Source organism: Vibrio sabulosilitoris (assembly GCF_055391395.1).
The window spans coordinates 1,322,001-1,377,883 of record NZ_AP029599.1; the positions used below are offsets into that span (position 1 = coordinate 1,322,001).

Genomic DNA, 55,883 nt, shown 5'->3' on the forward strand with positions numbered 1-55,883 from the left:
GTGAAACGTAACTTTGGCATGCCGAAACCAGAGGGCTACCGCAAGGCGTTGCGCTTAATGCAAATGGCTGAGCGTTTTAACATGCCGATCATTACCTTTATTGACACGGCCGGTGCATACCCTGGGGTTGGCGCTGAAGAGCGTGGCCAATCAGAGGCGATTGCCACCAACCTGAAGGTGATGGCAGGTTTGAAAGTCCCTGTGATTTGTAACGTCGTTGGTGAAGGCGGCTCAGGCGGCGCACTGGCTATTGGTGTGGGTGATTACGTGAATATGCTGCAGTACTCGACCTACTCGGTGATCTCACCTGAGGGTTGTGCATCAATTTTGTGGCGTGATGCGGAGAAAGCCCCTCAGGCAGCTGAGGCGATGGGACTGACCGCACCGCGCCTGAAAGAGCTTGAGCTGATTGATCATATTATCGAAGAGCCACTTGGCGGCGCGCATCGTGATTATCCAGCGGTAGCCGAGGCGATGAAATCACAGTTGCTTGCTCAGTTGGCTGAGCTGGAGCAATTTGACAACGAGTCATTACTTGAGCGTCGCTACCAACGTTTGATGAGCTACGGCTACTGCTAAGCACATCGTGACAGCACATAAGGGTTGGCCAAGGCCAGCCCTTTTTTTCAGCGGGATGAATAACCATGAGTAACGTTGAGGCGGTATTTGAAGCCGATATACAGCCCCATATTCAATCGGATACCCAGTTGCTGGTGGCACTCAGCGGTGGGCTCGATTCGGTGGTTCTATTGCATTTGTGCGCGCGGCTTGCGAAGCGGCTTGGCATCCAATGCCGGGCCGTGCATGTGCATCACGGCCTGAGTGCCAATGCCGATCACTGGGCGCAGCAGTGTCAGCGTTTATGTGCCGATTTGGCAGTCGAGCTAACGGTTGCGCATGTTCAGCTCGATGACTCTCAAGGGCAGAGCATTGAACAGCTCGCTCGCGACGCTCGCTATCAGGCGCTGCGTGCACAAGTTACGCAGCAAACTTTGGTGGTTACCGGGCAGCATGGGGATGATCAGCTTGAGACCTTGTTACTGGCGCTCAAGCGTGGCAGTGGCCCGAAAGGGCTGGCGTCGATGCCAAGCATGATGCCTTTTGCCTGCGGTTGGTTAGTGCGGCCCTTATTGGCCCTCTCGCGTGAGGCGCTGCACGATTATGCCCAGAGTCTGGCTTTGAGTTGGGTTGAGGATGAAAGCAATCAAGATGTTCGCTTTGATCGCAACTTTTTACGCCATCAGGTCACGCCTATTCTCAAGCAGCGTTGGCCCGGGATCCTTGAGGCCAGCGCGCGCTCAGCCAGACTGTGTGCCGAGCAAGAAGCGCTGATTGATGAGCTGCTTGACGAACAACTGACCGTCGCCTGCAATGAATTTGGCGGTCTGATGCTCCCGCCAATTGTTAACAAGAGCCGAGCGTATCGAAATCGTCTGCTGCGAATGTGGTTAGGCGCTTGTGGTGAGCGCATGCCAAGTGAGGCGCAAATGGACCAGCTTTGGCGTTCGGTCGCTTGTGCGGGTATGGATGCCAACCCAGAGTTGAAACTCTCAAAGGGCACGGTGAGGCGCTTTCAAGGTACTCTGTACTGGCTCCAGGCCAGTAAAGATGTGAGCGACTGGAGTGCTCAATTGCAGCTCGATCAACCGGTTAGGTTACCGGACAATCTTGGTCAGCTGCAGCTAGCTCGAAGCCAACTTGGTTCATTGCGCACACCCGATGTAACCGAGCAGTGGCGCATTACCTTTGACCCTACCGGTTTGAGCGCACATCCGCAGGGGCGTGGCCATAGCCGCAAGCTAAAGAAACTGTTTCAAGAGTATGGCGTGCCGAGTTGGCTGCGCCGCCGTACACCCATTGTGATGTGTGAACAGAGGGTCGTGGCGGTGGCGGATCTGTTTATCGATAGGCATTTTTCCGGGCAAGAGTGTGAGCTGATGTGGACAAAGTAAGTAAACTCTTTGTCCCTTGCAGGCAAACGTCTTAATCTGAGACTTACTCTGTGAGTGAATCGATGTTGCCGGTTACGCCAACTCAGGCGCGCGTAACCTTGGTATGGGGCCAAAGAGTAAGGTTTGATGGCAGCCTAGTTCAAATAAATCTGCAACAATGCTGCATCTTGTTGAAGCACGGGTATATAATAGCCCTAACCAAAATAGGCTCAAGGGACTAAAAATGAAAAAAATTGAAGCGATCATCAAGCCGTTCAAGCTTGATGATGTGCGCGAAGCACTAGCGGAAGTGGGGATCACGGGGATGACTGTCTCTGAGGTAAAAGGCTTTGGACGTCAAAAAGGTCACACTGAACTCTACCGCGGTGCCGAGTACATGGTGGATTTTCTGCCTAAAGTAAAATTGGAAATTGTGGTTGGTGCTGACGTGGTTGATCAGTGTGTTGATACCATTATTGAAACGGCACAAACGGGTAAGATTGGTGATGGTAAGATCTTTGTGACTGATATCGAGCGTATTGTGCGTATCCGCACCGGTGAAGAAGACGAGGAAGCGATCTAGTCACCGAGTCCAGTTTGTCGGCAGATAAAGCCGTTGAAAAATTGACCATTTATTATCAAAGGGAGCGCGAGCTCCCTTTTTGTTTGTGCTAGGGTTAGTTGGGTATTTATTATGACATTGACCTTTGGGGGACATTAGGGTTTGAAAATGATGTTTTTGCTCATCGTTGGCATTGGTGTTGCCAGTATGAGTTTTGAGCTGATCTTTACTGCGGCCGCGACGCCAAAGCTGGTGGTTCTTGACGCGCCTCAAGATGGACAACATCAGTTACAGTGTTATCAAAATAACCAACCAGTGGCACTTGATCGAGACGGTCAGCTTGAGGTGCTGGTGTGGAATATCTACAAACAAAACCGTGCCAATTGGCAAGCAAGCCTTGAGCGCTTTAGTCAAAGCAGCGACCTGGTGTTGCTGCAAGAGGCCAGCTTGACCGATGAGTTGCGTCATTGGATCAATGCCAGTGATTGGAATGGTAATGCTGTGGATGCGTTTAAAGTATTTGATACCTCAGCAGGGGTTTTGAACCTTGCCCGTGAGCTGCCTTCGAGGGCATGCGCTTATATTGAGGTTGAGCCTTGGCTGCGCCTACCAAAATCTGGCTTGTATGCGACCTATCCACTGTCTGATGGGCGTGAATTAGCCGTGGTCAATATCCATGCGATCAACTTTACCTACGGAACCCATGAGTATCGTACTCAGATAGAGCGATTGACTGCGGAGCTAGAGTCACACCCAGGACCGGTCATATTAGGCGGCGATTTTAATAGCTGGAGCCAAGATCGGATGGCGGTGATGAGTGAGGCTGTCGAGAGAATGGGCTTGGTGGCAGCGACGTTTACGCCAGATGCGCGCACCGAGTTTATTACTGGGCTGGCGCTTGATCATATCTACTATCGCGGATTAACCCTAGAAAGCGCAGAGGCGCCTGAAACAGACGCCTCCGATCATAACCCGTTATTGGCTCGATTCCGGCTTTAACCCAAGATCAGGATATACAGCGCCCAGATGGCGTAGAAAGCGACCCAAGGAAGGGTGGCAATCACCAGCGCAGGGCCGCGCTCGAGCTGAGTCCAGGTACCGAGAGCGGCATAGCCAAGCACAATATACCATGGCATCAGTAGAGGAAAGGCACTACTAAACTGTGCCCAACTGTGGCCTAGCGGCAACTTAATCAGCCCATTAAGGCTGTTGAGGTCAGCGGCGTAAATCATCACATCACCGTGCTGGAGTAGCACACTCACATAGCTGGCGAGATCACCAAGCACAGCAGGAAAAATCATCACACTAGCGGCTGCAAACCATTTCCAGAAACCCAGTTGTAACTGGTTGTTTTTGGTCGCGAGATTAAACCACATCGCCAGCATAATGATGGTCAGGGTGCGGCCAAAGACATCACTGATGATCTCGCTTGCCATCAAGGTATTGGCATCGATTTGCGCGATCTGCTCTGGCGTCGCGTTAGGTAACTGACTAACCAACACCTGACGCATTGCCTCGAAGTCGGCCAAGTCAAAGTATGCGCCCCAAAACAGGAAGGGGCTCAAAACCAAGAAAATGTACGGCTGCCAACCCCAAGCCCCGCGCTGGTAAAGCGCGAGAAAACAGGCTGATGGTGCGCGGAAGATATCTAACAACATCACCAGCGGGTTGCTTGATGGGCTCATACGCTCACCTTAGTCACATCGACATACAGGGTTAGGCGTTGACCTGGCTGAAGGTATTTCTCGCCTTGAAGGTTGTTCCACTTCACCACATCGCTGCTTGTGACTTTAAATCGGTTGGCAATACCACTGATGGTGTCGCCCGAGCGCACGTTGTACACCACAGTGCGGATGATCGCGCCTTCTTTACCGTCCTTCCAAACCACAAGTTTTTGACCTACTCGCAGCGTGTCATTCGGCGCCATGCCATTCCACTGGGCCAGCGAGCGGTAGGAGACCTTATGCTGACGTGCAATCGTCCACAGGCTCTCACCGCTTGTTACAACGTGATCAATCTTATACTGACCACGTGATTGCGACTGAGTGCTGCGCAGGCGATTGTTGGCGGTCAATTGATACTCTTGCTCATTCTTGATTGAGTTTGGCACCATTAGGTATTGGCCGATGCGGATGTTGTTATCGGTCAGACCATTCGCCGTGCGGATCACACTGGTGGTGGTGTTGTGGCGCTGAGCGATCACGCTCAGGCTATCACCAGATTGAACTTGGTAGCGTACTAGACGCACACCTTTACCACGGTTCTCATCCAGGCTCTGCTCGAACTGCGCGACAGCGCTGGTCGGTAGCAACAGTTTGTGATGCTCTTCTGGCGCTGTTGACCATTGGTTGTAGGCTGGGTTCAGGCTTTGTAGCTGCTTAACACTGATGCCTGCGTACTCAGCGGCAACAGCCAGATCAAGCTGCTCTTTAGGATCAACAAGGGTGACGACTTTTTGGTTAGGGATCGCTGGGATCTCAATGCCGTATTTTTCTTGGTTGGCAATCACGTCAGCCAGGGCAAGCAGTTTCGGCACGTAGCCGCTGGTCTCTTTAGGCAGATCCAAAGAGAAAAAGTCGGTGGGCTTGCCAGCATTGCGGTTTTGACGGATGGCACTATTGAGGCGACCGCCGCCGCTGTTGTAGGCCGCAATTGCGTGGCTCCAATCACCAAAGCGCTGGTGCTGCTGGGCGAGGTAATTCAAGGCGGCGTCAGTCGATGCTGCAACATCACGGCGGCCGTCGTACCAAAAGTTTTGCTCAAGGCCCATCGCCTTACCCGTCGCTGGGACAAACTGCCACAGACCCGCAGCACGGCCATGAGAGTAGGCAAACGCATCAAATGAGCTTTCGACGATTGGCAGAAGTGCCAATTCTAGTGGCAGACCACGCTCTTCAATCTTCTCAACAATAAGGTGCATAAACGGCTGGGCACGCTGCGAAACTGTTCTGAGATGGCTTGGGTGCTTGAGGTACCATGTGCGGTAGTAGTTTACCGTCTTGTGGTCAGGGACCTCCATCTCAAATTGCATTGCCATGCGCTGCCACACATCCTCTTGGGATTGAGGGGTGATGACAGGCTCTGGCTGCTTCTCCTCAGCGATCACTTCAGTCTCTAAAGCATCAGTCTCATCATCCTGTACTGATGATGGAGTGACTTCGTCACTTGAGGGCGTGGACGACTCCACTGATTGGCTCACGTCGTCGTTAGGTTTTTGTTGCTTTTGTGAGTCAGAGTCAGTAGAGGGAGCGAGCTGGCAGCCAACCAGAATCGTTCCCAATAGACCACTAATGAGTATTCGCATGGATACAGCCTTTTGGAAAAACGGCTGCAAATGATACTTTCGTCACTCCCTTCTAGGCAAGTGAATGATTGTCAAAATTCATTTTTCCACTCACGAAGCGCGGTAAACACCGCCAGCGGCGTACTATTAGGTGTGCGGTTTATCACAGATTTTATCACATTGTCCTCTTCAAGACGCAGGAAGGGATTGATGCGTTTTTCTTGCTCTATGGTGCTTGGCAATGTTGGCCGCTCGAGTCCGCGTAGGCGAATAACCTCGTCACGATAGCTTAAAAGGTGTGGGTTCTCGGGCTCGACGGCGAGGGCAAAGGCGATGTTGCTCAATGTATACTCATGGGCACAGTAGACCTCGGTCTCACCCGGTAGTTGAGCAAGCTTGTCCAGAGATTGCCACATTTGCTCCATGGTGCCCTCAAACACGCGACCACAGCCGGCGGAAAACAGCACATCGCCGCAGAACAACTTGCCATCACCCACAACACCGATGTGGCCAGCGGTATGGCCTGCCAGGTCAAGTACCAAGAAGCGCTCGCCAAACAGCTCAAATTGGTCGCCGCCCTGCAAGGTCTGAGTAACGGTTGGGATTGGTTCATTGAGCGGGCCAAGAACATCAACATTCGGAAACTGACGTACTAGCTCAGCCACACCACCAATATGATCATGGTGGTGATGGGTAATCAGAATTACTTCAAGCTCGAGTTGATGTTTGGTGAGGTAATCGAGCACCGGCTTTGCATCACCGGGGTCAACCACCGCGCATCCACTTTGGCTATTTTGAATAAGCCAGATGTAATTGTCGCTAAATGCAGGTATGCTTTTGACATGTAACATAGTTGAGTCTCTAGATGACATGGGTTACGGATGAAGCCAGCACGCAGTAAAAAGGAACTGAAACAGCCCAACACTTGGGACGAACTCCAAAACGGCCGTTGGGTCTTCGAGTCAGTGCAGATCAGACTCGACGAATGGTGCCCAAAATTGTTTGGCTATCACTTACTTAAACTTGGTGGTCTCAGTAGTGAGCTTGCCAGTTGTCAGTGTAATATTCAACATCAAGTTACCCTTGATCGCGAAAATCCCCTGGCAAGTGTTATCGCCGATACTTTCGAGCTGCCCTTTATCGAAAAAAGCTTTGATGCAGTGATCTTAGCCCATCAACTCGACTTTTGTGATGACCCGCATCGCTTGCTGCGTGAGATAGACCGGGTGATGATGGATGACGGCTACCTAATTCTGACCGGTTTTAACCCGCTCAGTCTGGCAGGGGTCTCAAGCTTAATGCCGTGGCGTAAAAAAAATCTTCCCTGGAGCGGGCGCAGGTTCACGCCATCAAGGATTAAAGATTGGCTTGGGGTGCTGAATTATGAAGTGATTGAGTGCGACCGATACGCAGTGTTTCCCTATCAGTATCATCGACCGTTTTGGACTTGGCTGGAAAACAGCCTGGGGGATTGGTGCCGGCCAATTGGCAGCTTGTATTTCATCGTTGCCCGCAAGCGTACCTGTCCACTTAAGCCAATCAAACCTCATTGGCACCTGAAGCGGCGTTTATCGCCGCTGGTGAACTACTCCAAGGTCCGTTCAGACAAGTCTTCAACGTAGTCTATCGAGAGCGGTCGACACGAAAAAGTCTATGTCTGATAACCCGTGTCGATATCGGTTGGGCTTTCGGCAGCAGTGCGCGCTAGCTCATCACAGATCTCGTTCTCGCGATGGCCTGCGTGACCTTTTACCCATCGCCAGTCCACTTGATGTCGCTGGGTTTCTTTATCTAGAGCCTGCCAAAGGTCCGCGTTTTTGACCGGCTTTTTGTCAGCCGTCTTCCAGCCGCGCTTTTTCCAGTTGTGGATCCATTGAGTAATGCCTTGGCGTACGTATTGGCTATCGGTGGTCAAAATCACCTGGCACGGCTCTTTCAGAGTCTGCAAGGCCACCACCGCGGCCAGCATCTCCATGCGGTTATTCGTGGTGAGGGTGTAGCCTTTGGCAAGGTTTTTCTCGGTTTGCTTGTAGCGTAGGACGATGCCATATCCTCCAGGTCCCGGATTACCGAGGCAAGAGCCGTCTGTGAAAATTTCCACGAGTTTAGTCATGATTTGGTACTATAGTTGTCAGCGTTTATTAAGAGAGACTGGGTGGGGCGTCAAATGCCCTTTGTTTACATAGTCTGACACACAAATTGATATGAATACCAGCGACAATTCCACGACAAATTCCACCTCACATCGTATCGTGGTTCTCGATACCGAGACCACAGGTATGAACCGTGAGGGTGGTCCCCACTATGAGGGCCACCGTATTATTGAAATCGGTGCGGTTGAGATCATTAACCGCAAATTGACCGGACGTCACTTTCACGTCTACCTCAAGCCAGATCGAGAGATCCAACCGGATGCGATTGAGGTTCACGGTATTACCGATGAGTTCCTGCGTGACAAGCCGGACTATCACCAGATCCACCAAGAGTTTGTTGACTTTATCTCCGGTGCTGAGCTGGTGGCACACAACGCGCCCTTCGACGTCGGCTTTATGGATCACGAGTTCCGCCTGTTAAATCCAAGCAATCGCAGTACCGATGAGCTGTGCAAGGTTACCGATACGCTCGCGATGGCCAAACGCATGCCGAATATGCCGGCGCGCAAAAATCTCGACTCTTTGGCCAAGCATTACACCATAGATACATCAGCCCGTGTCCTGCACGGGGCATTGCTCGATGCGGAGATCTTGGCGGATGTGTACTTGGCCATGACGGGTGGTCAGACCGCACTGCAGTTTAACGCTGGTTCTAGCGAGGGGGCCGGTGGTGGTGAGGATATTCGTCGCGTTACGACTCGAAAAGCGCTAAAGGTTGTACGGGCTTCTGCCGATGAATTAGATGCTCACCAAGCTAGATTGGATCTGGTAGAAAAAGGTGGTGCGTGTCTTTGGCGTCAGTAGGAGAGAATATGAGAGCGGCTATTTTTGCCTTGATGGGTCTTTTTTTCAGCAGTTTAGGCCTGGCGAATCCAACCAGTTCGGTGTCCCTGCTGGATAACCGCTTTCGCGTCGATCCCTCGATTGAACAGATTACCTTTGTCGTTTATCGTGAGGCGCAGACCCAACCTGTGGTCTTGGTGCGCCCGGATGGTCGAAAATATTACGCCTGGAAGCAAGAGGACGGCGTGCGTTGGCACAAAGAGTCCGCGATGGATATTGTCTCAATTGACAACCCAATGCCAGGGCCTTGGCAGGCAGTGGGCAAGGTCTCGCAACAGAACAAAGTTCTGCTGATCTCTGAGCTTGCGCTTGAAGCGGATGTCTTGCCCGCGCGACTGTATCAGGGTGAAGAGATTAAATTCACCGCTCAGCTGACGTCCAATGGTGAGCCTGTCACTGAGCGTGACTTTTTAGATCGTGTGAACCTGAGGGTGACGTTTACTCGCTATGTTGAGAATGAACAAAGCCTAGACAATCTCGCCAAGCCGCTGCCAGAAGTGATTGGTGAGTTTGCGGATGATGGACAGGGGCTAGATGAAGTCGCGGGTGATGGGCGCTTTACGGTTGCACTGCCTATTACCCCAGAGCCGGGCAAGTATCGCGCGCGAATTACCTCGGGCAATGGTGTGTTCTTGCGCGCGATAGAGCAAGAGGTATTGGTTTATCCAAGTCCCGTTGAGATGATGCTGCAGCAATCCCGTAGTAATGAACAACCACACCGCGTGATCATTGATGGTGAGAATGGAATGGTCGAGCGAGGGTCGTTGGCGGTTAAGGTTGAACACCTCGATCCCGATGAAAACCTTAGTCACTTCTCTGCTACCGCTACGGAGGATGTTGCACACCTCGACCTAGATATCCCCAACCTTGGCGCTATCGGCACCTACCAATGGCGTGCTGATATTTTTGCCACTGATATGGCCACCAAACGTCCGTTGACGTTCCGCTTTGCACCCCGTAATTACTCAATCATTGAGGGTATCAATCTTGATGAAATGCGCCGAGTACAAGATGCGGAATTAGAAGCTCAGCAAAAGTTGCGTCAGCAGCAACTGGTGTTGGACACTCGCGCTAAGGCCCGCCAGCGTGCAATGATCTGGGTGATGTTCGGCAATGTGGCTGTGATAGGATTAGGCTTGATGGTTTGGCTAGTGTCCCGTCGCTATCAGGCAAGGCGCCGCTTAAATGAAGCGATGGAGATCGAACTGCCCAACTGATATTAAGTCAGGCGATGAGCCAAGCTTGGCTATCAATGTAGTAGCCAAGCTTGTTGGGCTAATAAACACTATCCTATCGCCATCACGCGACATCAATCAGACGTCGCGAACGCACTCCCGTCGCCAGTACCTGCGGATCAAACTCATCGACATTGATGGTCTCAAGGCGAGCAGCCTCAGCCTCACGCAGCAGCTGTGCCTCTTCCTGGTTGAGTATGCCATCCTTCAATCCCAGCTCAGCGACAAGGTCCAAGCCGATGAAAGCTCTGCGCTCGTTACGCGATTTACACACTTTATTAAATAGCGGCTCAGCTTTTAGGATCAGCATCAGCGCGGCGTTGACTTTCCCTGCCGGGTTATCCGCGCTCGGGTCTAGGTACTGATAACGACCAAGTCGCTCGCGGGTTTGATTCGGGTGCTGGAGGAGGTGAGCCACCTTATGTTCAAGTCGATCGCTTGGTGGGCGGCGCACTCGGCCAAATGGGAGTAGTATCGGGCGCAGCAGCCGGCCAAATAGTGGAGTTGGCAAGTTAGCCAGCAACTTATCAATGGCAATTTCAATTTGGTGTAGGCTATCTTGGATACCCCAAGCGAGCAGTGGCAGGTCCGCCTCTGGTCTACCCTCCATATCAAAGCGTTTCAAGCTGGCTGAGCACAGGTACAGTTGACTGAGGATATCGCCAAGCCGTGCGGAGACACGCTCTTTGCGCTTTAACGAGCCACCCAAGGTAAGCATCGCGATGTCTGAGAGCAGAGCAAGATTGGCACTGTAGCGATTGAGTTGCTGATAGTAGCGCTGGGTACGATCAGAAAATGGCGCTTCGGAGCCACGACCATCGATAAGGCTTAGCCAAAAGCTGCGCACGAGATTACTCAGCGCAAAGCCCACATGCCCCATTAACGCAGCGTCAAACTTAGCCAATGCATCCTCGGCTTGACTGTGCGCTGCGGCCATTTCATCGAGTAGGTAAGGATGGCAACGAATTGCACCTTGACCATAGATGATCATTGAACGGGTGAGAATGTTCGCCCCTTCGACGGTGACACTGATGGGGGCCCCTTGATAACCGCGCGCGAGAAAGTTCGCCGGGCCAAGACAAATCCCCTTACCGCCCGCGATGTCCATTGCATCAATAGCGCCTTGCTGGCTACGGTGTGTACAGTGATACTTAACAATGGCCGATACCACTGAGGGCTTTTGCCCAAGGTCAATCCCAGCAACGGTCAGTGTTCCCGCTGCATCCATCATATAGGCATTACCAGCTAGGCGTGCCAGTGGTGCTTCAATCCCCTCTAGGTGACCAATGGGCTGCTTAAACTGACGACGGATACGGGCGTAGGCACCGGTGGCAATTGCGGCGATCTTGATCGCACCGGTAGTGGTCGAGGGCAGGGTGATACCGCGACCCACTGATAAGCATTCCACTAGCATTCGCCAGCCTTGGCCGGCCATTTTCGGCCCGCCGATAATAAAGTCGAGCGGGACAAACAGATCATTGGCGCGCGTTGGCCCGTTTTGAAATGGAATGTTGAGTGGAAAATGACGCTGACCGATCTCGACGCCATCAAGGTTGGTTGGGATCAACGCGCAAGTAATCCCGAGTTCGACTTGGTCGCCAAGCAAGCCATCAGGGTCACGCAGTTTAAAGGCCAAGCCTAATACGGTCGCGATCGGGGCAAGCGTAATATAGCGCTTGTTCCACGTTAGTCGCATGCCAAGTACCTCTCTGCCCTGCCACTCGCCATGACAGACAATGCCGTAATCTGGGATTGAGCCAGCATCGGAACCGGCTTCTGGGCTGGTCAACGCAAAGCAGGGGATCTCCTGGCCGGTTGCAAGCCTCGGTAAGTAGTGGTCCTTCTGCTCTTGGGTGCCATAATGTTGCAGCAACTCCCCTGGGCCGAGGGAGTTGGGCACGCCAACGGTCGAGGCTAACACGGCCGATACGCCGCTGAGCTTTTGCAAGACCAAAGATTGTGCGTAGGCTGAAAACTCTAACCCTCCGTATTGTTTTTTGATGATCATGGCAAAGAACTTATGTTCTTTGAGGTATTGCCAAACCTCCGGGGGTAAATCGGCCAGTTCATGGGTGACTTCAAAGTCGTTGACCATGGCGCAGACTTTATGCACAGGGCCCGCTAAAAAGGCTTGCTCCTCTTGAGTCAGCTTTGGCGTTGGGATGGCTTGGAGTTGAGACCAGTCAGGTTTGCCTCGAAATAACTGTGACTCCCACCAGACAGTGCCAGCATCGAGGGCTTCTTTTTCGGTCTGTGACATTGGAGGTTGCACCTGGCGAAAAAACGCTAGGGCTTTGCGCGAACCAAGCTGCCAGCGCAGGGGGGGAAGCAAGGCAAGTGCCACCAAGACAAGATAGAGCCACCAACTAACGGCACCCAGTGAGCCAACAAGCGTCATAAGCAACATCGCGATGCTTGTCAGCGCAATCGTTTTGTTTAGAGATAGGCGGTGGTAGAGCGCCGTGGCGAGGGTGATGAGGACAACAATGATTGAGAGTATCACAAGCATACGGTTTCCTTACTCAGGCCAAGTGAGTCATTTGTCGGTAGTTGCTGGTCTTACCAGTAACTATAGTAAACATTCTATTAACATTCTCATCAAGGATGAATAGGTTGAAAAGTGATCGCACTTTGTTTTTGCTGCAAGGCTAGGGCGACAAGAAAGTTTGAAAAATACTCGCTAAGCCACGAAGTAGTGAAGAATTTGCTGTTTCTTTCACCGCGGCTATCGACACGACCATTTGAATGGGTAAACTCGAAATACAAGCCAAGATGGCCAATACAAATAACCAGCAAGAGATGCCCTATGTACCAAGACTTAATCAAAAGTGAGTTGACTGAAGCTGCTGATGTCCTCAACCAGTTCCTCGATGACGAGCACAACATTGCTCAGATTGAGGCTGCAGCGAAGATGATTGCCGATGCATTTAAGCAAGATGGTAAAGTATTGTCTTGCGGTAATGGGGGCTCGCACTGTGATGCGATGCACTTTGCCGAAGAGCTGACGGGCCGTTACCGTGAAAATCGTCCAGGTTATGCGGGTATTGCGATCTCTGATCCGAGCCACCTCTCATGTGTGAGTAACGATTTTGGCTACGATTACGTGTTTTCTCGTTATGTCGAAGCTGTAGGTCGCCGGGGTGATGTACTGTTTGGTCTATCAACCTCTGGCAACTCAGCAAATGTGTTGAAAGCCATTGAGGCGGCAAAAGCCAAGGGGATGAAGACGATTGCTTTAACCGGTAAAGATGGTGGTGCAATGGCGGGCTTAGCAGACATTGAGATCCGTGTACCGCACTTTGGCTACGCTGATCGTATTCAAGAGATCCACATCAAAATTATTCATATCGTGATTCAATTGATCGAAAAAGAGATGGCGGCGTAAGCGAGAAAGCGCCCACAAGCATTAGGAGTTGTAGGAAAAAATGTGTGAATTGCTCGGGATGAGCGCCAATGTGCCAACGGATATCTGTTTTAGTTTTACTGGTTTGATGCAGCGGGGAGGCAATACTGGTCCGCATCGTGATGGCTGGGGGATTACCTTTTACGAGGGTAAGGGCTTTCGTACTTTCAAAGACCCCAAGCCAAGCAGTCAGTCGAAGATTGCTGAGTTGGTACAAAATTACCCAATTAAGAGCTGCGCGGTGATCAGCCATATTCGTCAGGCCAACCGTGGTGGCGTCAAGCTAGAGAACACCCACCCGTTTACTCGTGAGCTTTGGGGACACTACTGGACGTTTGCTCACAATGGTCAACTGAGCGACTATCAGCACTTGGATACGGGCCGTCACCGTGCTGTGGGTCAAACCGACAGTGAGCTGGCTTTTTGTTGGCTGCTCAATCAGATGGAACAGCGTTTCCCTGAGCCACCACAGAGCATGGAAGAGGTGTTTCGTTATCTCGCCACCTGTTGTGGGCCGCTTCGCGACCTCGGTGTGTTCAACATGCTGCTATCAAACGGCGAATACCTAATGACCTTCTGCACCAACCACCTCTATTGGATCACCAGGCGCGCCCCGTTTGGTAAGGCCTCACTGATTGATGAAGAGGTGACGATCAATTTCCAAGAAGAAACCACACCCAATGATGTGGTGTCTGTGATTGCGACCCAGCCATTGACCGACGACGAACAGTGGCAGCGCATGAAGCCAGGCGAGTTCGGTTTGTTCCATTTTGGCGAGCTGGTTGATAGTAATAGCGCGGATTTAGTTGATGTAGAGTTTGCCGCTGCAAAGCCCTAAGAGCAGAAGCGAGAGTCGAGAATCGAGAGGCGAGGTGTCGCGCGTGATAAATTACTCGCTATCCAAAGCGTACTGTACTCGCTTTTCGAATCTCAAAATGATTGGTCAATATTGTAAGGATGTAACAATATAGGGGGCAGTGTTGTAGTGCTTCAGCGCCCACCCCCTCGATTCTCGCAGCGAAGCGATCTCGCCTCTCCCCCGACAGGGGGTATCAGTCAGCAGCGTAGCCGTGAATGCCCAGTTGCTCGCCATCGAGGAAGGCCTTACCTTGGCGCATTTCCAGGCGGTCCTCTACAAACCACTTAGCGACCATAGGGTAGATCTTGTGCTCTTGGGTTTGGACTCGCTCGGTAAGCGTGGCAACGGTGTCTTCATCGAAGATAGGCACCTTGGCCTGCAAGATCACCGGGCCGCCATCGAGCTGCTCTGTGACAAAATGGACACTGGTGCCGTGCTCTTCATCACCGGCGTGAATAGCACGCTGGTAGGTATTGAGTCCCGGGTATTTAGGCAGTAGCGAAGGATGGATATTGATCATGCGACCTAGATAGTGGCGAACAAACTCGCCACTTAGAATCCGCATGTAGCCAGCCAAGATCACCAGATCCGGCTTGTACTCATCGATTTGACGCATCAACTCGGTATCGAATCCGTCGCGAGTCTCAAAGGCATCAGGGTCGAGAAAGTTGGCAGCCGCGGCGGCTGCCTTTGCTCTATCTAGGGCATAAGCTGTTGCTTTGTTTGAAAAAACAGCGGTAACTTTGCCATCATTAATGTTGGTCTTGCAGGCATCAATAATCGCTTGCAAGTTAGAACCATTCCCTGAAACTAAAACAACAATACTTTTCATGCCTAGTTGATCTCGACTTGCTCTTCACCTTCTTGTGCAGAAGCAATCTCACCGATAACCCAAGCGTTTTCGCCTTCCGCTTTGAGCAGTTCAACGGCTGCATCGGCTTGGTCTTTCGGTAGCGCAACAATTAGACCCACACCACAGTTGAATGTGCGGTACATTTCGTGTGTCTCAACGTTGCCTTTTTCTTGTAGCCATTTGAAGATTGCAGGCCACTCCCAGCTGTTGCCGTCAACCACAGCTTTAGTGCCTTGTGGAAGTACGCGCGGGATATTTTCCCAGAAGCCGCCACCTGTGATGTGTGAGATAGCATGGATATCGTGCTGCTCAATCATCTTTAGTGCCGACTTAATGTAGATTTTGGTTGGTTCTAGTAGGTGCTCACCAATGGTGCGACCTTCTAGCATCTCACCTTTATCTGCGCCAGATACTTCCAGTACCTTACGGATCAGTGAGTAACCGTTAGAGTGTGGACCGCTAGAGCCAACGGCGATCAGTGCATCACCAGCAGCGACTTTTGAGCCATCAATAACCTGTGATTTTTCAACCACGCCAACACAGAAGCCAGCGACATCGTAGTCATCACCTTCGTACATGCCAGGCATTTCTGCGGTTTCACCACCGATTAGTGAACAGCCCGCTTGGATACAGCCATCAGCGATACCTGTGACTACGTCTGCTGCGGTATCAACATCCAGTTTGCCCGTTGCGTAGTAATCTAGGAAGAATAGTGGCTCGGCACCTTGAACGATAAGATCGTTCACACACATTGCTACCAAGTCGATACCAATCGTGTCGTGCTTGTTTAGATCAAGTGCTAGACGAAGCTTTGTGCCTACGCCGTCAGTACCCGATACCAAAACAGGCTCTTTGTATTTGGTTGGAAGCTCACAAAGAGCACCAAAGCCGCCAATGCCGCCCATGACTTCAGGACGACGAGTACGTTTTACCGCACCTTTAATACGATCAACTAATGCGTTACCCGCATCGATGTCTACACCAGCGTCTTTGTAGCTAAGAGATGTGTTATTACCACTCACGGAGAAATCCTCGGTAGTTAGTTGGATGTGAAAACGGCGCTATTCTAACAGCGCTTAAACCTAAAGAGCAAACGTTTGCGCAAAGTTTTTTCCACCCATGGCATGATTGCAAAAAAGTCGACAATTCGCTTGTCAAAACGAAGTGAAGAAGAGGTTACTGCTCAGTGATCGATAGGTAGGAGAGTGTCAATATCAAGCGCAATGACTTGCTTTGTCGCGGCTTTGAAACGAGTCGCTGCTGTTATGGCTAAAGTGCTTAATTCCTGCCCTTTTTTGCTGAAATCGGGTTATAATCTCAGGGTTTACCCAATTAGTCGGAGAAGAAAATGAAAGTTGTTGAAGTTAAGCACCCTCTTGTTAAACATAAAGTTGGTTTGATGCGTGAGGGGGACATCAGCACAAAGCGTTTTCGTGAGTTAGCCACTGAGGTTGGTAGCCTTCTGACCTATGAAGCAACTGCCGATTTTGAGACTGAAAAGGTCACTATTGACGGTTGGAGTGGCCCGGTAGAAGTTGAGCAGATCAAGGGTAAGAAAGTCACTGTTGTGCCTATCCTGCGTGCTGGTCTTGGTATGATGGATGGTGTCCTTGAGCATATGCCAAGCGCACGTATCAGCGTGGTGGGTATCTATCGTGACGAAGAGACGCTTGAACCCGTGCCTTACTTTAACAAGCTAGCGTCACACATCAATGAGCGTATCGCGCTAGTGGTCGACCCAATGCTCGCGACGGGTGGCTCGATGATCGCGACCATCGACCTACTGAAAGAAAAAGGCTGTAAGCACATCAAAGTGCTGGTTCTGGTCGCGGCGCCTGAAGGGATTGCTGCGCTTGAGAAAGCCCACCCAGAGGTTGAGCTATATACAGCAGCCATTGATGAGAAACTGAATGACAAGGGCTATATTGTTCCTGGTCTTGGCGATGCGGGTGATAAGATCTTCGGTACGAAGTAAAACCTATCGCACATTCCCTTGGGTGAAGAAAAAGGAGCCGTTTGGCTCCTTTTTTCATTCGATTACTTTTTAAGGCTAAGTGTACCTGGGCGACGTGACTTGGATGGCTTGCTAGCGCTGCTATCACTTGGTTTATAGTAGGTTTTGCCCTTGCTTACACCATGACTGTTGCCAGCCGAGCTGTCTTGGCGCTTGCGATTGCCCTCATTAGAGCCATGGCGACCACGCTTTGAATTAGGAGCATGACGAAACTCTTCAGCATTGCGGCCTTTAAAGGTACGCGGCTTTTGGTTACGACGCGCTTTCGACTCCTGATTTTCTTCTCTGCTGTCATACAGCTTAGCATCAGTCGCACGACGAATGCGTTTACCCTTACCATCGACCTTCGAGGCCTCTTCAGTGCCAACCGAGCCTTCGCACATTGCAAGGATCTGCGCGACCTCTTGCTCGCTCATATAGCGCCATTGGCCATTGGGGATCCCATCAAGACTGATGTTCATAATACGCACGCGGCGAAGCTTAAACACTTCATAGCCGAGTGCCTCACACATACGGCGGATCTGACGGTTCAGACCTTGAGTGAGCACAATACGGAATGAGTATTTAGTCTCTTTGGTCACGGTGCAGGGTAGGGTAACGGTATCTAGGATCTCAACGCCAGAGGACATTTTGTCGATAAACGCTTGGGTGATCGGCTTATCGACACGTACCACGTACTCTTTCTCGTGGTTGTTGCCCGCACGTAGGATCTTATTGACGATATCACCATCATTAGTCAGGAAAATAAGACCATCGGAGGGTTTATCCAAGCGACCGATAGGAAAAATACGCTGATTTAAACCAACAAAGTCGACAATGTTACCCGGGACATCACGCTCGGTGGTACAGGTAATCCCGGTTGGCTTATTAAGGGCGATGTAGATCGGGCGCTGTTTGCTGCGCACGGGTTTACCATCAATACAGATATCATCGCCAGGGAGCACCTTGGTGCCGACCTCCGGCCTTGCACCATTGATGGTGACCCGACCTTGCTCGATCAGTTTGTCAGCTTCACGACGAGAGCAAAAGCCCGTCTCGCTGATGTATTTGTTCAGACGCTTGGCGTTATCTTGTGACATGTTGTTGCTCCTAACGTTTCACAACGGCGGTGTTAGAGGGGCCACTCTGGTTGAGAGCGACCCAGCTCAGAAAAATTGAGGGGCGAGAGTTTACCATCTGCGAGGCTCTTAACCTAACCGTTTTTGGTGACGCTCACGATTTTCAGTTTTCTTGTCTGCACTTTTACGCAACAACACATAAACCGCGCCAGTACCACCATGAAAGCGCTGAGTACTGTGGACACATTGAACATCTTTGATTTGTGTTAGCCAACTCGCGACATAGCTTTTCATCAGAGCTGGTGGGTTGGAGCGCTCACCGCGTCCGTGAACGATAATCACGGTGCGTATGTCCATCCGAATGCACTGTTTAAGAAACTTAACCACTTCATCGCGACCTTCTTTAAGCGTACGACGATGCAGGTCTAGACGCGCTTGGATTGGATATTTGCCCAGACGCAGTTTGCGGAACACGCCCTCTTGGACGCCATCACGCTTAAACTCAATAATGTCCTCAGGTTTAAGCATTGGGGCATGATCAAGCGACAAATACTCAGGGTCTTGTTCTGTAAGCCATTGTGCAGCCTCACGCTTGGCCAATTGGGCATCGGTAACTTGCACGGTCTTTTTGTGTTCGGCGGTATCGTGGTGAATGGGTTTGACGTCGCCCATCATCTGCTGAAAAAGCAGGAGATCATCATCGTGACTCATAGCTGATAATCCATTTAGAATTCGTTTACTCGAGTATACGAAATGCGAGCCAGAATGATAATAAAAACCGGATTAGATACAAGATCTAATCCGGTGCTATGCGGTATTCAGGGTGAATGTTGGCAAAGCAACTTAGTGAGGAGATTTGTCGTTCAAAAGCTTGTAGAAAAAGAAACCACCGTAAAAGAGCATCAAACTGAAGGCGGCGAATAAACCTACATGAAAGTAAGTCCTATCGCGTTGCCAAACAGCAAGTCAAGCCATATTTCCAGCAAGCCACAGTTGCATGTTTCTCTCTCCAAGTAGCGAAGACAGGAGTAAGTTATCGCTTTGAGTGGAATGTGTGGATGATCTAGATCAATTGTTAATAGAGTGTGTATTGTCAATGTGGTGCAATGCGGGTCGAATCACATTTTGTTGCTTTTGTAACCAGTTGAGCGTTGGGGGCTATTTTTTTATGCGAAAGGACTTGCGCTCGCTAAGAAACTCAGTATTATACGCATCCATCCGGTGAGGCGACAACGTCACATAAGCTAACCTCACAAGCGGATATATCTCGGTGAATAGCGCAGTTTGGTAGCGCATCTGGTTTGGGACCAGAGGGTCGGGGGTTCGAATCCCTCTTCACCGACCACTTACAGAAACCCTGCGCATGCCGCAGGGTTTCGTCGTTTCTCGCCTCTAAAAACTGGCTCTAGGGTGCGGGTTACACTGCGTTCCGAGGATCTGCGCTGATAGTTTTCGACCTTCGCTGACCCTTTAAGGCGCTCAAAGCGCGTGAAGATCAATCTCGCTTCTCGACTCCCGCCTCTCGATTCTAAAAAAACACTCGCTCCCCGTAGGGCGATAGCCCGTACTCGAACCTCGCCCCCCTTTTTTAAAGAAAGTTACAAGCAGCAACGTCACTCGTTGAGCTTTGTTCGATACTAAATCCACGTTTTTCGAGTAGTTCACGGACATTATTTTTGCCGATTAGGTGGAGGCTGCCTACGACGACGACATAGCTGCCGGCTTGGATGGGTTGGGATTGGCCTTCAAGTGGGGTGCGTTGGTCGAGGATGTCTGCCCAGGCTTGATTGCGCTGGTGGATAAAGGCCTGCTCTAGCTCTGGCGACATGTCTGAGAGCTTGGCGAAGGTATCAAGCTGCTGCTCATCACCTTGTTGCCAGCTTTTTAATAGACAATCGGTGATCTGCTCTATATGCGGGTATTCATCGAGTAGAGAAATCAGCATTTCGGCGCCGCCGTTTGGCTGGCCGCTTATCAGGTTGATTTGAAATTGTAACGATTCTAAAGCGTAGATGGGGATCTTGCGCTCAATGGCTTGCTGCATAAAGTGCAGGTCAACGCCGTATTCTGGCTGGTAGCCAAGTTGGTTGAGCTGGTGCATTTGCAGATTCATTGCCACACTCCAAGGGGGCTGCATGATCAGTTGTTCGAAGTTGCTGCCACTGGTTTGAGCAATGCCTTTTAGCTCTTTGAGCTGCGCTTGGCTGAGGTGGTCCCTGGTTTTGTCTGTGGTGCGAGGGTAGCTCACTCCTTGACTGTCTAAGGTATTAGTTTCAATGATAAGGCCGTCGGCTTTCGACAGTTTGTCGATAAGCGCAGTAGGTAGCGGGTACATGGAGGGCTTCCCTACGTGTACTGAGCCAACTAAGGTATAACTGAGGTCGCCTTTGGTTGCTTGCCAGTAGAGGGGCTCGGCACAAGCGAAACCGGTGATAAACAGCAGCAGTGCCGTGAGTTGTTGCTTTAACATGGATCCTAGCCTTTTGATAATTATGCCATCATGGGGGAATCAACGACGTTCCCCCGATTGCCCAATTATAGGCCGCTACTGATTACCTTCATAGCGATTGTATTCAGTCATATTGCCTTGTTGGTCAAACATGTAGACCACGTAGTCATGCTTAATGCCGTTGTGCTCCATGCCTGGCGAGCCAAGTGGCATGCCGGGGACGGCCAAGCCCCTCGCACCCTTTGGCGGGTTAGCGAGAAACGCTTGTATATCCGCTGCTGGTACATGGCCTTCGAACACAAAGCCATCGATTTCGGCGGTATGGCAGGAGGCAATATTGGGTTGGATGCCGAGTGATTGCTTAATAGTGAGCATGTTGTCATGCAGTTGCTCCTCGACGGTAAAGCCATTGGCTTGCATGTGCTTGCTCCAGTCACCACAACAGCCACAGTGTGGTGACTTATGATTGGTCACGCTACTCGCCAGCGCACTACTTGAGAGCAGGACTAGGGTCAGCACAGTCATTGGGTATAGCGTCATGGTGTCATCTCCTTGCGACTGACAGGGGGTGAAAAATGGCGTAGCCGGTTGGCATTGGTGACGACAGTGATCGACGAGAGCGCCATTGCTGTCCCAGCTACTACGGGACTGAGCAGGATGCCAAAGAAGGGATAAAGGATCCCGGCGGCCACAGGAATACCTAATGTATTATAGACAAACGCGCCAAACAGGTTCTGCTTCATATTACGCAAGGTTGCCCTCGCTATCGCTATGGTGGTGACCACACTCTCGGGATTACTATTGAGCAGTGTCACCTGGGCACTCTCCATAGCGACATCACTTCCGGTCGCCATAGCGATACCCACATCGGCAGTCGCCAGCGCGGGGCCGTCGTTGATCCCATCGCCGATCATGGCCACTTTGCTTCCTTGCTGCTTGAGCGCTTCGATATGGGCGGCTTTTTGCTCAGGGAGAACCTCGGCGACGACATGATCGATTGATAGGCGTTGGGCAATATCTTGTGCCACCGCTTGGTTATCTCCGGTTAACAGTACAGTGTTAATCCCAGCCGCTCTCAGCGCAGCAATGGTGGCCGCTGATTGAGGCTTAAGTGGATCAGAGAGACATATCAGGGCAATCGCTTGTTGCTCCCTTGTAATCACAATCGCGGTTTGAGCACGATGCATGGCTTGGTTAAGCTGTGGCTTGAGGATCTCTAGATCGACCTCAAGTTCACTGGCTGCCTTTGGCGATAGCGCGCGGTAGAGATCTCCTTGGTAGTAACCACTCACCCCTTTACCGCGTTGATTGTCAAACTCACTGATTGCCTGGGCCTGAATACCTTGCTCGGCGATGTGGGTGACAATCGCTTTAGCGATAGGGTGCTCGGAATGTGACTCGAGTGATGCGATAGCAGTGAGCGTATCGGCTTCATCATTGACTAGCAATGACACCGACTCGACCTTTGGTCGTCCCTCGGTTAACGTGCCTGTTTTGTCGAAAACGACGGTATTAACTTGGCTGGCTTGCTGCAGGGCATCGGCATCCTTAATCAAGATGCCATGTTCAGAGGCTTTGCCGATACCGACTGTCACCGAGAGTGGCGTGGCTAACCCTAAAGCGCACGGGCAAGCGATGATCAGAACCGAGGTGACAACGACTAAGGTGTAGCTCCATTGCGGGGTGGGACCTGCTAATAACCAAATCGCTCCGGCCAACAACGCAATTGCGACCACTACAGGGACAAAGACTGCTGAGATGCTGTCGGCTAACCTTGCTAGCTGTGGTTTACTGCTTTGCGCCTGACGTACCAGGTCAATGATTTGCGCTAGCTTAGTCTCACTGCCAATCGAGGTGGCGACGATCTCTAAACTGCCGTCTTGGTTAACGGTCCCTGCCGAGACTTTATCACCTGACTCTTTATGAACAGGGTAGGGCTCGCCAGTCAGCATGGACTCATCGACGTAAGAAGTGCCAACATCAACGTCTCCATCAACTGGGAACTGCTCGCCTGGCTTGACTCGTAGGCGCATACCAGCGGTAACCTTCTCAATAGCGATCGACTGCTCACGATTATCGACGACAAGGGTAGCCGTTTTGGCTTGTAGGCTGAGTAAGGCATTGAGTGAGGCGCGGGTTTTGACTTTAGCTCTGGCCTCAATGTAGTGACCAAGGGAGATAAGACCAATGATCATCGCAGTGGCTTCGAAATAGACATGGCGCGCCGCATTAGGAAAGAGCTGTGGTGTAAGCACGACCAACATCGAGAATAGCCAGGCACTGCCTGTGCCAAGGGCAACCAAGGTATCCATTGTTGCACGACGATGGCGAAGGCCTGCCCAAGCACCAGTAAAAAAGTGTTTGCCAGCGCTGCATAGTAGCCATAAACACATCAGGCCAATCGCTCCCCACAGCCATTGATCTTGGCTATTGCGGATCATCATATTACCCCCAAGCACACCCCACAGCATTAGGGGAGCGCCAACGGCAAGTCCTTCAATCGCGCTGCGTTTATGCTGGCGAACTTGGCTTTCGACGAGGTCGTCGAGCGATTGAGCTGCGTGGGAGTCGAGTATGTTTGCCTGATAACCCGCCCTGTTTACGCTATCAACCAGCAGTTGCAGATCACCTTTTGGTGTTAGCCAAACTTGGGCCGATTGCTCTGCCAGATTAACCTGCGCCTTTTCTACGCCGTCAACACTGAGCAGCGCTTGCTCTACAGAGCGCACGCAACTGGCACAGGTCATCCCGCCAATAAGCAAATTAGTAGGGACAGCACTCGCTGGTGCGATATCTCCAGGTATAGGGTTTTCACTCACGCTGGCATTCGATAGCGTGTCACACGATTTTGAGGGCTGTGATAACGATGGCTCATTCGGATCCAGAGACTCAGTCTCGACTTTGGTCTCTGAACTCACTTCAAACGGGTGTGCCGAATAACCACAATCCACGACGATGGCAATGATATCTTCGATAGGGAGTGCAGAAACGAGCGTCAACTCTGTGGTTGATACCTCGATTTGAGCATGTGCCGGGCTCTCTTCCAGCACGGACTTGAGTTTGGCGACGCAGCGGCCGCAGTTAAGACCGCTGAGGCTAAGGTGGTGCTGATAACCCAGTTGCGCATGGGTATGTGGCGCAATGGCGTTGAGCAACTGGCTAAGGGTATGTACGGTGGCAATCTCTAGTTGCTCGCGGTTTAGCTGGAGTATCTCGGTATTATCCAATGTAGCTAAACCAGTGCGAATCTTGTTCACACACCCCTGACAACGCGCCCCTTGAATTGGCATTTGATACTGCGCCGTGTGCTCTTGCATGCTTCCCTACCTTGTGTGGGTCAAACTGAACTTCCTTGATGGTAAACCTTACCTCAAGGGCAAGGTCAAACCCTAAATTCAACTTTTTACTTTGCAAAGCACTAAGGTCACGTTGTCGAGGCTATTGTCTGAGTGCTAGAATACGCGGCAAAGTTTGGCTGAAGCTAAATTCATGGCGAAGTCTATAAAAAAGGTAACTAAATCATGACGGTTAAAACTCGTTTTGCTCCTAGCCCTACCGGCTACCTTCACGTCGGTGGTGCGCGCACCGCACTTTACTCTTGGTTGTATGCAAAAAACCAAGGTGGTGAATTCGTTCTTCGTATCGAGGATACTGATTTAGAGCGTAACTCTCAGGAAGCGGTAGACGCGATCCTTGAAGGTATGCAGTGGATGGGTCTTGAGTGGAACGAAGGTCCTTACTTCCAATCTAAGCGCTTTGACCGTTATAACGAGATGGTTGACAAGTTGCTTGCTGAGGACAAAGCGTACCACTGCTACGCATCAAAAGAGCTGCTTGACGAGATCCGTGCAGAGCAAGAAGCCGCAAAAGAGATGCCACGCTATGACGCGAATCACCCGAAGGTTGTCGCGGCAAATGCAGCAGCGAAAGACGGCGACCCATGTGTTGTGCGCTTCCGTAACCCGAAACAGGGCAGCGTAGTTTTTGATGACCAGATCCGTGGCCGCATTGAGATTGGCAACGACCAACTGGATGACCTGATCATTCGCCGTACCGATGGCTCACCGACCTACAACTTTGTGGTGGTTGTGGACGACTGGGATATGGGTATTACCCATGTTGTGCGTGGTGAAGACCACATCAATAACACCCCACGTCAGATCAACATCTATGAAGCGCTGGGCGCACCCGTACCGACATTTGCTCACTGTGCAATGATCCTGGGTGATGATGGTGCGAAACTATCAAAGCGTCATGGCGCTGTATCGGTGATGCAATACCGCGATGAGGGCTACTTGCCAAACGCGCTAAACAACTACCTAGTTCGTCTAGGTTGGTCTCACGGTGACCAAGAGATCTTCTCTCAAGAAGAGATGATTAACCTATTCACCCTAGATGCGATCTCAAAATCAGCTTCGGCATTCAACACTGAAAAGCTATTGTGGCTGAACAACCATTACATCAAGACATCAGCGCCTGAGTACGTTGCTGAGCATCTGCAGTGGCACCTAGACAAACAAAACCTCAACATTGAAAACGGCCCAGCGATCACTGAGGTGATCACGCTAGTAGGCGAACGTTGCAACACCTTGGTCGAGCTGGCTGAGCAGATCCGCTACTTCTACGAAGACTTTGCTGAGTTTGAAGCAGGCGCTGCGAAGAAACACCTACGCGGTGTGGCTAAAGCACCACTTGAGTTGGCACTTGCTAAGGTTGAGGCACTGACTGAGTGGACGACTGAGGCGATTAAGCAAGACGTGATTGCTAGCGTATGTGAAGAGCTTGAGATTGGCATGGGTAAGATCGGCATGCCACTGCGTGTCGCGGTGACTGGTGGCGGTCAATCACCATCGGTAGATGCAGTGATGGCGCTTATCGGCAAAGAGCGCGTGACGGCGCGCATTAAGATGGCACTGGCTTTTATCGCCGAGCGCGAAGCCAATGCGTAATCTTTCCCTCCGGGAATAAGAAAAGCCGCAGCCTTTCGCTGCGGTTTTTTTATTCCCGGAGGGAAGAGGCGAGATCGCGCTGTTGCGAGAGGCGAGAAGCGAGGCTTTGCTTGCTTTGCGTTGGTCGTAATACTCAAAGCATGCCGAGAGCTATCAGCGCGGATCCTCGTAACGAAGTGTCCCCGAACCCCGCCCCTCGGAACGCAGTGTACCCGCTCTAAAGTCTCGGTTTTGAGGCACCTTGGCTGTAACGCCCTAGTTTTACAGGAGAAATAATTGCTGAAAACCAGCAAGTCAAAAACCACGTTCTATACTTCCAATGAAGCCTGTTTCATACAACAAAGAAGGAAGTAGATAATGAAGAAGATTGCAGTGGCCATTTCCGCAGCGGTGTTGCTCTCATCGCAGCCAGCATTGGCGGAGTTCTACCTTGGCGCAAAAGCGGGTAAATCATGGCTGGATGATGCTTGCCTATCAAGCACACCAAATTGTGACGATGAGGCCAATCACTTTGGGGTATTTGTCGGTTACGACTTCCTTGACTACCTCGGCGTAGAGTTTGGTTACGATAACCTTGGCGATCACACAACAACGCCTGCGGGTCTGAATGACGATCTTGTTGCCGCATGGACACTCGCACCAAAGCTTTCTTACCCCATTAACCACCTATTTGGAGTCTATGCCAAGCTTGGTGGGGCGTATGTCGAGTACGGTGATGAAAATGACTGGTCTTATCTTGCAGCGGCTGGGGTAGAAATGAAACCTCATGAGAAGATCGCGGTGCGTCTTGAGTATCAAACACTCACAGACATAAATAACGATATCGTGCGTGCCAAAGGCAACAGTGCCACACTCGGTGTGCTGTATAAGTTTGGCGCATCCGAGCCAGCCATGGTGGCGGAGCCTGTACCGGAACAACTACCGGAGCCGGTACCTGAGCCACAGGTTCAAACCATGAAGTATCAGACCACAAAACTGGGTGAAGAGACTTTCGCCTTAAACAGCGCTGAACTTACACTTCAGGCACAAGCTGACCTTGATAAATTAGCGGCGTTTCTGACCCAGTACCCTCAGGCGCAGGTTGAGCTGGTAGGTCACACTGACAGTTCAGGCGCTGCAGATTACAACCAGCAGCTCTCTGAAAAACGTGCCAATGCCGTTGCCGATGCTTTGGTAGAGCGTGGCATTGCTGAAGATCGCATTACCGCTTATGGCGTCGGAGAATCCGATCTCGAATACGATGAAAGCACTCCAGAGGGGCGCAGTAAAAACCGCTTTGTTGAGATCATCGTCCCTGAGTTTGAGTATGAGGTTGAACAATAATCATTTCCCTTTCGGGAAGAGGCGAGAAGCGAGATCGCTACGCTGCGAGAGACGAGGGTCTGACCACGCGTGTTATTCCTCTCGTTTCTCGCCTCTCGATTCTAGTTCTTATGCATAACATCCCCAATCTGAATCGCACCGGCTAGATCGGGCTGGTCAATTGTGACCTCGGCTTCTTGTTCATAGACGCGATTTACTGTGGCCGTAATATCACTCTTGCTGACCTTATTGCGTGGCAGGCCGTTTTGATCGATGAATGAGCTGGTATGCCATAGCTGAAGTTTATCGCCGCGCTCGACACCGTGCACACGGCCGAGGTCGATAGTGAGGCTATGGCCGAATTTGGCGATGACCTGCGGCAGGGTGATCTTACAGGCGAACTCCGACTCGAGGTCAAGCATGATATTGCGGCTCAGACGCAGCAGCATATCGCCATAGGTAGACGCCCAAAAGCGAGCACTAGTAGTATCGACTTGGCTGGTTCGGGCGAATGGCCAACGTGCGACTTGGCGGTAGTTGCGATTAAAAATTTCATGCCCGGTCTTGCCATCAAAGACTTGCATTTCAAACGCGAACTGGCGATTGGTCAGATCATCTTGTCGACGCTGCTCTTCGACGGTTGCCGTCAAGTCGGTGATGGCTCCGGTGATAATATAGTGAGCGCCGGTGTCCTCGGCGATCATCTGGGTTCGCTGTGGAAAAGCACGTCCCAACTCATAGGGCGTGGTGCCGAGTGAGACAAAGCTTGCCGACTCATGTTGTAACTGACGGCTGAGTACGTCCGAGAAGTCTTCGCCAAGTTGGTAAACCTGGCCCATCACCGCTTGCTGGCGATTGTTAATGTCAAAATGGCTGACTAAAAAGGATTTTTTGTATTGGTCCTGACGGCAACTGGTTGCCGTAGGATAGATATCAATCTTTGCTTTGACGCGCATTATGCCGCCTGACACGCGCTGTTGCTCGACCACGATCTCACGCACCTCATGGCCAGAAAAATGGTACTGCTTACGATTGCTTTCCAAAAGGGGGGCCAGGTTACTGATGGCTCCAATATCTCCGCCGGCAAAGCTAATCGCATGATAGAGCGCGTCCTCAAGCGCTTCGACCTTCGCGATATCATTGGTAGAGGTGACCGTCGCGCTCCCGGTGACCTCAAACCAGGCAGCAAATACTGGATGAGTGAAGGCCCATAGGCACAGTAAGGAAAGCAATGTAGTAAAGTTCTTTTTCATGGCAACTTCTTTTGTTGGTATAGAATTTGCTTTTGCTATTGCAGAGAGTTCATCAGCAGCGGCATTAACATTAAGCAGTGGCGTTAGTAAAGCAAAGAGCGTTCCAGCTTTTTAGCTGATGATATCCAAGCGACCGTCTTGGTTGTACCTTGAGGTTACTTGGGTATAAAGAACAGGAGAGAAGAGAGATGAAAAATTGGTTGTTGCTAGCGCCAGCGGTCCTTTTGACAGCATGTGCCTACGCACCGATTTATAACGGTAAAGAGCCATACACTGGCTCACAATTTATGTTGATGGACAGCCCACGTCATACCTTGGACTTCTTTATTGAGGCGATGACGGAAGACCTAGTGCAATCGAACACCAGCGTAACTGCTCGCACGCCATTGGCGGTCACATCCTTTGTTGACCTGCAGGATATGGACACCACTAACTGGTTGGGTAATTCAGTTTCTGAGGGCTTTATCCACCAATTCCAGCGCCGTGGATTCAAGATCGTTGATTTTAAGACCACAGGTAATATCCAAGTCACCAACCAGGGCGACTTTGCCGTTAGTCGTGATTGGAAAGATCTTGCCCACGAGCAAGAGGTGAAATATGTGCTGACCGGCACCATGCTCAGGCAGGAGGGTGGGGTGATCGTCAACGCACGCGTTGTCGGGATGCAGTCTCGCATTGTGGTGGCCTCTGCACAGGCGTTTTTACCCGCTGACCGAATTGGGCGAGATCTCGATACCCTACAGTCGATTCGTAGTCAGGATGGTGTGTTAATCCGTTCTGATCCGACGATGAACCAACCTTATACTGTCATTTTGAGACCCTAGGAGAGTGTGGTGCGCAGATTACTGATAGTTTTAGTTGCGATTTTAATGGTTGGTTGTCAGCCATTGACTCCCATGTACGACGATAGTTACCTGACGGCCGTCGGTTATGCCAGCATCAGCGAGCAATCAGGCAGTGAGGTCGAAGAGAGGCAGGTACGAGCGATGCGCGCATCCAAGATTGACGCTTATCGTGAGCTTGCTGAGCAGGTCTACGGGTTGCGCGTTAGTGCTCGAGCGAGTTTGACGGACCAGAAACTTGGTACCGAAACCACATCAGGTTATGTCGATGGGGTGATCCGTGGGGCAGAAGTGGTACGCAGTTATAAGGTTGGGGACAGCTATGTGACGGAGTTGCGCCTCGATGTCGAAAAAATGGATATGCTGCGTAGCTATGGCGAAGTACAAAAAGTACCAGAGCAAAGAGCACAAACGTTATTTTAATCTTCTTCTCAAACAAAAACGGCGCCTATCACCAGGATGAGCGCCGTTTTCTATTCGATTCTCTACCTAGGCCTTAAGGCTAGTACCAAGCGTGGACAGCGTGTGGGTATGCCCCTCGGCATTGTAGGTCATTCCAACCTTACCTTGGCTTTTTTGCATCAAATTATTCAGGCGGTTGTAGCTCAGTTGGGCTCGGTCAAGCGCTTGGCCATTTAGGCTATTCTCTTGTTGGCAGACCGCCATGGTTTGATTGATCTGAGCAACTAAGCCAATAAGGTTTCCATCCTGCTTGAGCGTTGCGACGTCCGGGTGTTTTGCGATCCGCTCATCGGTCAGTTTGATCTGTTCAATTAGGGTGAGCTTGCCCTTTGCCAAGCGCTCTATGTCAGCGGCAATACGTGAAGAGATCGCGCTGCGTTCATCAACCAACAACGCTTTGAGGTCATTGGCATTTTTTATCTGAAATTCAACCAAGCTGATCAGTGAGGCCATAGCAGTCTAACTTACTGATTCCACGAGTCGGTGGTTAGAACCCACCAAGCTCCTGTTCAAATTTAATCATATTGTCGGCCAGTTTTTCAGGGTCGACGGTGTATGAGCCATTGGCAATCGCTTCTTTAATCGCAGCCACTTTGGCACTATCAAAGCTTGGTGATGACGCCATCTGCGAGTGCATTGCGCCAATATCTTTACCCTGCTGACTGAGTGACACGGAGTCCTGGTTGCTACTGCGCGCAGTGGTGTTTTGTGTTGAGGCTGTAGACGAGTCAGAGCGCTGCGCACCACGAGTGGTGGACGTCATGGTGTGACCCGTGCGGATGTTATCGATACCTGCCATATCAGAGCCTTATATAAATGGAAACCTATCTACCCACGGCTATCGGCGCGAGCGAGCGAAACTTTAGCAATTATTTTCACTTTTATTGTGGCAACTTTTAGGTTGCGACTGACTTTTGGGCCAAGACTGTACGTGTTATCGACCCGAGGCGCTAAAACTGAACCGAAACTTCACCGATTCCACTCACGCTTGCGTCGATTATACGATTGGATTTGTTATTTTTCACTCGGATTTGTTCACCAACCGAGCCATCGGACAGAGCTGTGCCTTTTGTGGTGATGGTCATCCCGTTCCGCTCGGCTTTGATCATTACTTCTTCATTGCGGCAAACCACACACACGTCACCCCGCTCAATGGTACTGCCGGTACGAATAGTCCGCTTCACCTTTGAGCCTACGACTTGGTTGATATCAGTAAAGCCCTGACGACGTGAGCGGTTGATATCGACGTAGGCGAGTGTGACATCACTCGCGGTGATCAGGTGGCCTCGAGGTAATCCTGCCAGCGCTGCCACTTGCGGGCCTGTGGTGACCACACGCACGGGCACATAAAGACGCCAGTTATCTTGTGGGCACTCAACCAGCACCGTCATATTGGAGCTGGTACGCGAGCTTGATGAGGATGTGACGAGCTCAGTTGGACAATCGGTAGCAAACACCCTTGAATCGATATTGCCTGCTCTCGCTTCTATAGTTCCCGTTGCCGGAGGGGGGACAGAATCGAGGACAAATTCTTGCGCAGCTTGTTGAATTAGCTCAATTTGCTCAGGTGTTGCTGCTTGAGAAAAAAAGCTAAAGAAGGAAACAAAAATACCGATAAAAATGTAAACACAGTTAACTAATTTTCTACACATAAAGATGGTACTGACTAGTGGATATGAATAGAATATATCACTCTGCTTCATAAGGTTCGATCCTAGTCTGCAGTACAAAACCGATATTTATGTGATTTGAGATGGAGAAGAGCTTATGACCGGCGTTTTAGATACGGTTAACCAGCGCACCCAGCTAGTTGGGCAGAATCGCCTAGAGCTACTGACCTTCCGCCTAATGGGAAGTCAGCGTTACGGGATTAACGTTTTTAAGGTAAAAGAGGTGCTACAGTGTCCACAGTTGACCCGGATGCCGAATCTCAATTCATTGGTTAAGGGCATCGCTCATATTCGCGGTCAGACTATCTCTGTGATTGATTTGAGCCTAGCGATTGGCGGCCGCCCGACAACGGATATCGATAAATGTTTTGTGATCATCTCTGAGTTCAACCGTACTGTGCAGGGCTTCTTGGTCTCATCGGTCGAGCGTATTATTAATATGCACTGGGAGTCGATTCTCCCTCCACCAGAGGGCACTGGTAAGTCAAATTACTTGACCGCAGTAACTAATATTGATGATGACTTGGTTGAGATCCTTGACCTGGAGAAGGTCCTAGCAGAAATCGTCCCAGTCAATGAGGCGATGGATGAGAATATTAGCCAAGAAATCGCTCAGGTTGAAGCCAAAACCGACAAAGAGATCGTGCGTCGAATTCTGATCGTTGATGACTCGACGGTTGCGCGTAAGCAGGTGCAAAGAGCCATCGAGTCGATTGGTTTTGAGGTAGTCGCGGCTAAAGACGGCAAAGAGGCCTATCGAGTACTGCAGGAAATGTTGGAAAAAGGGCCGATCAGCGAACAGCTTTCACTGGTGATCTCCGACATCGAGATGCCGGAAATGGATGGCTACACCCTAACGGCAGAGATTCGTCGCAACCCGGATCTCAAAGATTTGTATATGATTCTGCACTCGTCATTGAGCGGGGTATTCAACCAAGCCATGGTTGAGCGTGTTGGCGCAAACTGTTTTATTGCTAAGTTCAATCCGGATGAATTGGGTAACGCAGTTAAGTCCGCTTTGATAGTTTAAGAGTTAAAAATGACAACAATAACCATTGGCGAGCAAGAGTATCGAGACTTTTGCCGCTTTTTAGAGGCGCAATGTGGCATCGTTCTGGGTGACAGCAAGCAGTACCTAGTGAGAAGTCGATTGAGCCCCCTGGTGACTCAATTTCAGCTTAACTCTCTGTCAGAGTTGCTCGCCATGGTCAATGCCGGACGCCATCGTGAACTTAGCATCGCTGCGGTGGATGCCATGACCACCAATGAGACCTTGTGGTTTCGCGATACTTACCCTTATGCGGTGCTGGCCGATAAGCTGCTGCCAGAAATGGCGGCTAACAAACGTCCGATTAAGATCTGGTCAGCGGCGAGCTCATCAGGACAAGAGCCATACTCAATGGCGATGACGGTACTGGAGATGAACCAGCGCAGACCGGGTCTGTTGCCCAACGTCTCGATCACCGCTACCGATATCTCTGCCACCATGCTGGATATCTGCAAAGCGGGTGTTTACGATAACTTAGCGCTGGGAAGAGGATTGTCTAACGAGCGGCGTAGAGCTTTCTTTGAGGAAGTGGGTGATGGGCGAATGAAAATCAACGACGCCGTGCAGCGCTTGGTGACCTTTAGGCCGCAAAATCTGATGGAAAGCTACGCTCTGCTAGGCAAGTTTGACATTATCTTCTGTCGTAATGTGCTGATCTACTTCTCACCAGAGATGAAATCTCAGGTATTGAATCAGCTTGCTGGAAGTCTCAATCCGGGTGGCTATCTGTTGCTCGGCGCGTCAGAGTCTTTGACTGGACTGACCGACCGCTTTGAAATGGTTCGCTGTAACCCGGGGATCATCTACCGACTAAAACAGCGATAATGCTGAAACCGTGCTGTGAGTTGAACATTATTCGATTCAACGAGTAGCAACTTACCCACTAGGGTTGAATCCCATTCAGCCCTCGGGTAGACCCTTTTTCTTCCAGCCCCTCTTTCCTATACTAAACAAAGCCAGTCCAGCAGCGTTCTATGATGGCAATAGGCTTAGTGACATTCTCCTATCGGCCCTCACTGCAACGCTATTTGCTGAGATACTTGTGACAATGACGCGGACAATTAGCACTAGTTCAATAAGTTGGTACGTATATTGCTTTTTGTTCTGAGACTGGCGGTCATTTTTTACGATACAGAGGACAGTATGGCTATTTCTTTCAATAACGCATTGGGTATACACCAACACACGGTCGGTGTTCGTGCGCGCAACGCTGAGGTTATCTCAACCAATATTGCACAGGCAAATACCCCAGGCTTTAAATCGAGAGGAATGGACTTTGACCGAGCGTTAAAAGCGGCAACATCGGGGGCAAGCTTCGGTGTCAATCGCACCCATGGTCGGCATATCTCTGCCTCTAGTCGTGTTCAGGGGGAAATTAAATACCGCACCCCGACCCAACCAGATACCGGAGACGGCAATACGGTGGATGTGGATCTGGAGCGTAACCTGTTTATGCAAAACCAACTCCGTCATCAAGCGTCACTGGATTTTCTTGGTAATAAGTTCAAAAACCTCACCAAAGCAATCAAGGGGGAGTAATTAGATGAGTCTATTTAATGTATTCAATGTGACAGGGTCTGCAATGAGCGCGGAATCCGTTCGTCTAAATACCACCTCGAGCAACCTGGCTAACGCCAACAGTATCAGCAGCTCAGCTCAAGATACTTACAAGGCGCGTCATGCAGTGTTTGGTGCAGAGTTGAACAAGGCGCGCCATCAACGCGATCCGAATGTGCCAGTAAAGGTGCTGGGGATCGTCGAGAGCAGCAAGCCTCTGGATGCGGAGTATAACCCTGAGCATCCACTCGCGAACGATGAAGGGTATATCTACAAACCCAACGTCAATGTGATGGAGGAGATGGCCAATATGATTTCTGCGTCTCGCGCATACCAAACCAATGTGCAGGTCGCGGATGCCAGTAAACAAATGCTGCTGCGAACGCTGCAGATGGGTCAATAATAGGAGATAGCGTATGGCCGGAATCAATAACCTTGGTGGTCAAAGTGGCTTGTCCTATGTTGATCAGCTGAAAGCCCTACAGGAACAAAAAAAGCCAGAGCACACCACAGGTCAGCAAGACTTGAATCAAGAAGATTTCTTGTCACTACTGACCAAGCAACTGGCTCAACAGGACCCTTTTCAGCCGGTCGGCAATGACCAAATGATCGCACAGATGGCGTCATTCGCCACGGTAGATGGCATCGGTAAGATGAACGATCAGTTTGAAACGTTGAACACCTCGATGACCTCTAACCAAGCCCTACAAGCCTCGACCTTAGTTGGCCGTGATGTGCTTGTACCTGGCGCTGCTGGTGTTAAGCAACAAGACGCTGGTATGGCTGCAATGGTTAAACTGCCACAAGCGATTGATGGCCTAATCGTTCGCATTGAGAGCGAGATGGGTCAGCTTGTCAGTACCTTTGAAGTCGGTGCCCAACCCCCAGGTGACACTCGGGTTGAGTGGGATGGCAATGATGACAGCGGCAACCCGTTACCGGCAGGTAAGTACCGCGTTCGAGCATCTGGGATGCTCAATGGTGAAAGTCGCGACTTTGAGGTGTCGACTTACGCCAATGTGAATAGTGTACTGCTAGGCAACGGTAACGGTAATGTGCTGCTAAATCTGGCTGGCTTTGAGTCGCCAGTGAACTTAGCTGAAGTACTTGAAGTTGGCAAAGCGTAGCCACTTTAACTTGATAGGAGTTTTAAAAGAATGTCATACGTATCATTGAGTGGTATTTCGGCTGCTCAACTGGATCTAAACACCACCAGTAACAATATCGCCAACGCCAACACATTTGGCTTTAAGGAGTCGCGTGCAGAGTTTGGCGATGTGTACTCAACGTCACTGTTTACCAATGGTAAAACGACCCCGGGTCAAGGTGCGCAAGCACTCAACGTTGCCCAGCAATTTCACGAGGGTTCAAGTATCTATACCAACAACCCACTTGATTTGCGTATCCAAGGCACGGGATTCTTTGCTGTAGCCAAAGAGCGCTTTGCTCCGCAGCAAAATGAGCTGACGCGCAGTGGTGCTTTTCACATCAACAAAGATAACTTTATTGTGAGTTCTCGTGATGAGTACCTGTTGGGCTATGACGTTAACCGTGATACTGGTGAGGTGTTGTCTTACGAGCCGAGCCCGATCCATATTCCGGGTGAGTACGGTAAGCCAAAGCAGAGTGCAACGCTTGAGGTGGAATTAAACCTACCGGCGAATGCTGAGCCGAAGGATCCCAACTTTTTCGATATAGAGAACCCTGATACGTATAACCATTCTACCTCGACGACAATCGTTGACTCGATGGGGCAGGGGCATAAATTGACCACTTACTATGTCAAGGATCAAAACGCCCATAACACCTGGCAGAAGTTCTACTCTGTGACAGACCGAAGTGGTGAGAAGAAGCTTGATATAGACGGTGGCGATGTGACCTCTCCGGGTGGTCACACTGGTCACTCGATGATCTTTAATAACGATGGCACCGTCAAATCTGTCAACGGCGGTAACCTAGTTCAAACCGTGTCTCTGGGTAGTGCTGGTGTCGAGGTCAATGGTGCTGATCCGTCTCAATACTTGAACGTTAAGATGCCAGACATCACGCAGTACGCTTCACCATTTGAGATCTCAAAGTTCTTTGATGACGGTGCGACGACCGGTTTCTTAACTAAAATTGACTTTGATGAAATTGGTACCATTCTTGCCACCTATTCTAACGGTGAGAACGTAACTTTGGGCCGTGTGGCTTTGGCTCGCGTCCCGAATGAACAAGGCTTGGATAAGAAAGGCGGTACTCAGTGGGATACCACTGAGCAGTCAGGTAAAAAAATCTGGGGTGAGTCGAACAAGGCCTCATTCGGTAGTATCAGTAATGGTACACTTGAGCAGTCGAACATCGATATGACCCAAGAGCTGGTGGATCTGATCTCAGCTCAGCGTAACTTCCAAGCCAATTCCCGTGCGCTTGAGGTTCACCATCAACTGCAACAAAACATCCTGCAGATCCGCTAATTGCGGCCAAAACTTCCTATCAGACTCGTGGCTAAACGGGAGGCAAATCCTGTTTGGCCCGTTTGCCACTTTGCCGCTTTGTCCCTTCTAGTTGGTTACTATTCTCTCTGCATTGGACTTAAGTTGCTGAATTTATTGTTAAAGTAATGTTGGCATAGCAATTGCTTTCTATGAATTAGAATTGATTGTTAGGGCTGATAATATGGACCGTTCACTGTTTCTCGCGATGAGTGGCGCAAAGCAGAATATGCAGGCGATGCAGCTGCGCGCTAATAACCTGGCTAATGCCAGTACCACGGGCTTTCGTGCTGATCTGGCACAAGCGCGTTCAATGCAGGCTTATGGCGATGGTTTGCCGTCTCGCGTGTTTAGCATGACAGAACGCCCAGGCCATAACTTTAGTCAGGGCAGTGTGGTAACCACAGGCCGTGACCTTGATGTGACGATTCAAGGTAGTGGTTGGATTGCTGTTATGGATAAGACCGGCCAAGAGGGCCTGACACGTAACGGTAACCTCAGTATTAGCGAGAGTGGCCTACTGACCAACAGCTCAGGTCAACTTGTGCTGGGTGACAACGACGCGCCAATTATGCTGCCGATCCCAGTGAGCAAGGTCGAAATCGGTACCGATGGCACAGTCTCTGTTGTTCCACAGGGTGCACCAGCCGATGCACTTGAGGTTGTCGACCGAATCAAACTGACCAACACCAACAATCAAGACCTATTTAAAGACATCAATGGTCTATTTCGCCACAAGCAACCTAATCAAGCCTATTTTGCCGATGCCGATGTAACGCTACTCAAGGGCGCGATCGAAGGCAGTAACGTCAATGCCGTGGGTGAAATGACCAGCCTTATCGACTTACAGCGTCAGTTCGAAATGCAAGTCAAGATGATGAGCACCGCAGAAGAGTTAGACCGAGCGTCAGATTCGCTTCTTCGTAGCAGCTAATGGAAAGGTAAGAGAAGACAATGCAACCAGCACTATGGGTGAGTAAAACCGGTTTGGATGCCCAGCAAACCAATATCTCGACAATCTCTAACAACCTCGCAAACGCTTCTACAGTAGGTTACAAAAAAAGCCGTGCGGTATTTGAGGACCTGTTCTACCAAAACATTAATCAGCCTGGTGGTCAATCATCGCAGAACACTGAACTGCCAAGTGGCTTGATGCTCGGCGCTGGTTCAAAAGTGGTGGCCACGCAAAAGGTTCACACACAGGGTAATACGCAAACCACCTCAAACCCTCTGGATATGATGATCGAGGGCGATGGCTTTTTCCAAGTATTGATGCCTGATGGCAACATTGGCTATACCCGCAGCGGACAATTTACCGTGAACGGTGAGGGGCAAGTCGTGACTTCAGGTGCGGGCTATCCTCTGGAGCCGGAGATTGTCATTCCAGGTGAGGCGATCAGCATCACGGTGGGTACCGATGGTGAGGTATCGGTGCGCGTGCGTGGTCAGCAAGACAACCAAGTCCTGGGCCAGATCACCACGGTTGACTTTATTAACCCAGGTGGTCTCGAGCCGATTGGTCAGAGCTTGTACCTACCAACAGGCTCAAGTGGTGACCCACAAGAAGGCATTCCAGGACTGGACGGTTTTGGTACTGTACGCCAGTCAATGCTAGAAACATCGAACGTGAATGTGACTGAAGAGCTGGTGAATATGATTGAAGCACAGCGCGTCTATGAAATGAACTCTAAGGTCATCTCATCTGTCGATCAGATGATGAGCTTTGTTAACCAGCAGCTATAACGGGATAGACTGAGATGATCAGACGAGTATTACCTTGGTTTTATGTCTTTCTGATGACTGGCTGTGTGGGCATGCAGCCTATCGAGCCACCGGATAATAGCTCTGGTGTGACCGAAGTTGATGCGGTCGAGGGGGTTCCAGAGACCTCATCTGGGCTGGTGGATACACTGCGTCAACGTACGGATCCCGTTCAGGGTGATCCGGCATGGGCACCGATCCACCCCAAGCATCAGCCAGAGCATTACGCCGCTGAGACCGGCTCACTGTTCAATGCCAACAATCTGACCAGCATGTATGATGACAATAAGCCAAGAGGTCTGGGTGACATTATCACTGTCATGCTTGATGAGCGCACGCGAGCAGCGAAAAGTGCTGATGCCGACTTATCGAAGAACAATGACGCCTCAATGAACCCAGTGGTGCTGGGCGGGCAAGAGCTCACCGTAGGCAATTACAATATCTCGTATGAGCTGAGCAATGACAATAACTTCAGCGGTAGTGCTGCGGCGAACCAAAGCAATAGTTTGTCGGGGTCGATAACGGTTGAGGTCATTGAGGTGCTGGCAAATGGCAACTTAGTGATTCGTGGTGAGAAATGGCTGACACTCAATACGGGCGATGAGTATATTCGCCTTAGCGGCACCATCCGTCCAGATGATATTGAGTTTGATAACACCATTGCTTCAACACGAATTTCTAACGCTCGCATCCAGTACTCAGGCACGGGTACCAACCAAGATATGCAAGAGCCGGGATTCTTGGCACGATTTTTTAATGTAGCTTTGTAAGCGTGAATAATAGCTTTGTAAGCGCGAATATAGCTTTATAAGCTTTAGTGTAGCGAGGTTAATGTTGCCGCAGGCAGCAGTTAGAGTCGAATTGGTAGCGGAAATAGAATGAAGAAGTTGCTTTTGGTCATCACCAGTCTGGTATTAACCCTGTCCCAAGCTCATGCAGCGCGGATCAAGGATGTCGCTCAAGTCGCCGGCGTGCGGAGTAACCAATTGGTGGGCTATGGTCTGGTGACTGGATTGCCTGGTACGGGTGAGTCTAACCCATTTACTGATCAGAGCTTTAGTACCATGCTGCAGAACTTCGGCATACAATTGCCGCCCGGCACAAGGCCAAACACCAAAAATGTCGCCGCAGTGATGGTGACCGCTGAGATCCCGGCTTTTACTAAGCAAGGGCAGACCATCGATGTGACGGTTTCCTCGATTGGTTCGGCTAAGAGCCTACGTGGCGGCACATTGATGCAAACCATGCTTAAGGGTCTTGATGGCGAAATCTATGCGGTAGCACAAGGTAACTTAGTCGTCAGTGGGTTTAGTGCTTCCGGTGCTGATGGATCCAAAGTCGTGGGCAATAACCCTGCCGCCGGCATGATCTCAAGTGGTGCGATGGTTGAGCGCGAGATCCCTTCGCCATTTAGTCGTGGTGACCACATCACCTTTAATCTGCTTCAGTCTGACTTTACTACTGCTCAGCGCATGGCAGATGCCATCAATAACTTTCTTGGGCCGGAAATGGCCAATGCGATGGACGCAACATCAGTGCGTGTCCGTGCCCCGCGAGATATCAGTCAACGCGTCGCCTTCTTATCGGCAGTCGAAAATATTGAGTTCAACCCTGCTGACGGTGCGGCAAAGATCATTGTTAACTCGCGTACTGGTACGATTGTGGTCGGTCAACATGTCCGTCTCAAACCAGCAGCGGTGACGCACGGTGGCATGACGGTGGCGATCAAAGAAAACCTTGCCGTCAGCCAACCGAATGCATTTTCTGGAGGCCAAACGGTGGTTGTGCCTGACTCAGATATCGAAGTTACGGAAAAGCAGGGGTCGATGTTTAACTTCCAACCAGGGCTAACCTTGGATGATTTGGTTAGTGCAGTTAATGAAGTCGGCGCGGCTCCATCGGATCTGATGGCGATTCTTCAAGCCTTAAAACAAGCTGGCGCTATCGAAGGCCAGTTGATTATTATTTAAGGTGCTTAATCATGGTTAATAACGGCAATGATATTGGCTTTGTTCATGATATTTCTACGCTAGATCGCCTGCGTCAATCAGCAGTCGAGGGTGGAGAGCAGGGTGAGCAGCAGGCGCTAAAGGCCGCTGCCAAGCAGTTTGAGGCGATTTTTACTTCCATGCTATTCAAGTCAATGCGAGAGGCCAATGCAGGATTTGAATCCGAGCTGATGAACAGCCAAAACCAGAACTTTTACCGTCAGATGCTCGATGAGCAGATGGCATCAGAAATGAGTGCCAATGGATCACTGGGCCTGGCGGACATGATAGTTGCTCAGCTCGGCACAGGCAATCTCGACAATTCTGAGCCTGTCGCTCCTGGCGAGAGCTTTGAGCAGTTAATCCAGCGTGTGCGCAGCGAAAAACCGGTTACGGGCGTGCAGGCTCCATCGACGGAGCTCAGCGCTTCGACTGTTGTCACAGAAAGCACCCCAGCCAAGCTAGTGGCTTCGACTGGCACTTCTAGGCAACCAGCTCACACACCGGAGGCCCGCATATCAGTTTCTTTTGACTCACCAGAGACGTTTGTTTCGGCTATGAAGCCTTATGCCGAGAGAGCGGCAAAACTGCTGGGCATCGATTCTTCGGTATTGATCGCGCAAGCCGCACTGGAAACTGGCTGGGGTCAAAAGGTGATTCAAAATGGCCAGGGTAGCAGTAACAACTTGTTTAATATCAAGGCTGATCGAAGTTGGCAGGGCGATAAGATGGCCACGCAAACCTTAGAGTATCACCAAGGGGTGCCAGTCAAGGAGCGCGCAGCGTTTCGTGCCTATGACAGCTATCAGCAGAGCTTTGATGATTACGTCCAGTTTCTTGAGCGTAACCCACGTTACACGACGGCACTGCGTGAACATCATGGTGACTCAGAGCAGTTTATGCAAGGTATTCACCAAGCAGGCTACGCCACTGACCCTAATTATGTTGATAAGGTGATGAGCGTAAAGCGTCGTATTGACCAGATGTAATCTTTTTAGGGGCGAGGTGCGGGGTTCACTTCGTTCCGAGGTGCGAGTTATATCGCATGTGCGATAAGCCCCTCCCTTCCAATACAATCCTTTTGCAAATCAAAAATTTGAATAAAAGCCATCAAAATCAACAGCATATTTAGTTGGCATTTATATTGCATTGTTTTGTCTAGCGGCAATTTTTGTTTAATCCCGGGGGCAATATGGCATCAGATCTCTTGAATGTAGGTTCACAAAGTGTACTTACTGCCCAGAGACAACTGAATACCACAGGTCACAATATTTCCAACGCCAATACTGAGGGTTATAGCCGCCAGTCGGTGATACAGGGAACCAATCACCCCCGTCATTTTGGTGGGCAGACCTATGGTATGGGCGTACATGTGGAAAATGTTCGCCGCTCTTGGGATCAGTTTGCCGTCAAAGAGAAACAGATTGCCACCACCAATCATGCGGCAAAGCAGGATGCCCAGCAGAACTTGCACCTGCTATCACAATTGGTCTCGTCGGCATCCGCACAGAAGATCCCAGAAAACCTCAATGAATGGTTTAACTCAGTCAAAACGCTTGCTGATACACCGAATGATCTTGGTGGGCGTAAGGTTGTGATCGAGCAGGCTGGTCAAATCGCAAACACCCTGAACGAAGTCTTTGAGAACGTGCGTGTTCAGGCGAGCGCCATCAATCGTAAGTTTGAGGTTGGCGTTGAACGCATGAATCAGATTGGCACGGAAATACGCGACCTACACCGTTTGATGTCACGCACGCCTGGACCACATAACGATTTGATGGATCGTCATGAGCAGTTGGTTGAAGAACTGTCCGAGTACACCAAAGTGACCGTTACCGGTCGCCCTAGTGGGGATGGCTTTAATGTCTTTATTGGCAATGGACATATGTTGGTCTCGGGTAATGAGTCAAGCCAGCTTAAAGTGATGGATGGAGAGCCGGATGTTCAGCAGCAGCGCCTTGCGATCGTTGAGGGGCAGGGGATTAAACCGATATCCAGCAAAGATATCGATGGCAAACTCAGTGCTATCCTTGCGGCACGCGATGAACATATCCCTCATTTGATGGATGAGATAGGCCGAGTTGCGACCGTTTTTGCGGAAAATGTTAACCGCCTGCAATCGCAAGGTATTGACTTAAATGGTAATGTTGGCCAGAACCTGTTTACTGATATTAATGATCCGGTGGCAACCAAGTCTCGGGTGATTAGCCACCGCGACAGTCAAGCCGATCTTGCCGTATATGTTGAAGACACCAGTTTGCTGCGCGCAGGAGAGTATAGCCTGGCGTATCACAATGGTCAGTATCGACTCACTGATCCTAGTGGTGTTGAGTCCCTCGTCGAGCCAAAGCAAAATCAGTTGGAGTTTGATGGTATCCGAGTCGATATTCGTCATGGACTAGAGCAGGGTGAGCAGGTGCTGATCAGGCCGACGCGTCAAGCGGCCAGTGAGATCAAGCTCGTCAGTCATGACCCGAGCGCTATTGCCGCGCAAAGCTTTACCGCCTCAACGACCCAGGCACAGGGCAACGCCAAGTTTTCGGTATTGTCGGCCGGAGATATCAAAGAGTTTGAGGTGATTATTTCACCGCAGGGGAATGAATTTGCCGTGACTGACAGTCAGGGCAATTTGTTGCTCGGCCCCGAGCCATATCCCCATACAGGACCGATGGCGGTCGGTGCTACAAGCTTTTCTATCACCGAGGGGGCTTTGCCGAATGATCGCTTCAGCGTAAACCTGCATTCAGCCGAGGGCGATAATGGCAACTTGCGCAAGATGCAAGCGATTCAAACCGATAAGTCACTTGATGGCGGTGAGAGTACTCTGATAGAGGTGTACCACAATCTCAATACCGACCTAGCACTAAAAACATCCCTCGCAGACAGCGAAGCGGATATGGCACAGCTTGAAAAACAGGCAGCCACTGAACGAGTCGCGGCAATTTCTGGGGTGAACCTCGATGAAGAGGCGGCCAATATGATGAAATTTCAACATGCCTACATGGCGTCTTCGCGGATTATGCAGGCGGCCAATGACACTTTTAATACCATCTTGGCATTACGTTAGTAGGAGGCTTGGCAGATGATGAATCGAATTTCCAGCTTTCATAACTACCAGGCGGTGCAGAATGATATGCGCCGCCAAGAAGGTAAGATCCATCAAAATCATGCGCAGCTTGCGTCTGGTAAGCAACTGAATAAACCCAGTGATGACCCAATGGCATCGCACTACATTCAGAGTATCAGTCAGCAAAATACCCAAATTGAACAATACCTAGAGGGTATTTCATTATCACGCAATCGCCTAAATCACGAAGAGGTGCTGCTGGACAATGCCGAGCAGTTTACCGATTCAGCCAAGCGCAATGTGATGGAAATGATCAACGGCTCGTTATCGCCACAAGATCGTGATGCCAAAGCGCTAGAAATGCGTGAATTGATGAGTAACTTTCTCAACCTGGTTAATGTCCAAGATGAGTCAGGTAACTATATTTTTGCCGGTAATAAACCGAAAAACCAACCCTTTTTCTTGGGGGCTGATGGGCGCGTGAGTTACATCGGCGATGACCATCAGCGCAAGATGAAGATCGCGAGCAATATAGAAGTTCCGCTTAATGATCCCGGTAGCCAGGTGTTTATGCAGATCCCAAATCCTCAGGGGCACTATATCGGTAACTATCAGTTGAGTGAAGGCTCTGAGTTACTGCTTGAGCGAGCGGAGAACCGCAACAGCAGCGATAGTGCGACCTATTCAGTCGAGTTTGTCGATATGGGGGATGGTAGTTTTGGTTATCAGTTAAGCCAAAACGGTATCGCGGTTCAACAAGATATTTATGACCCCTCGGTAGGTATTCGCTATCAGGAGCTGTCGATTCAGCTTAAGGGACAAATTAATAAAGGCGATCAAATTACTCTGACGCGCCAAGAGACGTTTAGTGTGTTTGACTCGCTACAGGATGCGATAAGTCAGGCGTCAGGTTCGGTCTCAGATGCTTCGGTCACAGCCCAGTTGCACCAAATTACCGAGCAGTTGTCCGCGGCCTTTAATCACCTTGGTACTCAGCGTACCGAGGTCGGTACCCGACTAAATACCTTAGATGTGCAGGAAAATCAGCACAAAGATTTTCAATTGTCATTGGCACAATCCAAGAGTTCGTTTGAAGACCTTGACTACTCCAAAGCGGTGATTGAATTTAGTGAGAATTCACGCGCACTGCAAGCGTCACAGGCGGCATTTGGTAAGACAAAGGACTTAACGCTATTTAATTATTTGTGACCCGATTCGCTGCAAAGTAAGGTTTGAGACCGCGCCTTTTGTGCTATGCCAAAAGAGCAGAGTCTCACTTCAGTTGGCAATCGATGTCCATTTTGACAAAGGAGAAGGCAAGCTTATTCCGTTTAAGCGGCAGCAGGTGGCACTCTTCTTTGTTATTGGCTTTATGCTATTGAAATATAAACAATTAAAACTTGGCACGTAAAGTGCTTAGTTTGCAAAAGTAATTTAAACTACTTGTCCCAGCGTTACTACGGTGCGTTTCGCAAGTCTTGGTGTGGTCAGTGCTTGTTAATCAGGTATTACTGACCGCTGGGTAATTACTTGCAGACTCACTTGGAGAGCAAAATTATGACCCTTACGGTGAATACCAACGTCTCGGCCATGACGGCTCAGCGTTATCTCAACAAGGCATCGAATGACCTTAATACGTCAATGGAGCGTTTGTCTTCAGGCCACAAAATAAACAGTGCCCGCGATGATGCGGCTGGCCTACAAATCTCGAACCGCTTGACTGCGCAGTCTCGCGGCTTGGATGTCGCGATGCGTAATGCGAACGACGGTATCTCAATTGCACAGACCGCAGAGGGTGCAATGAATGAGTCGACCGCTATTTTGCAACGTATGCGCGACCTTTCGCTTCAATCGGCGAATGGTACCAACACGGATTCAGAGCGCATTGCGATCAATGATGAAATTGAGGCATTGCAAGCTGAACTGAACCGTATCGCGGAAACCACGTCGTTTGGTGGTCGAAAACTGCTTAATGGACATTTTGGTGAGGCATCGTTCCAGATTGGCGCGGCTTCAGGTGAGGCAGTGATCATGGGCATGACCAGTATCCGTGCGGATGATTTTCGTATGGGTGGTCAATCGTACTTTGCCAACAAAGGGGTCGATGCTGACTGGGGCGTAAGCGCACAGAGCAATGATCTCAAGCTGGCTTTTAACGACAAGCAAGGCAACGAAGTGAACATTGATATCGTAGCGAAAGTGGGTGACGATATTGAGCAGTTGGCGACGTACATCAACGGTCAAACTGACTTTGTTCAGGCCTCTGTGTCTGAAAATGGTGAGCTACAAGTCTTTGTTGCTGAGGCCAATATCGAGGACGGAGGCCGCGTTAAGATTTCCGGTGACTTGGGTCGTGAACTCGGTCTAAATCGTGCCGCTAAGCAGGATACGACAGTCCAAGACATTGATGTGCGCACGGTATCGGGCTCGCAGAATGCGGTCAGTATTATTGATTCTGCATTGAAGTACATTGATTCGCAGCGTGCCGACCTAGGTGCTAAGCAAAACCGATTCAGTCACACTATCAACAATCTGGCTAATATCCAGGAGAATGTTGATGCATCAAATAGCCGAATTAAAGACACGGACTTTGCGAAAGAAACTACGCAAATGACCAAGTCGCAAATTTTGCAACAGGCAGGTACATCGATACTTGCTCAAGCAAAACAGTTGCCAAACTCTGCAGTAACGTTGCTGCAGTAGTAATAGTCGTCTACCTGATTATCCAGACGTGGATAGGTAGCGCCTATGGCAAAGTAGCTTAACAGAAGCTAGCAAAGCTCTCTCTCTCACTCCTGCTTTGGTGTGCTGAGTTGAGCTACTTATGGTCAGTCGGAAGTGTGTTCATTTCTCAAGATCTCCACACAGGCTCTGACTGCCACCAATAGCCCCGGTTCTCTCAAAGGAAAAGGGGCTTTTTCTTTTCTGCTGATCCCTTAATTCGACTCTCTCGTCATCGGTTTTTCAAACCAAAATCCCCGCTTTTTATCTTTCATCTTTAACCAATGCTCAACCATTTGTTACTAACCCGTACTTGCTTGTCCACCTGAGCCCCCATTTGAGCAACATGCACAGAAACATATTGTGGTGATTAAGTTTGGGCGAGGTACGTAAGAACTTGACGGTGATAAATGCACAGGAGCAGGACCAAAGCCAAATTGAGCTTTTAGCTAGGGAGAATGAAGGAATATATGGGTTGAGCCTCATCGAGGCCTTTAAGCAGGACTGAGAGCGCCTTTGTGATAACACTAAATATCTGACACCAATGATTTTAGTTATGGGTACAGGAGTTGATCTAGGCGTAATTAGTTAACCAGATCAAAGGGTAGAAGAATAGGAGGAGTAAACGAAAAAAGGCCTAGCAAAAGCTAGACCTTTTCGAATGATGGTGCGGAAGGAGAGACTTGAACTCTCACACCTTGCGGCGCCAGAACCTAAATCTGGTGCGTCTACCAATTCCGCCACTTCCGCATCAATTCTGTAGTTGACGAGATGATTGGTAAATCTCGTTAACGTTGCCTACCTCTAATTATAGAAGTATTTGTAAATAGTGGCAGGGCTACCTAGAGCCGAACCAGGGACAATAGATGGGGCATCAAATGTGCGCTTCTATTGAACCATATTGTAATGGCAGGGCTACCTGGATTCGAACCAGGGAATGGCGGCATCAAAAGCCGCTGCCTTACCGCTTGGCGATAGCCCTACTGATTGTTTAACGTGTCAATCACACTGCTCTTTATTTCTAAAGAAAGTGGTGCGGAAGGAGAGACTTGAACTCTCACACCTTGCGGCGCCAGAACCTAAATCTGGTGCGTCTACCAATTCCGCCACTTCCGCATCAATTTTGTAGTTAACGAGATGATTGGTGAATCTCGAGAACGTTTTGTAATGGCTGGGCTACCTAGAACCGAACCAGGGACAATAGATGGGGCATCAAATGTGCTCTCTACTGAACCATATTGTAATGGCTGGGCTACCTGGATTCGAACCAGGGAATGGCGGCATCAAAAGCCGCTGCCTTACCGCTTGGCGATAGCCCAACTGATTGTTTTAAAGTGTCAATCCCACTAAAGAATGGTGCGGAAGGAGAGACTTGAACTCTCACACCTTGCGGCGCCAGAACCTAAATCTGGTGCGTCTACCAATTCCGCCACTTCCGCATCAATTTTGTAGTTATACCGACGATTGGTGAATCGATATATCATTGTAATGGCAGGGCTACCTGGATTCGAACCAGGGAATGGCGGCATCAAAAGCCGCTGCCTTACCGCTTGGCGATAGCCCTACTGATTGTTTGAGATGTCAATCACATCAAAGATGGTGCGGAAGGAGAGACTTGAACTCTCACACCTTGCGGCGCCAGAACCTAAATCTGGTGCGTCTACCAATTCCGCCACTTCCGCATCAATTTTGTAGTCATAGCTGACGATTGGTGAATCAACTAGACGTTTTGTAATGGCTGGGCTACCTGGATTCGAACCAGGGAATGGCGGCATCAAAAGCCGCTGCCTTACCGCTTGGCGATAGCCCAACAGGATTGTTTAAAGTGTCAATCCCACTAAAGATGGTGCGGAAGGAGAGACTTGAACTCTCACACCTTGCGGCGCCAGAACCTAAATCTGGTGCGTCTACCAATTCCGCCACTTCCGCATCAATTCTATAGTTACACCGACGATTGGTAAGATCGATATAACATTTTGTTCTCTCACAAAGAAAGAATGGTGGCTACGACGGGATTCGAACCTGTGACCCCATCATTATGAGTGATGTGCTCTAACCAGCTGAGCTACGTAGCCACTCTGAACTCTTACGAGTTATCTCTTTATTACTAAAGAAAGAATGGTGCGGAAGGAGAGACTTGAACTCTCACACCTTGCGGCGCCAGAACCTAAATCTGGTGCGTCTACCAATTCCGCCACTTCCGCAACTAATTCTGTAGTTAAGCGAGTAATTGGTAAAACTCAAGCTTAACATTGTGTTCCTTCTAGTGAAGGCGCCACTTTAATAGTGGCAGGGCTACCTGGATTCGAACCAGGGAATGGCGGCATCAAAAGCCGCTGCCTTACCGCTTGGCGATAGCCCTGCAGATAAGCAACGTGAACGTTACTATCAAAAGATGGTGCGGAAGGAGAGACTTGAACTCTCACACCTTGCGGCGCCAGAACCTAAATCTGGTGCGTCTACCAATTCCGCCACTTCCGCATCAATTCTATAGTTACACCGATGATTGGTAAGATCGATATAACATTTTGTTCTCTCACAAAGAAAGAATGGTGGCTACGACGGGATTCGAACCTGTGACCCCATCATTATGAGTGATGTGCTCTAACCAGCTGAGCTACGTAGCCACTCTGAACTCTTACGAGTTATCTCTTTATTACTAAAGAAAGAATGGTGCGGAAGGAGAGACTTGAACTCTCACACCTTGCGGCGCCAGAACCTAAATCTGGTGCGTCTACCAATTCCGCCACTTCCGCAACTAATTCTGTAGTTAAGCGAGTAATTGGTAAAACTCAAGCTTAACATTGTGTTCCTTCTAGTGAAGGCGCCACTTTAATAGTGGCAGGGCTACCTGGATTCGAACCAGGGAATGGCGGCATCAAAAGCCGCTGCCTTACCGCTTGGCGATAGCCCTGCAGATAAGCAACGTGAACGTTACTATCAAAAGATGGTGCGGAAGGAGAGACTTGAACTCTCACACCTTGCGGCGCCAGAACCTAAATCTGGTGCGTCTACCAATTCCGCCACTTCCGCATCAATTTTATAGTTATACCGAGGATTGGCGACTCAATATAACATTGTATAAATGGTGGCTACGACGGGATTCGAACCTGTGACCCCATCATTATGAGTGATGTGCTCTAACCAGCTGAGCTACGTAGCCACTCTTGAGAGCCGAAGAATATAATACAAACTTCGCTCTAGTGCCAACTCTTTTTTCAAAAAATTGCCACTCTTAAAGAATGGCAGGGCTACCTGGATTCGAACCAGGGAATGGCGGCATCAAAAGCCGCTGCCTTACCGCTTGGCGATAGCCCTGCAGATAAGCAACGTGAACGTTACTATCAAAAGATGGTGCGGAAGGAGAGACTTGAACTCTCACACCTTGCGGCGCCAGAACCTAAATCTGGTGCGTCTACCAATTCCGCCACTTCCGCATCAATTCTGTAATTATACTGAAAATTGGTGACTCAATATAATGTTGTATTCTTTAGCAGAGAATGGTGGCTACGACGGGATTCGAACCTGTGACCCCATCATTATGAGTGATGTGCTCTAACCAGCTGAGCTACGTAGCCATCTCTGTTTTGCTTCAGCGCTGTATCGCTGAGAACGGGGCGGATTATGCGGATATCCCCGGGAACCGTCAACAGTTTTTTTTCTTAAAATTGGATAAATTAATCGTTCGCTTTCTTTTTGAGCAAAAGGGCGCATTTGTGATCTAAAACTGGTGATTTTATTCCGTTTACTCGTGACTTAATTGTCGTGTCTACGGTTCGCGATTCATTAGGCAATCGAGCCTATAAACAAAAACAGCCAGCATTACGCTGACTGTTTGGTGTAAATTTAATCGATACGATTAAACGTTGAAGCGGAAGTGGATCACGTCGCCATCTTTAACGATGTAATCTTTACCTTCTAGACGCCATTTACCGGCATCTTTTGCACCGCTTTCACCGTTGAACTGGATAAAGTCATCGTAGCCAACCACTTCTGCGCGGATAAAGCCTTTTTCGAAGTCGGTGTGGATCTTACCCGCTGATTGTGGTGCAGTCGCGCCAACAGGGATAGTCCATGCGCGTACTTCTTTCACGCCTGCAGTGAAGTAGGTTTGTAGAGTCAGTAGGTCGTAACCAGAGCGAATCACTCGGTTTAGACCTGGTTCTTCAATACCCATGTCTTCGAGGAACTCTTCACGGTCTTCGTCATCTAGCTCAGATAGCTCAGACTCGATTGCCGCACAAACTGGAACCACCACGTTGTTTTCTTTTTCGGCAAACTCACGTACCGCATCTAGGTACGGGTTATCTTCAAAACCATCTTCATTAACGTTAGCGATGTACATGGTAGGCTTAAGCGTTAGGAAGTTTAGGTAGCCAACAGCCGCTAACTCTTCTTTGCTTAGCTCAACCGTACGCGCCATACCACCTTCTGTTAGCACAGGAAGTAGCTTTTCAAGTACAGTCAGTTCGAATTTCGCGTCTTTGTCGCCGCCTTTGGCTTTTTTCGCGTTACGCTGAATCGCACGCTCACACGAGTCTAGGTCGGCCATCGCAAGCTCAAGGTTGATCACCTCGATATCTTCGATTGGTGATACCTTACCTGCTACGTGAACGATGTTCTCATTCTCAAAACAGCGAACTACGTGACCAATCGCGTCGGTTTCACGGATGTTTGCCAGGAATTTGTTACCAAGACCTTCACCACGAGATGCACCCGCAACCAGACCCGCAATATCAACGAACTCCATCGTTGTTGGCAGGATCTTCTGTGGATTAACGATCTTTGCTAGTGCATCTAGACGTAGATCCGGCACAGGTACCACGCCCGTGTTTGGCTCGATAGTACAGAAAGGGAAGTTAGCGGCTTCGATACCCGCTTTAGTGAGTGCGTTAAACAGAGTTGACTTACCAACGTTTGGTAGACCAACGATGCCACATTTAAAACCCATGATAGTAACCTTATTCAGCTTTGAACGTGTGTAAGCGGTTTTGTGCTTTGGTTAAGCCATCCTTGATAAGGATGTCCAAGCAGCGAACGGACTCGTCGACCACAGCGTCAAGGCACTCTTGCTCTTTGGCAGGTGCCTTGCCTAACACATAACCCGATACTTTATCTTTGTGCCCAGGATGGCCGATGCCAATTCTGAGGCGGTAAAATTCTTTGTTGTTGCCCAGTTTACTGATGGTGTCACGCAGGCCGTTGTGACCGCCGTGACCGCCGCCTTTTTTGAATTTAGCTACACCTGGAGGAAGGTCAAGCTCATCGTGAGCCACCATGATCTCTTCAGGCTTGATTTGATAAAACTTTGCCAGTGCAGAGATGGCTTTACCAGACAGGTTCATAAAGGTGGTCGGGATCAATAAACGAAGATCTTCACCGTTGAGCAGAATGCGACCTGTGTAACCGAAGAACTTGGCTTCATTCTTAAGCATCACGTTGTTCGAGCGGGCAAGCTCTTCCACAACCCACGCCCCAGCGTTGTGACGTGTTTTCGCATATTCCGGTCCAGGATTCGCTAGACCAACCAGTAATTTAATCTGTTGACTCAAGGGAGGATCTCTTTGGGTATTTTAAAAGCGCCGTATGATAGCACAGAAATTGGCAAGCGTGCATTCAATCGCAAGCCGTGAGCCTAAAACGAAAAAAGCACCTCAATAGAGGTGCTTTACTAGTGCGCTTTATACCAGAGATTACTGGTTGAACATCGCTGAGATTGACTCTTCGTTGCTGATGCGGCGAATCGCTTCAGCTAGCATGCGAGATAGGCTTAGTGTGGTTACTTTACCTGTCGCTGCCATCTCTTTTGATAGAGAGATAGAGTCAGTGATGATCACTTGGTCAAGGACTGAGTTCTTGATGTTGGTTGCTGCGTTGCCAGAGAAAACCGCGTGAGTTGCGTAAGCGAATACACGTTTAGCGCCGCGCTCTTTAAGCGCTTCAGCCGCTTTACATAGTGTGCCGCCGGTATCGATCATATCGTCAACGATCACACAGTCGCGACCTTCTACGTCACCGATAAGGTTCATCACCTCAGAGACATTTGCGCGTGGACGACGCTTATCAACGATAGCGATGTCGATGTCGCCAAGTGCTTTTGCTGTTGCACGAGCACGAACAACGCCACCTAGGTCTGGAGAAACCACAACTGGGTTTTCTAGGCCACGGCTTTGCATATCTTCAAGCAGTACTGGTGTACCGAAGATGTTGTCTACTGGTACGTCGAAGAAGCCTTGGATTTGTTCTGCGTGCAGGTCGATAGTCAGAACGCGGTCAACACCAACGTTTGATAGGAAATCAGCAACGACTTTGGCCGTGATTGGCACACGTGCAGAGCGAACGCGACGGTCTTGACGAGCGTAGCCGAAGTAAGGAATAACTGCTGTAATACGGCCAGCAGAAGCACGGCGCATTGCATCAATCATTACAACCAATTCCATTAGGTTGTCATTGGTTGGAGCACAAGTAGATTGGATGATGAATACATCACTACCACGAACGTTTTCGTTGATTTGCACGGCAACTTCGCCGTCAGAAAAGCGAGAAACAGTAGCGTCGCCAAGAGAGATGTATAGACGGTCAGCAATACGTTGCGCTAGATCAGGAGATGCGTTACCAGCAAATAGCTTCATATCAGGCACGGTGGAAACCTCAGAGTTGCATGCAGAATTTAAATTGTTTTTTTGTCTAAGCAGTGAAGGCAGTTAAGGCCGTTTTCAGTGGCGAAATATTGCGCCCCTGAGCGACAAAAGCCGAGACATTTTCGGGCAATTTAGCCAGGACATCGCGAGCGGGTTGCTCACTGTCAAACTCAGCAAAAATGCACGATCCAGTCCCCGTCAACCTAGACGGCGCGTATTGTAGCAGCCATGAAAGTTGCTTATCAACCTCTGGATAGAGCAATCTGACAATTTTTTCGCAATCGTTTTCGTATCGACAGTTCAAAAGCTTATTTAACGGGCGTTTAGGTGTGTCGCGGGTCAATTGCGGGTGGCGGAAAATATCGGCGGTGGCGATGCTCACATCCGGTCTTACCACCAAATACCAGCGCTCTTTGGGCTCAACTGCGACGATTTTTTCGCCAACCCCCTCTGCAAAGGCCGCATGGCCACGAACAAAAACCGGGACGTCCGCCCCTAAATGCAAGCCAATCTCTGCCAAGGTATCGTCATCAAGATCGACACCCCACAATGTATTTAATGCAACCAGTGTCGTGGCGGCGTTAGACGAGCCCCCACCAATGCCTCCGCCCATCGGCAGTTTCTTATTCAATTGGATATGGGCACCCTGACTGGCATCAGTATGGGTTTTAAGTGCCATCGCCGCTTTCCAGATCAGGTTATCTTGAAGTTCTAAGCCTGGGATCTCAGGCGTAATTGTCACCTCACTACTCTGGTTGGGTTCAATGATCAACTCATCGCCAAAGTCGACAAACTGAAACAGGGTTTGCAGCTCATGGTAACCATCGCTGCGTTGGTTGTTGATGTAGAGGAACAGGTTTAACTTAGCGGGTGATGGCCAGATAAAAGCGTTGGTCATGGATTGATTACCCATTTGGAAATAACAATATTGAGTTTGGTCTCGTCGCTATTCATTGATAGGCGAGACGGAAGCGGAATGATTTGATTTGCCAATGACGCATCACTGTATGAGTAGTAGTTGAGACGCCAGCTTTGCGTATCAAGTAGTTTATCCAGTGATTTGAGGGTGTTCTCCTCATTAAGGATGAAGCTATCCGCGTTGGTTGGTAGACCGAGAAGCCAGTCGGGTAGAGCATCAACCGGAATATTCAGTCCGGTGAGTTGCAAAATGAGTTGCTGGCCGTTGCGGCCTTCAAAGCGCTCGCCATCCATCGTGGTCAGCGTCGTGCCGTTTTGGTCACTGCGCAAGTTCAGCACCGATTGACCGAGAAAGGTTCGCAGGTTGAGTTGACTCACGCCGTCTTCATAGTGCCAGAAGAAATTCAGAGACTGACGTTGGTCAGGTCCGATATAGCCAAGCTTGCCACTGGCTTGGTAGCGAGAGATGGCTTGCAGCTGTTGTTGATGGGATTGCCACTCAACACTGGTGTGACTCTCAGGCAGTGTGGTACAGGCGCTCAACACGGTAAGAAGTGCAACCAGTATGAGGGGTTGTAACGAACGAAACAGGTTCATGGGCGATAAGGTCTCAGTTCTCGATGGGCTTACGTAATTCTTGAGCAAATTCTCTTTGAGATACAACTATATCACTAAAATGGAGTGACAGATAAACCGCATAGGAAGGTAAAGCACATAAAAGCGGCGACTCCCTCTTTCCATATTCCGGGCCATCAAGTAAAATTCTCGTTTTACGTTTGTTCCCCTCATCGATAGAGAACCTTGATTTCATGACCCTGCTTGCCCTTGGCATTAACCACAACACCGCCTCTGTCGAGTTGCGTGAAAAAGTTGCTTTTGGTCCGGATAAGTTGTCTCGTGCGCTATCTGAGCTTAAGCAGGTAGAGGGAATTAACGGTGGGGTGATCCTTTCGACGTGTAATCGTACCGAACTCTATTGCGATGTCGATGACCATGAAGCGAAACACTTAGCTCAATGGCTCACGGACTTCCACCAAGTTGAAGCCAGTGAGTTACGCTCAAGCTTGTACTTTCACCACGATGCAGAGGCGATTGCACACTTGATGCGCGTCGCTTGTGGTCTCGACTCATTGGTGTTGGGGGAGCCACAAATTCTCGGCCAGGTGAAGCAAGCCTTTGCGGATGCAAAAACCCACCAAGCGGTGAGCACTTCGATAGAAAAATGGTTTCAGAAAGGCTTTTCGGTGGCAAAACGCGTGCGCACGGAAACTGATATAGGTGGCGCTGCCGTTTCGGTGGCGTATGCTGCCTGCACGTTGGCCAAACACATCTTTGAATCCTTGAGTAAATCGACGGTCCTATTAGTCGGTGCGGGTGAAACGATCGAGTTGGTGGCCAAGCATTTGGCCAGCAATGGCTGCACTCAGATGATAGTGGCGAATCGCACGCGAGAGCGCGCGCTCGGACTTGCCAATGAATTCGGTGCTGAAGTGATCGCGCTTAACGAGATCCCAGCTTACATGGCCAAGGCCGATATTGTGATCAGCTCAACCGCAAGCCCATTGCCAATCATAGGTAAAGGCATGGTTGAAACGGCACTCAAACAGCGCAAACGCCAGCCAATGCTGCTGATTGATATTGCGGTACCTCGAGATATCGAGGCGCAAGTGGCAGACCTTGCGGATGCCTATCTGTATACCGTGGATGATCTACAATCGATAGTAGACTCCAACATTGAGCAGCGCCGTGCTGAGGCGGTGGTGGCAGAAGAGATTGTCGTCGATGAGAGTGCCAGCTTTATGGAGTGGCACAGTGCCCTCAAGTCGGTGGATGGCATTCGTCGTTATCGAGACGATGCCCATGAGGTTCGCCAAGCTCTGCTCGAAAAGGGCTTACAGGCGATAGCCGCTGGCGCGGAGCCTGAAAAAGTGCTGACAGAACTCAGCAACAAACTGACCAACAAGTTGATCCATGCCCCGACCCAAGCGATGCAACAGGCGGCACAAGATGGACAGTACGACAAACTACAGATTATTCGAGAGTCTTTGGGTTTAAATTCATAAGCCTCTCTCCAGATAGAAACCAGATAAGACGAAACTATGAAAGCCTCAATTTTAGCGAAATTAGAAACACTTGTTGAACGCTACGAAGAAGTTCAACACCTGCTGGGTGACCCAGATGTGATTGGCGATCAGGATAAGTTCCGCGCTCTATCACGTGAGTATTCACAGCTAGAAGAGGTGACTCAGTGTTTCCAAGCCTTCCAAAGCGCGCAAGATGACCTTGAAGCGGCTGAGGAGATGGCAAAGGAAGACGATCAAGAGATGCGTGAGATGGCTCAAGAAGAGATCAAAGAGGCCAAAGCAGCGATTGAGCGCTTGAATGACGAGCTGCAGATCCTGCTGCTGCCAAAAGATCCAAACGATGAGCGTAACTGTTTCCTAGAAATCCGCGCGGGTGCGGGTGGCGATGAGGCGGGCATCTTTGCCGGTAACCTATTCCGTATGTACTCAAAGTTTGCTGAGAAGCAAGGCTGGCGCGTTGAGGTAATGAGCTGCAGCGAGTCAGAGCAGGGCGGCTATAAAGA

51 protein-coding genes, 22 tRNA genes and 1 pseudogene (2 of these 74 cut by a window edge) are annotated in these 55,883 nt (G+C 50.0%); 31 read left to right on the forward strand and 43 right to left on the reverse strand.

From position 1 onward, the window contains the following. The 4 genes from accA to ACZ5R2_RS06230 form a co-directional block, all read left to right on the forward strand. Window positions 1-579 carry the 3' portion of an acetyl-CoA carboxylase carboxyl transferase subunit alpha gene (accA, locus tag ACZ5R2_RS06215; RefSeq protein WP_464901472.1) on the forward strand. The gene continues 381 nt to the left of window position 1, outside the view, so 579 of the gene's 960 nt are visible here — the last part of the coding sequence; its start codon lies beyond the left edge, outside the window; the stop codon is at window positions 577-579. Between the two features lie 65 nt (window positions 580-644). After that, window positions 645-1,952 (forward strand): tRNA lysidine(34) synthetase TilS, encoded by a 1,308-nt coding sequence (tilS, locus tag ACZ5R2_RS06220; protein ID WP_464901473.1) that lies wholly within the window; start codon window positions 645-647, stop codon window positions 1,950-1,952. Window positions 1,953-2,175: 223 nt separating this feature from the next. Next, on the forward strand, window positions 2,176-2,514 hold the full coding sequence (gene glnB, locus ACZ5R2_RS06225) for a nitrogen regulatory protein P-II (protein ID WP_438458881.1): 339 nt from the start codon (window positions 2,176-2,178) through the stop codon (window positions 2,512-2,514). Window positions 2,515-2,661: 147 nt separating this feature from the next. Continuing rightward, complete coding sequence (locus ACZ5R2_RS06230) at window positions 2,662-3,492, forward strand: endonuclease/exonuclease/phosphatase family protein (RefSeq protein WP_464901474.1); 831 nt, start codon at window positions 2,662-2,664, stop codon at window positions 3,490-3,492. Here the strand turns inward: ACZ5R2_RS06230 and ACZ5R2_RS06235 are convergent. The 3 genes from ACZ5R2_RS06235 to gloB form a co-directional block, all read right to left on the reverse strand. Then, on the reverse strand, window positions 3,489-4,178 hold the full coding sequence (locus tag ACZ5R2_RS06235; protein WP_464901475.1) for a YIP1 family protein: 690 nt from the start codon (window positions 4,176-4,178) through the stop codon (window positions 3,489-3,491). The genes ACZ5R2_RS06230 and ACZ5R2_RS06235 overlap by 4 nt on opposite strands. Beyond that, complete coding sequence (locus ACZ5R2_RS06240) at window positions 4,175-5,797, reverse strand: LysM peptidoglycan-binding domain-containing protein (protein WP_464901476.1); 1,623 nt, start codon at window positions 5,795-5,797, stop codon at window positions 4,175-4,177. Before ACZ5R2_RS06240 ends, ACZ5R2_RS06235 begins: the two co-directional genes overlap by 4 nt. Window positions 5,798-5,868: 71 nt before the next feature. After that, entirely contained in the window at window positions 5,869-6,627 is a 759-nt protein-coding gene (gene gloB, locus ACZ5R2_RS06245; protein ID WP_464901477.1) for a hydroxyacylglutathione hydrolase, read from the reverse strand. 30 nt (window positions 6,628-6,657) lie between these two features. Between gloB and ACZ5R2_RS06250 the strand changes: the two genes are divergently transcribed. Continuing rightward, entirely contained in the window at window positions 6,658-7,398 is a 741-nt protein-coding gene (locus ACZ5R2_RS06250) for a methyltransferase domain-containing protein (protein ID WP_464901478.1), read from the forward strand. Between the two features lie 29 nt (window positions 7,399-7,427). On the opposite strand, the gene rnhA is transcribed toward ACZ5R2_RS06250, so the two are convergent. Continuing rightward, window positions 7,428-7,889, reverse strand: coding sequence for a ribonuclease HI (rnhA, locus tag ACZ5R2_RS06255; protein ID WP_464901479.1), 462 nt, complete (start codon window positions 7,887-7,889; stop codon window positions 7,428-7,430). 91 nt (window positions 7,890-7,980) lie between these two features. Here rnhA and dnaQ point away from each other — a divergent pair, with 91 nt between their 5' ends. Together dnaQ and ACZ5R2_RS06265 are read left to right on the forward strand one after the other, a co-directional pair. Next, window positions 7,981-8,733 (forward strand): DNA polymerase III subunit epsilon, encoded by a 753-nt coding sequence (dnaQ, locus tag ACZ5R2_RS06260; RefSeq protein WP_464901480.1) that lies wholly within the window; start codon window positions 7,981-7,983, stop codon window positions 8,731-8,733. Window positions 8,734-8,741: 8 nt separating this feature from the next. Beyond that, window positions 8,742-9,989 (forward strand): TIGR03503 family protein, encoded by a 1,248-nt coding sequence (locus ACZ5R2_RS06265; RefSeq protein ID WP_464901481.1) that lies wholly within the window; start codon window positions 8,742-8,744, stop codon window positions 9,987-9,989. Window positions 9,990-10,071: 82 nt separating this feature from the next. Here the strand turns inward: ACZ5R2_RS06265 and fadE are convergent, their stop codons facing one another. After that, window positions 10,072-12,516: an acyl-CoA dehydrogenase FadE gene (gene fadE / locus ACZ5R2_RS06270; RefSeq protein ID WP_464901482.1), complete on the reverse strand. Its 2,445-nt coding sequence runs from the start codon at window positions 12,514-12,516 to the stop codon at window positions 10,072-10,074. Window positions 12,517-12,813: 297 nt separating this feature from the next. On the opposite strand from fadE, the gene lpcA reads away from it, so the two are divergent. Together lpcA and ACZ5R2_RS06280 are read left to right on the forward strand one after the other, a co-directional pair. Then, a complete protein-coding gene (gene lpcA / locus ACZ5R2_RS06275) occupies window positions 12,814-13,392 on the forward strand; it encodes a D-sedoheptulose 7-phosphate isomerase (RefSeq protein ID WP_464901483.1) in 579 nt (192 codons plus the stop codon). A 40-nt stretch (window positions 13,393-13,432) separates the two neighbouring features. After that, window positions 13,433-14,248 (forward strand): class II glutamine amidotransferase, encoded by an 816-nt coding sequence (locus ACZ5R2_RS06280; RefSeq protein ID WP_464901484.1) that lies wholly within the window; start codon window positions 13,433-13,435, stop codon window positions 14,246-14,248. Window positions 14,249-14,462: 214 nt separating this feature from the next. Here ACZ5R2_RS06280 and purN read toward each other — a convergent pair whose 3' ends face one another. Together purN and purM are read right to left on the reverse strand one after the other, a co-directional pair. Beyond that, a complete protein-coding gene (gene purN, locus ACZ5R2_RS06285; RefSeq protein ID WP_464901485.1) occupies window positions 14,463-15,101 on the reverse strand; it encodes a phosphoribosylglycinamide formyltransferase in 639 nt (212 codons plus the stop codon). A gap of 2 nt (window positions 15,102-15,103) precedes the next feature. After that, window positions 15,104-16,144, reverse strand: coding sequence for a phosphoribosylformylglycinamidine cyclo-ligase (purM, locus tag ACZ5R2_RS06290; RefSeq protein WP_438458868.1), 1,041 nt, complete (start codon window positions 16,142-16,144; stop codon window positions 15,104-15,106). 326 nt (window positions 16,145-16,470) lie between these two features. Here purM and upp point away from each other — a divergent pair, with 326 nt between their 5' ends. Next, window positions 16,471-17,097: a uracil phosphoribosyltransferase gene (upp, locus tag ACZ5R2_RS06295; RefSeq protein WP_464901486.1), complete on the forward strand. Its 627-nt coding sequence runs from the start codon at window positions 16,471-16,473 to the stop codon at window positions 17,095-17,097. Window positions 17,098-17,159: 62 nt separating this feature from the next. Here the strand turns inward: upp and rluF are convergent, their stop codons facing one another. The 3 genes and pseudogenes from rluF to ACZ5R2_RS06310 all read right to left on the reverse strand — a co-directional run bounded on the left by rluF (window position 17,160) and on the right by ACZ5R2_RS06310 (window position 19,177). Then, window positions 17,160-18,215 carry a 23S rRNA pseudouridine(2604) synthase RluF gene (rluF, locus tag ACZ5R2_RS06300; RefSeq protein WP_464901487.1) on the reverse strand — a complete coding sequence of 352 codons (1,056 nt, stop codon included), beginning with the start codon at window positions 18,213-18,215 and terminating at the stop codon, window positions 17,160-17,162. Between the two features lie 108 nt (window positions 18,216-18,323). Continuing rightward, window positions 18,324-18,905: a DNA endonuclease SmrA gene (gene smrA, locus ACZ5R2_RS06305; protein WP_464901488.1), complete on the reverse strand. Its 582-nt coding sequence runs from the start codon at window positions 18,903-18,905 to the stop codon at window positions 18,324-18,326. Window positions 18,906-19,037: 132 nt separating this feature from the next. Beyond that, window positions 19,038-19,177: pseudogene (locus tag ACZ5R2_RS06310) on the reverse strand (DUF3149 domain-containing protein). Window positions 19,178-19,462: 285 nt separating this feature from the next. On the opposite strand from ACZ5R2_RS06310, the gene ACZ5R2_RS06315 reads away from it, so the two are divergent. Then, window positions 19,463-19,539, forward strand: a tRNA-Pro gene (locus ACZ5R2_RS06315). 243 nt (window positions 19,540-19,782) lie between these two features. On the opposite strand, the gene ACZ5R2_RS06320 is transcribed toward ACZ5R2_RS06315, so the two are convergent. From ACZ5R2_RS06320 to ACZ5R2_RS06330, 3 genes are all read right to left on the reverse strand, one after another. Next, window positions 19,783-20,664, reverse strand: coding sequence for a TraB/GumN family protein (locus ACZ5R2_RS06320; protein WP_464901489.1), 882 nt, complete (start codon window positions 20,662-20,664; stop codon window positions 19,783-19,785). A gap of 75 nt (window positions 20,665-20,739) precedes the next feature. Next, complete coding sequence (locus ACZ5R2_RS06325; protein WP_464901490.1) at window positions 20,740-21,183, reverse strand: DUF411 domain-containing protein; 444 nt, start codon at window positions 21,181-21,183, stop codon at window positions 20,740-20,742. After that, complete coding sequence (locus ACZ5R2_RS06330; protein WP_464901491.1) at window positions 21,180-23,960, reverse strand: heavy metal translocating P-type ATPase; 2,781 nt, start codon at window positions 23,958-23,960, stop codon at window positions 21,180-21,182. Before ACZ5R2_RS06330 ends, ACZ5R2_RS06325 begins: the two co-directional genes overlap by 4 nt. A gap of 204 nt (window positions 23,961-24,164) precedes the next feature. On the opposite strand from ACZ5R2_RS06330, the gene gltX reads away from it, so the two are divergent. Beyond that, the gene (gltX, locus tag ACZ5R2_RS06335) at window positions 24,165-25,592 is read left to right on the forward strand and encodes a glutamate--tRNA ligase (protein WP_464901492.1); all 1,428 of its coding nucleotides are present in this window, start codon (window positions 24,165-24,167) and stop codon (window positions 25,590-25,592) included. Window positions 25,593-25,949: 357 nt separating this feature from the next. Then, the gene (locus ACZ5R2_RS06340) at window positions 25,950-26,915 is read left to right on the forward strand and encodes an outer membrane beta-barrel protein (RefSeq protein WP_464901493.1); all 966 of its coding nucleotides are present in this window, start codon (window positions 25,950-25,952) and stop codon (window positions 26,913-26,915) included. 101 nt (window positions 26,916-27,016) lie between these two features. Here ACZ5R2_RS06340 and ACZ5R2_RS06345 read toward each other — a convergent pair whose 3' ends face one another. Continuing rightward, window positions 27,017-28,147, reverse strand: coding sequence for a flagella assembly protein FlgT (locus ACZ5R2_RS06345; RefSeq protein WP_464901494.1), 1,131 nt, complete (start codon window positions 28,145-28,147; stop codon window positions 27,017-27,019). A gap of 188 nt (window positions 28,148-28,335) precedes the next feature. Between ACZ5R2_RS06345 and ACZ5R2_RS06350 the strand changes: the two genes are divergently transcribed. After that, window positions 28,336-28,971: a FlgO family outer membrane protein gene (locus tag ACZ5R2_RS06350; RefSeq protein ID WP_464901495.1), complete on the forward strand. Its 636-nt coding sequence runs from the start codon at window positions 28,336-28,338 to the stop codon at window positions 28,969-28,971. A gap of 45 nt (window positions 28,972-29,016) precedes the next feature. Next, a complete protein-coding gene (flgP, locus tag ACZ5R2_RS06355) occupies window positions 29,017-29,412 on the forward strand; it encodes a flagellar assembly lipoprotein FlgP (RefSeq protein WP_464902320.1) in 396 nt (131 codons plus the stop codon). A gap of 66 nt (window positions 29,413-29,478) precedes the next feature. Here flgP and ACZ5R2_RS06360 read toward each other — a convergent pair whose 3' ends face one another. The 3 genes from ACZ5R2_RS06360 to flgA form a co-directional block, all read right to left on the reverse strand. Continuing rightward, window positions 29,479-29,904 carry a flagella synthesis protein FlgN gene (locus tag ACZ5R2_RS06360; RefSeq protein WP_464901496.1) on the reverse strand — a complete coding sequence of 142 codons (426 nt, stop codon included), beginning with the start codon at window positions 29,902-29,904 and terminating at the stop codon, window positions 29,479-29,481. A gap of 34 nt (window positions 29,905-29,938) precedes the next feature. Further along, entirely contained in the window at window positions 29,939-30,250 is a 312-nt protein-coding gene (gene flgM, locus ACZ5R2_RS06365) for a flagellar biosynthesis anti-sigma factor FlgM (RefSeq protein ID WP_464901497.1), read from the reverse strand. A 151-nt stretch (window positions 30,251-30,401) separates the two neighbouring features. Further along, window positions 30,402-31,154 (reverse strand): flagellar basal body P-ring formation chaperone FlgA, encoded by a 753-nt coding sequence (gene flgA / locus ACZ5R2_RS06370; protein ID WP_464919428.1) that lies wholly within the window; start codon window positions 31,152-31,154, stop codon window positions 30,402-30,404. A gap of 64 nt (window positions 31,155-31,218) precedes the next feature. Here flgA and ACZ5R2_RS06375 point away from each other — a divergent pair, with 64 nt between their 5' ends. The 14 genes from ACZ5R2_RS06375 (at window position 31,219) to ACZ5R2_RS06440 (ending at window position 45,719) form a co-directional block, all read left to right on the forward strand. Further along, window positions 31,219-32,151 (forward strand): chemotaxis protein CheV, encoded by a 933-nt coding sequence (locus ACZ5R2_RS06375; protein WP_464901499.1) that lies wholly within the window; start codon window positions 31,219-31,221, stop codon window positions 32,149-32,151. Window positions 32,152-32,160: 9 nt separating this feature from the next. Then, entirely contained in the window at window positions 32,161-32,994 is an 834-nt protein-coding gene (locus tag ACZ5R2_RS06380) for a CheR family methyltransferase (protein WP_464901500.1), read from the forward strand. Window positions 32,995-33,312: 318 nt separating this feature from the next. Beyond that, window positions 33,313-33,708 (forward strand): flagellar basal body rod protein FlgB, encoded by a 396-nt coding sequence (gene flgB, locus ACZ5R2_RS06385; RefSeq protein ID WP_438458851.1) that lies wholly within the window; start codon window positions 33,313-33,315, stop codon window positions 33,706-33,708. Window positions 33,709-33,712: 4 nt separating this feature from the next. Next, the gene (gene flgC / locus ACZ5R2_RS06390) at window positions 33,713-34,129 is read left to right on the forward strand and encodes a flagellar basal body rod protein FlgC (protein ID WP_464901501.1); all 417 of its coding nucleotides are present in this window, start codon (window positions 33,713-33,715) and stop codon (window positions 34,127-34,129) included. Window positions 34,130-34,142: 13 nt separating this feature from the next. Next, complete coding sequence (locus ACZ5R2_RS06395) at window positions 34,143-34,853, forward strand: flagellar hook assembly protein FlgD (protein WP_438458849.1); 711 nt, start codon at window positions 34,143-34,145, stop codon at window positions 34,851-34,853. Between the two features lie 30 nt (window positions 34,854-34,883). Beyond that, window positions 34,884-36,182: a flagellar hook protein FlgE gene (gene flgE / locus ACZ5R2_RS06400; RefSeq protein WP_464901502.1), complete on the forward strand. Its 1,299-nt coding sequence runs from the start codon at window positions 34,884-34,886 to the stop codon at window positions 36,180-36,182. Between the two features lie 202 nt (window positions 36,183-36,384). Further along, window positions 36,385-37,134, forward strand: coding sequence for a flagellar basal body rod protein FlgF (locus ACZ5R2_RS06405; protein WP_464901503.1), 750 nt, complete (start codon window positions 36,385-36,387; stop codon window positions 37,132-37,134). Window positions 37,135-37,154: 20 nt separating this feature from the next. Continuing rightward, entirely contained in the window at window positions 37,155-37,943 is a 789-nt protein-coding gene (gene flgG / locus ACZ5R2_RS06410) for a flagellar basal-body rod protein FlgG (RefSeq protein WP_464901504.1), read from the forward strand. 14 nt (window positions 37,944-37,957) lie between these two features. Then, the gene (flgH, locus tag ACZ5R2_RS06415) at window positions 37,958-38,731 is read left to right on the forward strand and encodes a flagellar basal body L-ring protein FlgH (RefSeq protein WP_464901505.1); all 774 of its coding nucleotides are present in this window, start codon (window positions 37,958-37,960) and stop codon (window positions 38,729-38,731) included. A 108-nt stretch (window positions 38,732-38,839) separates the two neighbouring features. Continuing rightward, window positions 38,840-39,931, forward strand: a complete 1,092-nt coding sequence (locus tag ACZ5R2_RS06420; protein WP_464901506.1) for a flagellar basal body P-ring protein FlgI — start codon at window positions 38,840-38,842, stop codon at window positions 39,929-39,931. 11 nt (window positions 39,932-39,942) lie between these two features. Beyond that, window positions 39,943-40,938: a flagellar assembly peptidoglycan hydrolase FlgJ gene (gene flgJ, locus ACZ5R2_RS06425; RefSeq protein WP_464901507.1), complete on the forward strand. Its 996-nt coding sequence runs from the start codon at window positions 39,943-39,945 to the stop codon at window positions 40,936-40,938. Window positions 40,939-41,141: 203 nt separating this feature from the next. Beyond that, on the forward strand, window positions 41,142-43,016 hold the full coding sequence (gene flgK, locus ACZ5R2_RS06430) for a flagellar hook-associated protein FlgK (RefSeq protein ID WP_464901508.1): 1,875 nt from the start codon (window positions 41,142-41,144) through the stop codon (window positions 43,014-43,016). A gap of 15 nt (window positions 43,017-43,031) precedes the next feature. Next, on the forward strand, window positions 43,032-44,225 hold the full coding sequence (flgL, locus tag ACZ5R2_RS06435) for a flagellar hook-associated protein FlgL (RefSeq protein WP_464901509.1): 1,194 nt from the start codon (window positions 43,032-43,034) through the stop codon (window positions 44,223-44,225). Between the two features lie 348 nt (window positions 44,226-44,573). Then, window positions 44,574-45,719, forward strand: coding sequence for a flagellin (locus tag ACZ5R2_RS06440; RefSeq protein WP_464901510.1), 1,146 nt, complete (start codon window positions 44,574-44,576; stop codon window positions 45,717-45,719). Between the two features lie 683 nt (window positions 45,720-46,402). Here the strand turns inward: ACZ5R2_RS06440 and ACZ5R2_RS06445 are convergent. The 26 genes from ACZ5R2_RS06445 to lolB all read right to left on the reverse strand — a co-directional run bounded on the left by ACZ5R2_RS06445 (window position 46,403) and on the right by lolB (window position 53,893). Beyond that, window positions 46,403-46,487: transfer RNA gene (locus ACZ5R2_RS06445), tRNA-Leu, on the reverse strand. Between the two features lie 157 nt (window positions 46,488-46,644). Next, window positions 46,645-46,719, reverse strand: a tRNA-Gln gene (locus ACZ5R2_RS06450). Window positions 46,720-46,768: 49 nt separating this feature from the next. Beyond that, a tRNA-Leu gene (locus ACZ5R2_RS06455) sits at window positions 46,769-46,853 on the reverse strand. Between the two features lie 128 nt (window positions 46,854-46,981). After that, a tRNA-Gln gene (locus ACZ5R2_RS06460) sits at window positions 46,982-47,056 on the reverse strand. Between the two features lie 35 nt (window positions 47,057-47,091). Further along, a tRNA-Leu gene (locus ACZ5R2_RS06465) sits at window positions 47,092-47,176 on the reverse strand. A gap of 50 nt (window positions 47,177-47,226) precedes the next feature. Next, window positions 47,227-47,301 (reverse strand) — tRNA-Gln (locus ACZ5R2_RS06470). 33 nt (window positions 47,302-47,334) lie between these two features. Next, window positions 47,335-47,419 (reverse strand) — tRNA-Leu (locus ACZ5R2_RS06475). Window positions 47,420-47,472: 53 nt separating this feature from the next. Continuing rightward, a tRNA-Gln gene (locus tag ACZ5R2_RS06480) sits at window positions 47,473-47,547 on the reverse strand. Window positions 47,548-47,581: 34 nt separating this feature from the next. After that, window positions 47,582-47,666 (reverse strand) — tRNA-Leu (locus ACZ5R2_RS06485). Between the two features lie 69 nt (window positions 47,667-47,735). Continuing rightward, a tRNA-Met gene (locus tag ACZ5R2_RS06490) sits at window positions 47,736-47,812 on the reverse strand. A 44-nt stretch (window positions 47,813-47,856) separates the two neighbouring features. Then, a tRNA-Leu gene (locus tag ACZ5R2_RS06495) sits at window positions 47,857-47,941 on the reverse strand. 83 nt (window positions 47,942-48,024) lie between these two features. Next, window positions 48,025-48,099 (reverse strand) — tRNA-Gln (locus ACZ5R2_RS06500). Window positions 48,100-48,133: 34 nt separating this feature from the next. After that, a tRNA-Leu gene (locus ACZ5R2_RS06505) sits at window positions 48,134-48,218 on the reverse strand. A 69-nt stretch (window positions 48,219-48,287) separates the two neighbouring features. After that, window positions 48,288-48,364: transfer RNA gene (locus ACZ5R2_RS06510), tRNA-Met, on the reverse strand. A gap of 44 nt (window positions 48,365-48,408) precedes the next feature. After that, window positions 48,409-48,493: transfer RNA gene (locus ACZ5R2_RS06515), tRNA-Leu, on the reverse strand. 83 nt (window positions 48,494-48,576) lie between these two features. Beyond that, window positions 48,577-48,651, reverse strand: a tRNA-Gln gene (locus tag ACZ5R2_RS06520). A gap of 34 nt (window positions 48,652-48,685) precedes the next feature. After that, window positions 48,686-48,770, reverse strand: a tRNA-Leu gene (locus ACZ5R2_RS06525). A gap of 53 nt (window positions 48,771-48,823) precedes the next feature. Then, a tRNA-Met gene (locus tag ACZ5R2_RS06530) sits at window positions 48,824-48,900 on the reverse strand. Between the two features lie 80 nt (window positions 48,901-48,980). Continuing rightward, window positions 48,981-49,055 (reverse strand) — tRNA-Gln (locus ACZ5R2_RS06535). A 34-nt stretch (window positions 49,056-49,089) separates the two neighbouring features. After that, window positions 49,090-49,174 (reverse strand) — tRNA-Leu (locus tag ACZ5R2_RS06540). Between the two features lie 64 nt (window positions 49,175-49,238). After that, window positions 49,239-49,315, reverse strand: a tRNA-Met gene (locus ACZ5R2_RS06545). A gap of 281 nt (window positions 49,316-49,596) precedes the next feature. Next, window positions 49,597-50,688: a redox-regulated ATPase YchF gene (gene ychF / locus ACZ5R2_RS06550; RefSeq protein WP_464901511.1), complete on the reverse strand. Its 1,092-nt coding sequence runs from the start codon at window positions 50,686-50,688 to the stop codon at window positions 49,597-49,599. A gap of 10 nt (window positions 50,689-50,698) precedes the next feature. Continuing rightward, window positions 50,699-51,289, reverse strand: coding sequence for an aminoacyl-tRNA hydrolase (gene pth / locus ACZ5R2_RS06555; protein WP_464901512.1), 591 nt, complete (start codon window positions 51,287-51,289; stop codon window positions 50,699-50,701). Window positions 51,290-51,430: 141 nt separating this feature from the next. After that, window positions 51,431-52,378, reverse strand: a complete 948-nt coding sequence (locus tag ACZ5R2_RS06560) for a ribose-phosphate pyrophosphokinase (RefSeq protein WP_464901513.1) — start codon at window positions 52,376-52,378, stop codon at window positions 51,431-51,433. Window positions 52,379-52,424: 46 nt separating this feature from the next. Continuing rightward, on the reverse strand, window positions 52,425-53,276 hold the full coding sequence (gene ispE, locus ACZ5R2_RS06565) for a 4-(cytidine 5'-diphospho)-2-C-methyl-D-erythritol kinase (RefSeq protein ID WP_464902321.1): 852 nt from the start codon (window positions 53,274-53,276) through the stop codon (window positions 52,425-52,427). Continuing rightward, a complete protein-coding gene (gene lolB, locus ACZ5R2_RS06570) occupies window positions 53,273-53,893 on the reverse strand; it encodes a lipoprotein insertase outer membrane protein LolB (protein ID WP_464901514.1) in 621 nt (206 codons plus the stop codon). The genes ispE and lolB overlap by 4 nt, the downstream gene beginning before the upstream one ends. Before the next feature lie 212 nt (window positions 53,894-54,105). Between lolB and hemA the strand changes: the two genes are divergently transcribed. Both hemA and prfA read left to right on the forward strand, forming a co-directional pair. Further along, window positions 54,106-55,359, forward strand: a complete 1,254-nt coding sequence (gene hemA, locus ACZ5R2_RS06575; RefSeq protein WP_464901515.1) for a glutamyl-tRNA reductase — start codon at window positions 54,106-54,108, stop codon at window positions 55,357-55,359. Window positions 55,360-55,395: 36 nt separating this feature from the next. Then, window positions 55,396-55,883, forward strand: partial view of a peptide chain release factor 1 gene (gene prfA, locus ACZ5R2_RS06580; RefSeq protein ID WP_438461260.1) — the 5' portion only. The gene runs 601 nt beyond the window's last position; the window shows 488 of its 1,089 coding nt (coding positions 1-488); its start codon is at window positions 55,396-55,398; its stop codon lies off the right edge, out of view.

What these genes read in the sequence shown, in the direction of transcription:
- tilS (WP_464901473.1), top strand. Translation starts at nt 645, where the DNA reads ATGAGTAACGTTGAGGCGGTATTTGAAGCCGATATACAGCCCCATATT.
- glnB (WP_438458881.1), top strand. Translation starts at nt 2,176, where the DNA reads ATGAAAAAAATTGAAGCGATCATCAAGCCGTTCAAGCTTGATGATGTG.
- ACZ5R2_RS06230 (WP_464901474.1), top strand. Translation starts at nt 2,662, where the DNA reads ATGATGTTTTTGCTCATCGTTGGCATTGGTGTTGCCAGTATGAGTTTT.
- ACZ5R2_RS06235 (WP_464901475.1), bottom strand. Translation starts at nt 4,178, where the DNA reads ATGAGCCCATCAAGCAACCCGCTGGTGATGTTGTTAGATATCTTCCGC.
- ACZ5R2_RS06240 (WP_464901476.1), bottom strand. Translation starts at nt 5,797, where the DNA reads ATGCGAATACTCATTAGTGGTCTATTGGGAACGATTCTGGTTGGCTGC.
- gloB (WP_464901477.1), bottom strand. Translation starts at nt 6,627, where the DNA reads ATGTTACATGTCAAAAGCATACCTGCATTTAGCGACAATTACATCTGG.
- ACZ5R2_RS06250 (WP_464901478.1), top strand. Translation starts at nt 6,658, where the DNA reads ATGAAGCCAGCACGCAGTAAAAAGGAACTGAAACAGCCCAACACTTGG.
- rnhA (WP_464901479.1), bottom strand. Translation starts at nt 7,889, where the DNA reads ATGACTAAACTCGTGGAAATTTTCACAGACGGCTCTTGCCTCGGTAAT.
- dnaQ (WP_464901480.1), top strand. Translation starts at nt 7,981, where the DNA reads ATGAATACCAGCGACAATTCCACGACAAATTCCACCTCACATCGTATC.
- ACZ5R2_RS06265 (WP_464901481.1), top strand. Translation starts at nt 8,742, where the DNA reads ATGAGAGCGGCTATTTTTGCCTTGATGGGTCTTTTTTTCAGCAGTTTA.
- fadE (WP_464901482.1), bottom strand. Translation starts at nt 12,516, where the DNA reads ATGCTTGTGATACTCTCAATCATTGTTGTCCTCATCACCCTCGCCACG.
- lpcA (WP_464901483.1), top strand. Translation starts at nt 12,814, where the DNA reads ATGTACCAAGACTTAATCAAAAGTGAGTTGACTGAAGCTGCTGATGTC.
- ACZ5R2_RS06280 (WP_464901484.1), top strand. Translation starts at nt 13,433, where the DNA reads ATGTGTGAATTGCTCGGGATGAGCGCCAATGTGCCAACGGATATCTGT.
- purN (WP_464901485.1), bottom strand. Translation starts at nt 15,101, where the DNA reads ATGAAAAGTATTGTTGTTTTAGTTTCAGGGAATGGTTCTAACTTGCAA.
- upp (WP_464901486.1), top strand. Translation starts at nt 16,471, where the DNA reads ATGAAAGTTGTTGAAGTTAAGCACCCTCTTGTTAAACATAAAGTTGGT.
- rluF (WP_464901487.1), bottom strand. Translation starts at nt 18,215, where the DNA reads ATGTCACAAGATAACGCCAAGCGTCTGAACAAATACATCAGCGAGACG.
- smrA (WP_464901488.1), bottom strand. Translation starts at nt 18,905, where the DNA reads ATGAGTCACGATGATGATCTCCTGCTTTTTCAGCAGATGATGGGCGAC.
- ACZ5R2_RS06320 (WP_464901489.1), bottom strand. Translation starts at nt 20,664, where the DNA reads ATGTTAAAGCAACAACTCACGGCACTGCTGCTGTTTATCACCGGTTTC.
- ACZ5R2_RS06325 (WP_464901490.1), bottom strand. Translation starts at nt 21,183, where the DNA reads ATGACGCTATACCCAATGACTGTGCTGACCCTAGTCCTGCTCTCAAGT.
- ACZ5R2_RS06330 (WP_464901491.1), bottom strand. Translation starts at nt 23,960, where the DNA reads ATGCAAGAGCACACGGCGCAGTATCAAATGCCAATTCAAGGGGCGCGT.
- gltX (WP_464901492.1), top strand. Translation starts at nt 24,165, where the DNA reads ATGACGGTTAAAACTCGTTTTGCTCCTAGCCCTACCGGCTACCTTCAC.
- ACZ5R2_RS06340 (WP_464901493.1), top strand. Translation starts at nt 25,950, where the DNA reads ATGAAGAAGATTGCAGTGGCCATTTCCGCAGCGGTGTTGCTCTCATCG.
- ACZ5R2_RS06345 (WP_464901494.1), bottom strand. Translation starts at nt 28,147, where the DNA reads ATGAAAAAGAACTTTACTACATTGCTTTCCTTACTGTGCCTATGGGCC.
- ACZ5R2_RS06350 (WP_464901495.1), top strand. Translation starts at nt 28,336, where the DNA reads ATGAAAAATTGGTTGTTGCTAGCGCCAGCGGTCCTTTTGACAGCATGT.
- flgP (WP_464902320.1), top strand. Translation starts at nt 29,017, where the DNA reads ATGGTTGGTTGTCAGCCATTGACTCCCATGTACGACGATAGTTACCTG.
- ACZ5R2_RS06360 (WP_464901496.1), bottom strand. Translation starts at nt 29,904, where the DNA reads ATGGCCTCACTGATCAGCTTGGTTGAATTTCAGATAAAAAATGCCAAT.
- flgM (WP_464901497.1), bottom strand. Translation starts at nt 30,250, where the DNA reads ATGGCAGGTATCGATAACATCCGCACGGGTCACACCATGACGTCCACC.
- flgA (WP_464919428.1), bottom strand. Translation starts at nt 31,154, where the DNA reads ATGAAGCAGAGTGATATATTCTATTCATATCCACTAGTCAGTACCATC.
- ACZ5R2_RS06375 (WP_464901499.1), top strand. Translation starts at nt 31,219, where the DNA reads ATGACCGGCGTTTTAGATACGGTTAACCAGCGCACCCAGCTAGTTGGG.
- ACZ5R2_RS06380 (WP_464901500.1), top strand. Translation starts at nt 32,161, where the DNA reads ATGACAACAATAACCATTGGCGAGCAAGAGTATCGAGACTTTTGCCGC.
- flgB (WP_438458851.1), top strand. Translation starts at nt 33,313, where the DNA reads ATGGCTATTTCTTTCAATAACGCATTGGGTATACACCAACACACGGTC.
- flgC (WP_464901501.1), top strand. Translation starts at nt 33,713, where the DNA reads ATGAGTCTATTTAATGTATTCAATGTGACAGGGTCTGCAATGAGCGCG.
- ACZ5R2_RS06395 (WP_438458849.1), top strand. Translation starts at nt 34,143, where the DNA reads ATGGCCGGAATCAATAACCTTGGTGGTCAAAGTGGCTTGTCCTATGTT.
- flgE (WP_464901502.1), top strand. Translation starts at nt 34,884, where the DNA reads ATGTCATACGTATCATTGAGTGGTATTTCGGCTGCTCAACTGGATCTA.
- ACZ5R2_RS06405 (WP_464901503.1), top strand. Translation starts at nt 36,385, where the DNA reads ATGGACCGTTCACTGTTTCTCGCGATGAGTGGCGCAAAGCAGAATATG.
- flgG (WP_464901504.1), top strand. Translation starts at nt 37,155, where the DNA reads ATGCAACCAGCACTATGGGTGAGTAAAACCGGTTTGGATGCCCAGCAA.
- flgH (WP_464901505.1), top strand. Translation starts at nt 37,958, where the DNA reads ATGATCAGACGAGTATTACCTTGGTTTTATGTCTTTCTGATGACTGGC.
- ACZ5R2_RS06420 (WP_464901506.1), top strand. Translation starts at nt 38,840, where the DNA reads ATGAAGAAGTTGCTTTTGGTCATCACCAGTCTGGTATTAACCCTGTCC.
- flgJ (WP_464901507.1), top strand. Translation starts at nt 39,943, where the DNA reads ATGGTTAATAACGGCAATGATATTGGCTTTGTTCATGATATTTCTACG.
- flgK (WP_464901508.1), top strand. Translation starts at nt 41,142, where the DNA reads ATGGCATCAGATCTCTTGAATGTAGGTTCACAAAGTGTACTTACTGCC.
- flgL (WP_464901509.1), top strand. Translation starts at nt 43,032, where the DNA reads ATGATGAATCGAATTTCCAGCTTTCATAACTACCAGGCGGTGCAGAAT.
- ACZ5R2_RS06440 (WP_464901510.1), top strand. Translation starts at nt 44,574, where the DNA reads ATGACCCTTACGGTGAATACCAACGTCTCGGCCATGACGGCTCAGCGT.
- ychF (WP_464901511.1), bottom strand. Translation starts at nt 50,688, where the DNA reads ATGGGTTTTAAATGTGGCATCGTTGGTCTACCAAACGTTGGTAAGTCA.
- ispE (WP_464902321.1), bottom strand. Translation starts at nt 53,276, where the DNA reads ATGACCAACGCTTTTATCTGGCCATCACCCGCTAAGTTAAACCTGTTC.
- lolB (WP_464901514.1), bottom strand. Translation starts at nt 53,893, where the DNA reads ATGAACCTGTTTCGTTCGTTACAACCCCTCATACTGGTTGCACTTCTT.
- hemA (WP_464901515.1), top strand. Translation starts at nt 54,106, where the DNA reads ATGACCCTGCTTGCCCTTGGCATTAACCACAACACCGCCTCTGTCGAG.